We start from the raw sequence: 55,872 nt of genomic DNA, 5'->3' as shown, positions 1-55,872 counted from the left end.
ATCCGGTCGGCAACCATGGCGGCCACGGGGATCATCAGCAGAGCCACAGCGTTGGCGGTGACGGAGACCCACAGCATGGTGGAACGGTCCAGGCCCACCACGGAGGTGGCGAAGGACAGCGACCACACCAGGAAGACCACGTTGACCGTGTTGATCATGGCGGCGGCGGCCACGCGGGCCACGGCGGTCTTGTGGTACTTGAACATCAGCGCCAGCGGGGTGGCCGGCTTCTCGCCGGGCAGCTCGGCCCGGGCCTGCTCGAATGCAGGGGGCTCCTCCAGGTGGCGGCGGATCATGTACGCGACGACCACCACGACGGCGGAGAGCCAGAACGGCACGCGCCAGCCCCAGCTGAACAGCTGCTCCTCGGTCAGCACCAGGGTGAAGGGGATGAACACGGCGGTGGCCAGCAGCGTGCCGAACTGGGTGCCCTGCAGCGTCCAGCTCGTGGTGAAGGCCCGCTGGTGCTCGTTGGCGTGCTCCAGCGAGACCGAGATCGCGCTGGCCTGCTCACCGGAGGCCGAGAGCCCCTGGATCACGCGGCACAGCACGAGCAGAGCCGGCGCCAGGAGGCCCGCCTGGTCGTAGGTGGGCAGGCAGCCGACGGCGAACGTGCCGGCGCCCATCATGAAGAGGGTCAGCATGAGGACGAACTTGCGCCCGAACCGGTCTCCGAGCGGACCCATGATGAGCGCGCCGAGCGGGCGGACGACGTAGGCCACACCCACGGTGCCCATCGACAGCAGGATGGCGACGCCCGGGGAGGTCTCGGCGGGGAAGAAGAGGTGGTTGAGCACCAGGGCCGCGGCGGTGCCGTACACGGCGAAGTCGTAGTACTCGAGGGCGGAGCCGATCCAGCTGGCCAGGGCCGCCTTCTTGGGGGTCCTGCCGTGGGCCGCGGCCGCGGCGGCCGATGGAGGAGCGTGGTTCATGACAAGTCCTTCGCTGAGTTCACTGACGTTCTGGACGTGGTACCGGGGAGCGACCCGAGGATCGAGGCGACAGGGGCGCCGTGAGAGCACGGAGTCGTTCCCGCCCGGTGCGCCGCCAACTTTGTTTCCACATATTGGCAACGATTGCTGTATGCTGGATTTCTAGGATGATCCAAATCACAATGGACGTCAAGGAGGGTGGAACGGTGACGGAGAAGTCAGGCACGGTGGGCAAGGCCCTGGGGCTGCTCACGATGCTCGGGGAGTACCCCCAGGGGGCGACGGCGGGGCAGATCGCGGAGGCCGCGGGGTACCCGTTCAGCACGGCCTACCGTTTGCTGAACACCCTGGTGAAGACCGGCTTCGCCGCCTACGACCCGCAGGAGAAGCACTACCGGCTCGGCCTGCGGATCTACCAGCTGGGGCAGAAGGTCGCCCACCACCGCGGATTCGAGGGCGCGGCGCGGCCGGCCCTCCAGCACCTGACCGAGAGCACCGGGGAGAGCTCCATCCTGGCCGTGCTGGACGACGACCAGTTCCTGACGGTGCACAAGGTCGACGGGCCGCAGTTCCGCATCACCACCGACCCCGGGGACCGCGGGCCGCTGCACACCTCCTCCCTGGGCAAGGTCCTGCTCGCCTACGCCGAGCCCGCCACCCGCGAGCACCTGCTGGCCAGCATCGACCTCGTCCCACGCACCGAGCACTCGATCACCGACCGGGACGAGCTCCGACGCCAGATCGACGAGGTCCGGCAGCAGGGCTGGGCCGGCCAGTCCGAGGAGAACGACGTCGGCATGGCCGCCGTCGCCGTGCCGGTCCTGTCGGCCTCGCACCGGCTGATCGCCGCCGTCTCCCTGGCCGCCCCGCTCTTCCGGACCGATCTGGAAGGACTCCAGCACCATCTGCCGGAGCTGCGCCGAGCCGCGGCCACCCTGGCGCTGGAACTGCCCATCCGCACTTGACCGGCCCACCCGATGCCCCCTGCTTTCTGGGGCGCAGCACCGTCAGACCACAACCCGTCACCTCTGAAGGAGACCGCATGAGCACCACGTCCGAGTCCTACCTGGTGGGCCTGATCGGGGCCGGCATCACCGCCAGCCTCACCCCGCCGATGCACGAGGCCGAGGCCGCCCACCACGGCCTGCACTACCTCTACCGCCCCGTCGACCTGGAGGCCATCGGCCGCCCCGGCACCGACGTCGGGGAGCTCCTGCGGGCCGGGCGGGACCTGGGCTTCAACGCCTTCAACATCACCCACCCCTGCAAGCAGCTGGTCCTGGACCACCTCCACGAGACCACCCCCGCCGCCGCGGCCCTGAAGGCCGTCAACACCGTCCTGATCCGTGACGGGCGCTTCATCGGCCACAACACCGACCAGACCGGCTTCGCCGCCGGGCTCGCCGCCGAGCTGCCCGAGGCCCCCAAGGAGAGCGTCGTGCAGATCGGCACCGGCGGGGCCGGCTCCGCGGTGGCCGCCGCCCTGCTGAGCCAGGGGGTGCAGGCCCTGCATTTGTTCGACGTCGACCCGACGCGGGCCGCCGAACGAGCCCAGGCTCTGGGGCAGATGTTCCCCCACCAGTCCGTCGCCGCCGCCGGCACCGAGGAACTGCCCGGGCTGATCGCCGCCGCCGACGGGGTGGTCAATGCCACCCCGGTGGGCATGCACCACCACCCCGGCACCCCGATCGACACCTCCTTGCTGTCGGCGAGGCAGTGGGTGGCCGATGTCATCTACCTGCCGGTGGACACCGAGCTCATCACCGCCGCCCGCGCCGCCGGGTGCCGGGTCCTCGACGGCGGGCACATGGCCGTGGGCCAGGCCGCCGACGCGTTCGCGCTGATCACCGGGATGGAACCGGACCGCGCCCGGATGCGCGCCTACTTCCTGGAGCTCCTCCACGCCCAGCAGGGCTGACCCCCACCCCCACCCCGACCCGCCGCCAGGGGCCGGCGCCGGGGCGCCGCACCGGCGCCTTGTGCCGTCCGAGGGCATCCGTAGTCTGGGTCGTGTCGGAGGTCACCGCAGGACGTTCTTCCCCGTGGGCACCGCGTCGCGCCGCTGATCTCCGTCAGGACGGTTCCACACGATCTCGCGGAAGGACCCCTCTCATGACCACGCGCAACGACCCCTGGCCCGCCGGCACTCCGTGCTGGGTGGATCTGATGGCCTCCGATCTGGAGCGCACCCGCGCCTTCTACACCGCTGTGCTGGGCTGGGACTACACCGACTCCGACCCCCAGTACGGCGGGTACTCCAACGCCCTGGTCGGCGGACGCGCCGTCGCAGGACTCTCGCCCACCATGGAGGGCATGGAGGAGGCCCCGCACACGTGGTGCGTGTACCTGGCCACCGAGGATGTCACCGCCGACGCTGCCAAGGCCACCGGGGCCGGGGCCACTGCGGTGTTCGAGCCCATGGAGGTCGGGCCCTTCGGGCACATGGGCATGTGGACCGACCCGGGCGGGGCGCTGTTCGGGATGTGGCAGGCCAAGGAGCACACCGGTTTCCAGCTCTTCGGCGAGCCCGGCGCCCCGGTGTGGTGCGACCTCATGGCCGCCGACCCGGCCGCCGCCCGGGACTTCTACGCCCGGGTCTTCGGCTACACCTACCAGGACATCGGCAACGAGAAGATGCCCTACGCCCTGTTCACCGTCCCCGGCCAGGACATGCCCGCCGGAGGGATCGGCGGGCTCGACCCCGACCACCCCGAGGTCCCGCCGATGTGGTCGGTCGCGTTCCAGGTCGACGACGTCGACGCCGCCGCCGAGCGCATCCGCGGGGCCGGCGGTGCTGTCACCTGGGAGCCCTCGGACTTCGAGTACGGGCGGATGGCCGTGGCCACCGGCCCCGACGGGGAGATCTTCACGGTCATGACCCCGACCGAGAACATGTAGGCCGCACGAGCCGACACGTTTCCTGGATGCCGGCACGCCCGGCAGCCGGCACAGCGGCCCCGCCACGGGCTCGTCACGGCGGGGCCGCCGTGCCGGCGGTGGCGCGGGCCGGCCCGACGTCCGCCACCCCGCGACGCCGGGGTGGGCTGCTGCCGCCGATACGGCTACGGTCGGGCCATGGCCAGGCACGAGCTGTTCCCGATCATCAATTGCGGCGACCTCTCCGGCACGCGCGTCTTCTACGAGTCCGTGTTCGGTGCCACCGTGACCTATCGGTTCCCCGAGACCGGCGAGCCCGTGTACCTCGTGCTCCAGGTCGGGGACTGCCAGCTCGCCCTGGGCACCGGCACCGCACCGGCTCTGTACGGGAGCACGCCCCTGCCCGCGACCGGCCACGCCGTGGACATCTGCGTCTACGTGGACGACCTGGAGAGGGTGGTCGACGCAGCACGCCGGGCGGGCGCCGCAGTGCCGGTGCGCCCGCAGGACATGCCCTGGGGCGAGACCGTGGCCTACGTGCAGGACCCGGAGAACACGATGCTGCTGGTCATCCAGGCCGAGTAGCACGGGGCAGCCGGGCTGCCCCGTGCGACCGGGGCACGGTCCGCACTCCTGGGTGACCGGCAGGGCCCGACCGCTCGGTGCGTCACATGCACCCGGGGCCTTCCGCTTTCTCCGTCCGTCAGCCAGAGTGGCTCCTGCGTCCACCCCCCGCTCAGAGAGGACAGGCGATGCTCAACGAGGAGCACACCGGCCGTTTCGACTACGAAGACATGGCTCTGGAGGAGATCGAGGACGACCTGTCCAACTACGGTTCCGCATAGCCGCCTGCTCCCGACCTCACCCCCGTTCGACCGGGCAGGACAGCGGCCCTGGAGAGGCCGCGTGGCCCATCTCGCTCAGGACCGGTCGACGGCCAGCGAGGAGGAGAGCTCGCGGTGGGCGTCGACCTGGGCCAGCAGGTCCCTGGCCTTCTGCTCGACGGCCTCGACGGCGTTGGCCCCGGCCACCCAGCGTGCCGGGGGCTGCTCGAGTCCGGTGAGCCGGCCAGGGCGGCGGCGAGCTTGGCCGGGTCTCCGCCCTGCCGGCCGTTCATCGAGGTCCAGGCCGTGACGGTCCGGCGGGTGCGATCGGCGTAGTCGGCAGTGGAGGGCTCGGCGTAGGTGGTCGACTCCAGGGTGAGCAGGTCGGTGCGGAAGAAGCCGGGCTCCACCAGCATCGTGGTGATGCCGAAGGGTGCGACCTCCGGGGCCAGGGACTCGATCCACCCCTCGACCCCGAACTTCGAGGCCGCGTACGCAGTGCAGAACTCCTGCCCGACGATCCCGGCGGTCGAGGAGATAGCGACCACCAGCCCGGAGCGCTGGGCGCGCATGACGGGAAGCACCGCGCGCGTGATGTTCATCGGCCCGGACATCGGCCGGGGAGATCTCCTCGAAGAACCCGGCGTAGAAGTTCCCGGCGTTGTTCACCAGCACGTCGAGGCGCCCGAACCGATCCACGGCGGACTCCACGGCGGCCTGGGCGGCGGCGGGGTCGGTGATGTCCAGCGACAGGGCGAGGAGGTTCTCGTGCTCGCCGAGCGCCGCGGTGACCCTGGCGGCGTCGCGGGCGGTTCCGACGACGGAGTGGCCGTCGGCCAGGGCGGCCCGGGCGATGTCGGTGCCCATGCCACGGCCGGCACCGGTGATGAACCACATCTGCTGCTGCGCGGTCTGCGTCGTGTTCTGCTCGGTCATGAGGATCAGATCCTTCGTTCGGGGAAAGTCATTCGTGGTGGTGCCCCTGTCCGGAACGGCCGGTGGGCCAGGATCACCCCGGAACAGGCCGGGCTGCCGGCCTACGCGGGCACCCGCTGGGTGCCGGGGCTGCGCCGCGGGGAGGTCGCGACCATGGCCGGGGTCAGCATCGAGTACTACACCCGCCTGGAGCGCGGCAACCTCGCCGGGGCGTCGGAGGAGGTGCTCGAAGCGATCGCCCGGGCCCTGCGCCTGGACGAGGCCGAACGGGCCCACCTGCTCGACCTGGCCCGCGCCGCAGGGCAGGGCAGCCGGCCCCGCCGGCGTCCGGCGCCCAAACAGCTGGTGCGCCCCGGCGTGCAGCTGGCGCTGGACGCGATCACGGGCGCTCCGGCGTACGTGGGCAACGGGCGCCTGGACATCCTCGCGGCCAACGCCCTGGGCCGCGCCCTGTTCGTGCCGCTGTACGAGACGCCGGTCCGGCCGGTCAACCATGCCCGCTTCGTCTTCCTCGACGACCGCTCCCGCACCTTCCACCACGACTGGGAGCGGGCGGCCGAGGACACCGTGGCGATCCTGCACGCCGCCGCCGGCCGCGACCCCTACGACCGGGCGCTCACGGACCTGGTCGGAGAGCTGTCCACCCGCAGCCAGGAATTTCGTGCCCTGTGGGCGGCCCACGACGTGCGCGCCCACTCCACCGGGACCAAGCACTTCCACCACCCCGTCGTCGGGGAGCTCCACCTCCTGTTCGAGGCCATGGAGATCTCCGCCGACACCGGGCTGTCCCTGTACGTCTACAGCCCCGAGCCCGGAACCCCCTCCGAGGACGCGATCAAGCTGCTGGCCGGCTGGGCCTGCGATCCCTGGCCTGCCGGGCGAGGGTCCACACCACCACCGCGGCCGCGGCCATGAGGGTGACGTGGAAGGTGTACTCGATGACGAGCAGCTGATCCAGGTGCAGGCCGACCACCAGGTGCAGTCCGTCGTGCAGCCACCAGGAGATGAGCAGCCACGTCAGCGCCAGATGGGTCGCGGTCGCGCGGCCCGGAGTGCTGAACACGGGCGCGATCAGGGCTCGTCCCGCGATCGCGACGAAGACCCCCGCGCCGAACACCACGGCGTCGATGGCCGCCAGGAGGACGAACAGCGGCAGCTGCACCCCCGTCGGGGTCGGGGCCTCGGGGGCCGGCTCGAACACCCAGGGGCTGACCAGGAACGCCGAGACCGCGACGAGGACCCCCAGGATGATCCCCGCCCTGGTGCCGGTGGGGCGCCGGGACTGCTGCGACGGACGGACGGTGGCGCTCATGACGTTCCCCTCGACGACGCCCTGCCCGCTCACGGGCTGACGACTCCAGTTCACGCGCCGGCCGGCAGCCGCTTCAAGAGCTGCCGCCCACCAGCCGCCGAATCGTGACCCTCCGCCGCAACACTCCGGACGGGTCGTCGCACCCTGCCGGCGCTCGCGGGTCGGGCCTCAGCCGGCCGGGCAGCGAGCTCTCATCGTGGGGACCCCGGCCCCGATGAGGTCGTCGCAGTACGTGCCGCGGCCGGCCATCGCCATGGTCAGCGCCGGCGTCGTCCCCCGCACCAGGGCACCGGAGCCGGACGCGAAGGGACCGTCGGTCGCCTCCGGGCGAAGGTCCTCGGCAGCGCTGCGGGTGGACTTGGCATCATGGGCTCATGAGTGAAGTCCAAGACCCCGTGCTGCGGTCCGTCGAGCTGTCCCGCACCGCCACCGGCCACTACATCGCCCGCAACGCGGCGGGCGCCGAGCTCGCCTTCGGCCAGGGTGAGGGCCTGCTGTCCCCCGTGGAGCTCCTGCTGGCCGCGATTGCCGGGTGCTCCGCCATCGACGTGGACACCGCGACCTCTCGCAGCACGGAGCCCTCGGAGTTCCGGGTCGAGGCCACCGGGCGCAAGATCGTCGAGGAGAACGGCGCGAACCGCTTGGAGGACCTGCACCTCTCCTTCCACCTCTCGTTCCCCGACGACGCCGGCGGTCGCAAGGCCGCCGGCATGGTCGAGCGCCTCGTCGCCCTGTCCCACGACAAGTACTGCACGGTCTCGCGGACGGTGGAGCACGGCAGCGCCGTCGGCCACGACATCACCGTGGGCCTCGACGGCACCTCGGGCGACGCCCGGTAGAGGCCCGGCAGGGAACGGACGCCCTCTCGATCCGAAGGCTTCTCCCCGTGGTCCGCATGGGTCCGCGCGCGCCCTGCGGCGAGCGGGACGACCCCGGACATTTGTTTGACACGGGATGCAAATTAAGGGTCTTGCCCCCGGCGGCATACCATGTCCAGGATGGTTGCGCGACGACACGCCCTGTGCAGGTGAATATTTCTCTCCCCTTCCCTCGGATCCGAGGCAGACGCGGTGTACCGTTCCGCGCGGCCCCGATCCTGTTCCCGGACGAAGGGTGAAGTGAATGGCGGACGCAGAAGACACGCAACGGCCGGAGAGCGAACCGCTCAGGGCGATGCTCGAGCGCGAGCGGTTCGGAGCGGCCGTACGCCGCAGATCGCACGTCCCCGAGGACGAGCTGCCACCGATCTCCAGCACCGAGCTGAGCAAGGGACCGGCGGAGCTCGCCGAGGACCGCGGGTCCCGTGTCAACTGGCGTGTCTTCGTCATCTCCTCCGTGGTCATCCTCGCCTTCTCCCTGTGGGCGATGATGGCCCCGGCGAACGCCGCGTCCGTCATGCACGAGACCGTCCGCTGGATTGCGATCAACCTGGGCTGGTTCTACGTCCTCACGGTGACCCTGGTGATCCTCTTCGTCCTGTGGGTGGCCTTCTCCAAGGAGGGCAGCGTCCGGCTCGGCCCCGACCATTCCCGCCCCCAGTACAAGCTCTTCACCTGGGTCGCGATGCTCTTCGCCGCCGGCGTGGGCATCGACATGCTGTTCTACTCCGTGACCGGACCGGTCACGCAGTACGTCTCTCCGCCGTCGGTCGATCCGCGGTCGGCCGAGGCCGCCCAGGACGCCGTCGTCTGGACGATGTTCCACTACGGCGTGGCGGGCTGGTCGATGTACGCCCTGCTCGGCATGGCCATGGGCTACTTCGCCTACCGCTGGGGAATGCCGCTCTCGATCCGGGCCGCCCTGTATCCGCTGCTCGGCAAGCGCGTGCGCGGTGCCACCGGCGATGTCATCGACATCTTCGCCCTCGTGGGCACGGTGTTCGGCGTGGCGACCTCGATGGGCATCGGCGTGGTGCTCCTGAACGTGGGATTCGCCTGGCTCTTCGGGTTCACGGAAGGACTGGCGCTGCAGGTCGCCCTCGTGCTGATGGCCGTGGTCATGACGGTGGCCGCCTGCACCTCGGGCGTGGACAAGGGCATCCGGCTGATCTCCGAGCTCAACCTCTGGAGCGCGGGCGCGATGATGCTGTACATCCTGGTCACCGGCGAGACCGCCTTTCTGCTGAACGCCATGGTGGAGAACATCGGGCGTTTCGTCCTCACGCTTCCCGAGCGGACGCTGCAGACCTTCGCCTACGTCGACGGCGGCTCCGACTGGATGGCGGGCTGGACCCTGTTCTTCTGGGCCTTCTGGCTGGCCTGGGGGCCCTTCGTCGGCCTGTTCCTCGCCCGGATCTCACGGGGCAGGACGCTGCGGGAGTTCGTCATCGCGGCCATCACCGCACCGGTGCTGTGCGACTTCTTCATCGTCACCATCTTCGGCAACTCCGCGATGCACGAGGTGCTCAACGGCAACACCGAGTTCGCGCGGCTGTCCATGGAGAGCCCAGAACAGGGCTGGTACTCGCTCCTCGAGATGTTCCCCGGGGCGGCGTTCCTCATCGGGCTGGCGACCCTGTCCGGGCTCCTGTTCTACCTGACGAGCGCCAACTCCGGGGCCATGGTGATGTCGAACTTCTCCTCCTTCATTCCCGACCCGGCCCAGGACGGGGCGAAGTGGCTGCGCATCTTCTGGGCGCTGCTGACGGCGATCCTCACCATCGCCATGCTCATGGCCGGCGGTGTCACCACCATGGAGTACGCCACGCTCATCTTCGCGCTGCCGGTGACGATCATCGCGTACCTCGTCATGGCCTCGTTCTCGAAGGTGCTGAGGATGGAGCGGGCCGAACGCGAGGGCCGGACCCTGCGCCGGCGCTTCGCCGCGGCCGACGGCGGTCAGGTCCCGGAGAAGACGTGGAAGCAGCGTCTGGCACGGCTGCGGTCCTATCCCTCGCAGAAGGCGGTCGCCCACTTCGTCGACCGCGTCGTGGATCCGGCCCTGCGGGATGTCGCCGAGGAGTTCCAGACGCTCGGCTACAGGGCAGAGCTCTCCAGGACCCGGAACCCCGAAACGGGCATCGACGAGCACACATTGCTCGTCCCCATGGACGACCACCGCGACTTCCACTACCAGGTGGCGGCGGTCAAGGCTCCGGTGCCGATGATCGGGGCCCGGAGCATGTCCAAGGAGACCGACGTCTACTACAGGCTCGAGGTCTTCACGCAGACGGGCAGCGAAGGCTACGACCTCATGGGCCTGACCCAGCAGCAGCTCATCAACGACGTCCTCGACCGCTACGAAGCTCACCTGTCGTTCCTCCGGTACTCCACCGAGCACGCCTACGCCTCCGTTCTGACTCCCCCGCCGCCCGTCACAGGGTCGACTCCGCACGTCCCCGACGGCTCGGTCGAGGACGGGAAATGAGCCGGTTCCGAACCCGGCCGCTACTGGCGTGGCGGCACCGGATCGCGCTGCTGGACCGCGTCCGGCACCCCGCTGCGTGGGCCTGGACCATGTACTCGTGGAGACGCTCCCGCCCACGACCCGTCCCAGGATCCAGCACGGAGCGGCGCGGCCCGACCCGATGTTCACCCGGGGTTTGCCGGACGGCCACCGGCCCTGCATACCGTTCGGGGGTCAGCAGGGCCCCCGACCTCTGACGCCGCGGTGCGGATCCACCCCCCAGGGATCCCCGCGGGATGCCCTGGCCGTTCGCCACCTGTCCGGCCAGGGCATCCTCCTGACTCCGGCCGCCCCGGCCACCGCCGGCGGGCAGACCGGGACGTGCGGTGCAGGCCCGGACGATCCGGTGAACATTCTCCGGACCCGCCGCCCACCAGCGCTCCCGGACGGAGCGCCCGGGGTGTAATCAGGGCATGTCCTCTTTCACTCGCCGCAGGCTCCTGCGCACAGCCGGGGTCGCCGCCGTGACCGGCGCCGCCCTCGGCGCCGCCGTCCCTGCCGCCGCCCGAGCCGCCACCGCCTCCACCACCGCCTTCCGTCACGGGGTGGCCTCCGGGGACCCGCTGCCGGACGGCGTCCTGCTCTGGACCCGTGTCTCCCCCACCCCGGAATCGCTGCCCGGCTCGGGGGCCGGGCCGGAGGTGACGGTGACGTGGGAGGTGGCCACGGACCCCGACTTCGGACGGATCGTGGCCCGCGGTGTCGTGGGCACCGGCCCTGCTCGTGACCACACGGTGAAGGCCGAGCCCCGAGGGCTGCAGCCGGCCACCGACCACTGGTACCGCTTCCGGTGGGGCCGGGAGATCTCCCCGGTCGGGCGGGCGCGCACCACGCCCGCCCCCCGGGGCGGCCGTGGACCGGCTGCGGATCGGGGTGGTCTCGTGCGCGAACTGGCAGGCCGGCTGGTTCTCCTCCTACCGCCACCTGGCCCAGCGGGAGGACCTGGATCTGGTGCTCCACCTGGGCGACTACCTCTACGAGTACGCCCCGGGCGAGTACCAGGCCCGCGACGTCGTGGTCCGCCCGCACGACCCTCCGGTGGAGCTGACGGTCCTGGACCACTACCGCCGCCGGCACGCCCAGTACAAGACCGACCCGGACCTGCAGACCCTGCACGCGGCTGTCACGTTCGTCGTGACGTGGGACGACCACGAGTCCGCCGACGATGCCTGGGCCGGTGGGGCGGGCAACCACACCGAGGGCGCCGAGGGCAGTTGGACCGCGCGGCGGGCCGCGGCCCAGCAGGCCTACGCGGAATGGATGCCCGTGCGCTGGGAGCCCGGAGGCGCCCTGTACCGCCGGTTGGCCTTCGGGTCCCTGGCCAGCCTGTCGATGCTGGACCTGCGCTCCTACCGCAGCGCGCAGGCCACCGGCCCCGTCTCGGCGCAGATCGACGACCCGGACCGCACGCTCACCGGGGACGAGCAGATGTCCTGGCTGCTCGAGGGGCTGACCACCGCGGAGGCGCAGTGGAAGCTGGTCGGCAACCCGGTGATGATCGCCCCCGTCCGCTTCCCCTCCACCCTCAGCACCGGCGAGATCGGCGCCCTCCAGGAGCTGATGGGGGCCACCCGATCGACGGCGTGCCCTACAACGTCGACCAGTGGGACGGCTACACCGCCGACCGCTCCCGGGTCCTGGACCACCTGCGCGACCACGGGATCAGGGACACGGTGTTCCTCACCGGCGACATCCACTCCGCCTGGGCCTGCGACCTGCCCGCCCACCCGCTGACCTATCCGCTCACCGGTGACTCGGTGGCCACGGAACTGGTGTGCACGTCGGTCACCAGTGACAACCTCGACGACCTTCTCGCGGTGCCCCCGCGCACGGCCTCCCTGTCCGTGGAGACGGCGTTCCGGGCGGCGAACCCGCACGTGAAGCATCTGGACCTCGACTCCCACGGATACAGCGTCCTGGAGGTCACCCCCGCGGGGGTGCAGATGGGCTACCACGTGCTCTCGGACCGCACCGACCGGACCGCCGCCGCCCGCCTGGCCACCTCGTGGCGGGTCCCCGCCGGGACCCAGCGCGTGGTCCGAGCCGCAGGAGGCCTGCGATGACCGCGCCCACCCGCTGCCTGTTCCGGCGCCTGGTGGGCGCCGGCGGGGCCGCCGTCGTGCTCTCCGGAGCCGCGGGCGGAGCTGCGCGCGGCGGGCACTGACTCCCCCGCCGCCCGGTCTCTGCCCCATCGCCACGGCACCGACAGGTCCCGGCCCGCTCGCGGTCGGCGTCATCATCGGGACTTGTCAGGCCGGGGCCTTACCCCTCCGTCAGTGGGTGCCTATCGTGGAAGTGCCCGGCCGCACCGCGCAGCTCCGACGCCGATGCCGCAGCCCGCGGACGGCAGGCGCACTGGCCGGAGGCGGCCGGTGCCGACGAGCTCAGAACGAGGAGTCAGGTCATGGCCGGATTGATGCGCCGAGACAGTTTCGACATGCTCGAACCCTTCCGCCGTCTGATGGAGGGAGACCTCCAGACGGCGTGGCCGCGGGTGGAGGAGTTCCAGGACGGCAACACCATGGTGATCCGGGCGGAGCTGCCCGGCATCGACCCGGACAAGGACGTGGACCTCACCGTGGTCAACGACACCCTGCACCTGCGGGCCACCCGGCAGCAGAGGAGCGAGCACAAGGACAAGGACAGCTACCGCTCCGAGTTCCACTACGGCTCCTTCGCCCGCACCCTGCCCCTGCCGGAAGGCTGCAAGGACGAGGACATCAGCGCCACGTACACCGACGGGGTCCTCGAGGTGCGCGCGCCCATCCGCGAGCAGGCCCCGCAGCAGGCCACGCGGAAGATCCCGGTCACCCGCTCCGAGACCAGCGGTTCCGCGTAGGCGGGACATCGGCCCGTCCGGGCCCGGCACACCCGTCCCGTCCCAGCACACGGGCCGGCAGCCGCGCGGCTGCCGGCCCCCGACCGGAGGAACCAGCATGAGCGACTTCCCGGACAGCAGCGGCCGCATCATCGTGGGCGTGGACGGCTCCGACGACTCGAAGGAGGCGCTGCGGGAAGGAGCCCGCCTGGCGCAGGCACTGGGCGCTCCACTGGAGGCCGTCTCCTGCTGGGAGGACCCCACGATGCATGTGGCCTCCTACGGGTACATCCCGGAGATCGATCCCGACGCGTTCCGCGCCGACAGCGAACGGATGCTCGAGAGCACCCTCGAGGAGGTCTTCGGCCCGCACCGGCCGGCGGCCCTGAGCACCAGGCTGCTGCGGGGACGCCCCGCCGATCTCCTGATCGAGGAGAGCAGGAACGCCCGGATGCTGGTGGTCGGACCCCGCGGCGTCGGCGGGGTCCTCGGGATGATCATGGGCTCGGTCAGCTCCGCGCTGGTCGCCCACGCGCACTGCCCGGTCCTGGTCGTGCGCCGGTAGCCGCTCACGGCGCGCACGGCCGCCGCGGCCCACCGGCCGCGTTCTCCCTCCTCCAGGTCCTCGGCCGGAGGGTGGCACCAGCGGCGGGGTGCCGAGGGCAGCCGTTCCGTAGCGCGGCGCGGATCTCCCGGATCCGGCGCCGCACCTCCTGCCCGTCCCGGCCGCTCAGGCGTGCGGCGAGCCGGCCCTCAAGGACGGGCGGCGTAGACCAGCAGCTCTGTGCCGTTGGCCTCTTCGCCGTCGTCAGGAGCGGCGAACATCCTCAGGGTGTCCCCCTCGGCCTCGAAGGCCACCGGATTGCGGGTGACGGAGTGGCCGGCCGTGGAGAACTCCTGGACCGGGAGCTCGTGCAGGACACGGTCCGTCTTCAGATCCAGCAGCGCGATCCCACCGAGCTCATAGGTGCCGCCCTCGGGGGTGGCCAGGTTGGTGACGCCGGTGCAGATCTGGGTAACGCCGCCGGAGTACTCGCAGTCCTGGTGGTCGACCATGTGGCTCTCGTTGGCCACCACGTCCTGGATCCGGCCCGTCCTGGACCAGGTGAACAGGTCCCGGGACCCCCAGCTGACGCCGTGGATCCTGCACGTCCGCTCGTCGCGCACCACACCGCCCACGTGGTCGTCGTAGCGGAACTGCTCGGTGACCTCGAAGGTCTCCGGGTCGATGCTGTAGACGATCGAGCGGCTGTCGGGGCGGTACTCGGCCACCGGCACCCACACGCTCTCGCCGTCGAAGTCGATGCCGCCCGGGTGGTAGACGTCGCCCTCGCCGAGTTCGATGTCCTTGACCAGCTCCCCCTCGCGGGTGACCACGAAGACGTGGCCCTGTCCCCTGCCTGCCGTGCGGTCCGTCCCGTCCACCGGGGCGGGGTGCTTCTGGGTGGGCTCGATGATCTCCACGCTGCTGATGAAGATGTGCTCCCCCACCAGCGTCATGCCCTGGGGGTGGAAGGTGTCGAAGTCCAGGGGGATCCTCGCCTGCTGCTCCCACTGGGTGCTGCGGGTCAGCTGGGCGACGGCCTGCGCCTCCAGATCGAGTCGGTCCGCCCCGCCCTGGGAGGCCGCCGCCGTCCCCGTCGGCAGGAGCAGCGCCGTGCTCAGCCCCGCCACGGTCGCCCCCCGCAGGATCCTGCTCCGCATGCCCTGGTGTCCGGTCGCCAATGAAACCCCTCCACAGTCCATGGCCGTCCGGGCGGTCACCGCCCGGACGGCCTCCGCTCAGCTGTGCCGACCGTAGTCAGGACGGGTTAATGACGGGAGACGGGAGGTTGAACGACGACGTGGTCATGGTGGTCATCCGGAGGCGGCGAGGCTCTCCATCCCGGTGAGGGTGCTGAACACGACATCGGCGAGATCGCGTTCGTGCCGCACGCTGCCGGTGGGGCCCAGGCGCATCAGTCCCACCACGGCCCGGCGCCCCGCAGAGAGCAGATCCGCGTCCGCCAGCAGCGCCCGGCTCAGGTCCTCGGCGGTCCCCTCGGCCTGCTGAGCAGGCGCCGGGACCCCGTCGACATCCAGGTAGGTCGGCTCCGGGGAGTAGGCCCGGCCCACCTCCGGTGCCGGGGCCAGGGCCAGGCACACCAGGGGCGTCTCACCGTCCCCGTCGGGGTCCTCCACCACGGTCGCCACCGCCACGCCGTGCACGCTGAGCCGCACCAGCTGCTGTGGTTCCTCCACCGGTGTGTGGGAGTCGATGACCGCTTCCATGGCCCAGAAGCTGCCCTCGGTCGCAACCGGGTCCGGAAGCGCCAGGGCGACGTAGTGGGCCAGGAACTGCAGGACCACCTCGTAGCCGCCGGTGCCCGAGAGCCGGCGCAACTGGGGGCTCCTCACCGTCCCCGACGAACCGGTGCACGAGATGGGAAACCGCATGCCCTCCAGGAACTGTCGTTGCGCCGCGGGGCTCACCACCGCATCGAGGGGGCTGGGCACCGCGGCAAGACTGTCGGGGACGATGCTCAGGGGGTCGTTCATGATCACCTCCGGTGGCACGGGCCCGGCGGGGGCTCCAGCGCGGGGCGGAGACGGGCCGTGAGGAGATCCTCCCCCGGCGGAGGGCAAGAGCGTAAGGCCCCCGAGGACTCAACTTCCTCGGAACACGCTGTGTGCCGGCCACGACCGGCTCAGGCACCACCGCGCGCGGAGGTGGGAACCCTGTCCTGGGGGGAACCGATCTCTTCGTGACGGGGGGCGGGTCGCTTCGCCGCAGACGTGCGCGGTGGACCATCACGACGTGATGAGGGCAGCAAGGCGCTTGCCGGGAGGTGCCACGACGGCCTTCCGCCGTGGCCCCAGTCATGGGCCCCCCTGCCGTCCTGCGGGCAAGGGGGCCCATGGTCATGGTCCCGGAGTGCTTCCGGTCCGTTCCGGTCCGGGATCAGAACGTGTGGATGTATGTCCGGCTGCTGCCGAAGCCGACGATGTCTTCCCTCCTGTTGCCGTCGATGTCACCGATCAGGCGCAGGTGCCGTTGGACCCGCCACCCCGAGTTGTACCCGTAGGTGTTGAGCACCTTGGTGGGGGCGCCGAGGGTGTTGTTGGCCTGACCGTAGGAGACGTAGACGCCGATGTTGGCGAAGCCCACCACGTCGGCCCGACGGTCCCCGTTGATGTCACCGAGCAGGCGCGGGTGCTGATCCACCCGCCACCCCTGGTTGACCCCGAACTCGTCGACCTTCCGGGCCGCAGGGGTCATCGTGTTGTTGGCCTGGCCGTAGGAGACGTAGGTGCCCTCACTGGCGAAGCCCACCACGTCGGCCCGACGGTCCCCGTTGACGTCCCCCAGCAGCCGCGGGTGCTGATCCACCCGCCACCCCTGGTTGGCCCCGAACTCGTCGACCTTCCGGGCCACAGCGCTGAAGGTGCTGTTGGGCCGCCCGTAGGAGACGTAGGTCCCTTCGCTGGCGAAGCCGACGACGTCCGCCTGGCCGTCGCCGTTGACGTCCCCCAGCAGGCGCGGGTGCTGATCCACCCGCCAGCCCTGGTTGGCCCCGAACTCGTCGATCTTCCGGGCGGCAGGGGTGAAGGTGTTGTTGGCCTGGCCGTAGGAGACGTAGGTGCCTTCGCTGGCGAAGCCGACGATGTCCGCCCGACCGTCGCCGTTGACGTCCCCCAGCAGGCGCGGGTGCTGATCCACCCGCCACCCCTGGTTGACCCCGAACTCGTCGACCTTCTTGAGCGGGACGCTGACAGTACCGTTGATCTGACCGTAGGAGACGTAGACACCGTCGTTGGCGAAGCCGACGATATCGGCCCGACGGTCGCCGTTGACGTCCCCCAGCAGGCGCGGGTGCCGGTCCACCCGCCAGCCCTGAGCCTCGCTGTAGGCGGGCAGCGAGTAGTTGCCCGCTGTGGCCAGCGGTGGAGGCTCCTGTCCGGGGGAGGACACAGCCCGGGCCGGACCGCCCAAGACGATGCCGGCGGCGACCAGTGCGACCGAAGACATTCCGGCGAGAAAACGAGAACACTGTGAACGGAGCATGATGGTTCTTCCCATCAAAGACCGAGGAAATCCCTCGTCGTGGCTGACTGCATGATGGCGCAGGGCACAGGTCGAACGCTTCCCGCAAGTGCCCTGATGGACGACTTCTGCGCTCCTGACGTAGTCGTAGCGGCATTCATACTAGTCAGACGGTCCATCACGGGTCAGACCACCAACGGAATCGTGTCACTGTTGTGACTGGGCGTCATTCCGTGGCGGAGATGTCGGGGACCCTGCGGTGACACCGGTCCGGCCGTGCAGAGGCGCCGTCCGGAATGGTCCGGACGGCGCCTCGCTCTGTCCTCCTGACAGCCGTGACGTCAGCGGAGGTCGAACCGGTCGAGCTCCATGACCTTGACCCACGCGGTGACGAAGTCCCGCACGAACTTCTCCTGAGCGTCGTCGCTGCCGTAGACCTCCGAGATCGCCCGCAGCTGGGAGTGCGAGCCGAAGACGAGATCGGCCGCGGTGGCCGTCCACTTGAGCTCGTCCGTGGCCCCGTCACGGATCTCGAAGACGTCCTCCGACGAGTCGGACGCCCTCCACTCCGCGCCGGCGGCGAGGAGGTTGACGAAGAAGTCGTTGGTCAGGGCCTCGGTGCGGTCGGTGAGGACACCGTGCTCCGACCTCCCGAAGTTCGTTCCCAGGACCCGCATGCCACCGACCAGGACCGTCATCTCCGGTGCGGTGAGGTTCAGCATGTAGGCGCGATCGAGCAGGAGCGTCTCGGGCGAGAGCTGCACCCCGGACTTCAGGTAGTTGCGGAAGCCGTCGGCCTGCGGCTCCAGCACGGAGAAGGACTCGACGTCGGTCTGCTCCTGCGTGGCGTCCGTGCGCCCGGGCCGGAACTGGACCTCGACCTCGTGACCGGCGTTCCGGGCCGCCTGCTCGACGGCGGCACAGCCGCCGAGGACGATCAGGTCGGCCAGCGACACCCTCTTCCCGCCGGACTGGGCGTTGTTGAAGTCCTGCTGGACCTGCTCGAGGACGCGCAGCGCGTCGGCCAGCTCGGCCGGCTCGTTGACCTCCCAGCTGCGCTGCGGCTCGAGGCGGATGCGGGCGCCGTTGGCCCCGCCGCGGTTGTCGGTGCCCCGGAAGCAGGACGCGGAGGCCCACGCCGTGGAGGCCAGCTGCGCCACGGTCAGGCCGGAATCGAACAGGGTGGCCTTCAGGGCGGCGACGTCGTCGTCCCCGATCAGCTCGTGGTCGGCCGCAGGGACCGGGTCCTGCCACAGCTGTGGCTCCGGGATCCACGGGCCCAGGTAGCGGGAGACCGGCCCCATGTCGCGGTGCAGCAGCTTGTACCAGGCCTTGGCGAACGCCTCGGCGAACTCGTCGGGGTTCTCGTGGAACCGCCGCGAGATCTTCTCGTACACCGGGTCGACCCGGAGCGCGAGGTCGGTCGTGAGCATCGTCGGCCGGTGCTTCTTCTCCGGGTCGAAGGCGTCCGGGACGGTCTCGTCGGCGTCCTTGGCGACCCACTGGTGCGCCCCGGCGGGACTCTCGGTCAGCTCCCACTCGTGGCCGAACAGGTTGCCGAAGAAGCCGTTGCCCCACGTGGTCGGGGTGCTGGTCCAGGTCACCTCCAAGCCGCTGGTGATCGTGTCCGGGCCCTTGCCCGTGCCGTAGGTGCTCTTCCAGCCGAGGCCCTGTGCGTGGAGCGGACAGGCCGCGGGCTCGGGGCCCACGTGGTCGGCCGGCCCTGCGCCGTGGGTCTTGCCGAAAGAGTGCCCGCCGGCGATCAGGGCGACCGTCTCCTCGTCGTTCATCGCCATGCGGCCGAATGTCTCGCGGATGTCGTGGGCGGAGGCCAGCGGGTCGGGGTTGCCGTTGGGTCCCTCGGGGTTGACGTAGATCAGCCCCATCTGCACCGCCGCGAGCGGGCCCGAGAGCTCGCGGTCGCCGGCGTAGCGCTCATCCCCGAGCCAGGTGTCCTCCGGGCCCCAGAACATCTCCTCGGGCTCCCATATGTCCTCGCGGCCGAAGCCGAAGCCGAACGTCTTGAAGCCCATCGACTCGAGCGCGACGTTCCCGGCCAGGACCAGGAGGTCGGCCCACGAGATCTTCCGGCCGTACTTCTGCTTGACGGGCCACAGCAGGCGCCGGGCCTTGTCCAGGTTGGCGTTGTCGGGCCAGCTGTTGAGCGGGGCGAACCGCTGGGCGCCCTCCCCGGCACCACCGCGGCCGTCCGCGATGCGGTAGGTGCCGGCCGAGTGCCAGCTCATCCGGATGAACAGCCCTCCGTAGTGCCCGAAGTCGGCGGGCCACCAGTCCTGCGAGGTGGTCATCAGCTCGGTGAGGTCACGTTTGAGCTTTTCGACGTCGAGCTTCGCGAACTCCCTCGCGTAGTCGAAGTCGTCGCCCAGCGGATCGGTCGTGGCCGAGTGCTTCCGCAGGACCCCCAGGTCCAGCTGGTTGGGCCACCAGTCCTGGACCGTCCGCGGCCGGCCGGCCTTGGGTGTGGGCGCGTCGATCGCCGGGTTCTCGCTCTCGCTGCCGTGCGCAGGGGCCTCAGGCGTCTGGGACATGGGATTTCCTTCCACGATGGCTGTGCTGGTCAGGAACTGCTCACGCGCTCGGGGCGCTGCCCCCGGCGGTTGACATCGGCCGCGTCGACAGAGTCGACTGAGAAGTCGTCGGCGGAGAAGCTGTGGTCGTTGTGCGCCGTCGAAGACGGGGCTGCGCCGGGCAGCGACCGCTCGAGGTCCCGTATGGCTGTCTGCAGGGCCTGGTTCACGGCGCCGGGGGAGATCGCGGCGGGCGGCACGGCTGATCGAGTCCGTGCCGGCGCAACGGTGCGCGTGCACGGCATCCCGTACCGCCGTCCGAGGCGGGTCGACCCGCTGGGCGGTACCACGCAGGAGCCGCTGTCGATCCAGCTTGGTGACCACCTGTCAAAGTCTGGTAGCCGGTCCGGGGCCAGTCAAGGATCAGCGGTTCCGAAGACAAAGATCCTTGCCGACCCGGTGTGCAGCCGCCGAATGCCGTCGGGCGCACCCCCGACGTGCGAGCTGTCCGGCCGGCCCCACGTCACTTCAGGGCGTAGGTGAAGGTTGCCTCGGCCAGGTGCTTGCCCGCGGCCTCCGTGACGCTGACCTGCGCCACGGCCACGGTGCGTCCGGCCCGCAGCAGCCGGGCGGTGGCCACCGCGGTCCCCTCCGTGGTGTTGGCCAGGAAACTGGTGCTGGCCTGGACCGCCAGGGGGAACCTGCCCTCCTCCGAGAGGACCTGCATGGCCAGGAAGGTTCCCGTGATGTCCGCGGCACCGAACAGCGCGGTGGCCGAGAACATCCCCCCGGCCTGACGGAGCCGATCCACCAGAGGCATCGCGAAGGACAGGCTGTCCCCCGTCACCGCGTGCGGGACCAGTCCCAGGGTGTCGGCGATCTCCTCGTGCTCCACGCCGGCGCTGAACTCCTCCCAGCGTCGCCGAAAATCCTCGAGAGTGGCGGGGATGGCCATGCTGACTCCTGTCGAGCAGTCGGACGGGACCACCATGATGGCACCAGTTCCCGCCCCTGGCCTGCGCAGCGCCCGTAGGATCGGCGGGTCAGGTCGGATCGGTGGATCGGGTAGCTGGGTCAGGGGGAGCCGGGACGGTTGCCGGAGAACAGCATGGCGAGGCATCCGACGGCGATGGCGCCCATGAGGGCCAGGGCCGAGGACGTCAGGTCCCAGATGTCCCCCAGCACGCCGAGGGCGACCGTGAGCACGGCCAGGCAGAGGTAGGCGATGGCGAAGTAGGCGCTCATCCAGGCTCCGGCCCGGTGGGGGTGGCGGCGGATCAGCTCCCCGATCTCGTGGGTGGCGCTGAGGTAGGTGAACCCGTGTCCCACCCCGGCGCACAGGGCGGCCACCAGGGCCAGGGCGAGGTTGCCCGTCAGAAGCATGGCGGCGAACGTCATGATGGCCAGCAGCAGGAAGCCCATGCCGAGGCGGCGGGACCGGGGCACGGGCACGCGCCGGGTGGCGATCTGGACGATCCCTCCGACGGTGAGCACGATCGCCACGATCGCACCCAGCACCGTCAGGCTGTCCACGCCCAGCGCCTGACCGATGAGGCCGGGGCCCACGGACTGGTAGATGCCGACCACGCCCCAGGACAGACCGGCGGTGAGGCTGATCATCACCAGCCCGCGCGGGACCGGGTGCCGGTCGGCACCCGGCGACAGGCCGGGTCTCCCCGCACCGTCCTCCGCGGTGTCCCGGCCCGTCTCGGTGTCCCGGGCCGGGACGGGGGTGCTGCCATGGGCGCCCAGTAGCACCAGGCACCCGGCCAGCAGGACCGCCCACCCCAGCATCGGGACGGTCGTGCCGCGGCCGGTGACATCGGCGAGCACCCCGGCGCCGACCGGGCCGGCGGAAGCCCCGATGGCGGCCGTGAGGGTGATCAGCAGGGCGGTGAACTCCCGCGGACGCGGCGGGGCGCCGCGGTAGAGCGCCGCGCTGCTGGCGGCCATCACCACGCCCAGTGCCACCCCCTGGACCACGCGGGCGAGGACCAGCACCGCGGCGACCGGGGCGACCGCCAGCACCAGCGCCGCGGCCACGGACACGGCCGTGCCGGCCGTCATCAACCACCGGGGGCTGAGACGGTGCAGCAGCGCCCCGGCCACGACGAGACCGGGCACCAGGCCGGCCACGTAGACGGCGAAGACGACCGTCTGCACGGTGGCGGAGAACCCCATCTGCGCCCGCCACACCGAGTACAGGACCGTGGGCGCGGTGGTGGCGGCGAAGCAGACCACCACGGTCAGGAAACTGGTCACCCGCGACACCGGCCGGGGCACCGCAGGGTCAGAGCCGGGAGGTGTCACCGGGTGCCGACCTCTCGGGGACGGCATCGCCACGTCGCTTCACGGCAGCGGCACGTCCTTTCCATGCGGGTCGATCGTGCCTTCCCTGACACGTCCTGCTCCGGAGCCCTGCTCGGCGCAGCCGCATGATCACCGGAGGAGCGACAGCGGCCGGAGGTCAGGTCAGCCGACCGTGTCGCATCGGTTTGTTTTCCTCATCAACCATAGCCCAGCCCCCGACGTCGCGCGGATGTCTCAATGCGGATGTCTCAATGCGGTCGGGTCTGTCCAGAGCCGGGACCTTCTGTCAGGCTGTCGGTGCACGGGCACAACGTGCACGAGCCCCCCGAGAGCCGGGGACCGCTCGGCTTTTCTGCAGGAAGACAGGTACTGAATATGACTACTGGTGTGGTCAAGTGGTTCAACGCCGACAAGGGCTTCGGCTTCATCGCCCCCGACGACGGCTCCAAGGACGTGTTCGCGCACTTCTCGGCCATCGCCTCCAGCGGTTTCCGCTCCCTCAACGAGGGCGACCACGTGGAGTTCGAGACCCAGGAGGGGCCCAAGGGTCCCCAGGCAGCGAACATCACCGTCCTGCCCTGACAAGACCTTCCTGATCCCCTCGGGGATCACCGGTGGCACGCCCAGACGCAGCGCCACCACTGAGGAGATCGTCACCCAGCCCTCGGGCCGGGTGACGATCTCCTGCTGGTCCAGGTCGGCGCTCGGCCGAGGTCATCCGGACGACGGACCGACGCTCCTGCGGCCATGACATGCATTCTTCGCGATAAGGACTGCTCGCCCCCCAATCGTCGGACTCGAGCTCGGTGGACCCGAGCTGTTCAGCCCAAGGTCGGCCGGCTCAGTGTCCGCCGCTCCGGTGATGCTCCTCGTGGTCGTGCTTCTTGTCGCCGTGCTTGTGGCAGTGCTTGTAGTCCTTGTGCCAGTGCCAGTAGCCCTTGTGCCAGTGCTTCTTGCCGTCGTCGTGCTTGTGCCAGTATCCGTGCTGGTGCTTGTAGCCCTCGTGGTGATGGCACTTCTTGTCCTTGCCGTTGCCATGGTCGCCGCCATGACCCGCCGGGGTGACGGCAGACTGAGTGGCGCTCGGTCCGGTGTCCGCGACGGCGGGAGCGGCCAGCGTCCCCCCGAGCAGAGCGGTGGCGATGAAAGCGCTGGCGAGGGTTTTGCGCAGATCTTGCATGATCTCTCCCGAAAGGAAGCGTGCGTATTTCTTCTTGAAGAAGGCATGCGTGTGAGACGCACATTCATGCCGGTGTTTGCTCCGAGGCCTTTGGGGCAGGGCTCGCCTGAGATTCAGGTGATACCACCTTAGGGAGGAAAATGGTTGCCATCAAGGCTCTGACCTGGGCCTATGGTCACATCTCCATCTCGGCGCAGTGCGCCGTGCACGCTCTCTGATGACCGGCACAGCGGCGGCCGCATGCTGGAGGAATTGCTTCCATGTACCTCTGTGACGGCGTCCCGTCTTCTGTGACGCGGAGGACCCGAATGGACCACCGTGGACGGAGTTCTCCCTCGTGGAACATTCCCCCGCGAGCCCTCGCGGAGGCATGGAATGTTGCCGACGTGAATTCGACGCCATGGCCGGCGGCACCGGAGTGAAGGCGTCATCGAAGGTCAGGCGACCGTCGATGCTCCCCGCTCACTGCGAGTCCGCCCGGGTCAGCCGTCATCGGATCGAGAGCGGCCGCGGAGGGCCAGCATCATCAGCACCCACAGCGCCACCACCCAGAGCGCCGTGACCACGAAGCTCGGGACGCTGCGGTGGGCTCCCACCGGGTCGAATCCCGCCAGCCGCACCACCATGGGACCGAGCACCCCGAGGACTGTCACCGACACCAGCCATCGGGTCGCCCTGGTGGGAGGCATGGGCCTCTCACACCTCCACGTCTTCGTCGTGCTCGCGCAGCTGCACGCGCCTGTGCGGGGCATGCCTGGCCCGCTGCACCACCCACGCGAAGAAGAACACCGACCACGCCAGCATGACCGCGGCCATGGCGGTGCTGAACTTCTCCCCCGGCACCCACTCGTAGAGCGCACTGATGGTCTGGAGCGTTCCGACGACGCCGATCACGACGATCAGCGCGTTCTCCTGGTCCCTCGACACGGCCGATCCTCCCCGCTGGACGTCGTGGTCACTGCATCGTGGCATGCGAGCAGACACTCTGTCTGACCCCATTTCGGGGGTCACGCACCTGCCCGGCAGGATCAGGGGAGGATCCTCGAGGAGCCCGGGGGCGACTCCGCACCCGCCGGGGTCAGCGGACCTCCCAGTCCCAGCGGAACAGGAACGCCGACATCGCGTCACGGTTGGTGTTGGCCACCGCGCGGAAGCTGCCGTCGCTCCAGCCGGTGGAGATCCCGGTGCCGGCCAGCCAGTGGATCTCCTTGTAGAACTGCTGGCCCCGTCGCACATCCGTGAACGAGGAGGCGGCCGGCGCGGTGTAGGCCGGGGACCCGGAGGCGCGATAGAGCAGCGCGGCCGTGGCGTCCCGGTTGATCGGGTTTCGGGGACGGAACGTGGCGTCGTTCCAGCCGTTGAGCAGCCCTCGCGACTTCGCCCAGTGGATCTCCTTGTAGAACGGGGTGCCCGGGGGCACGTCCTTGAAGGAGGAGACGGCCGGGGCGGTGTAGGCCGGGGAGCCGGCCTCGCGGTACATCACCGCGGCCATCGCCCCGCGCTCGATCCTCAGGCCCGGGCGGAAGGTGCCGTCGCTCCAGCCGTTGAGGAGTCCGGCGCGGTGGGTGTAGTGGATCTCGCGGCCGAACTGGCTGCCGGGGTCCACGTCCGCGAAGATCCGGGTGCGTGGCGTGGCGGCGACGGCGCCGGCCAGGTCCAGGTGCTTGGCTCCGGCCACCCCGGAGGCGGCCCCGGTGAGGGTGTTGCGGATCTGGTGGACGCTCAGCGACGGGTCGAGCTCGCGCAGCACCGCGGCGGCGCCGGCCACGTGCGGGGCGGCCATCGAGGTGCCCTGGTTGCCGCCGTAGGCGGCGGCGACCGGTCCGTAGGAGCCCCTGTCCACCGTGGAGTGGACCGCGTGGTACCCGGCTCCGCCGGGAGCGAGGATGTCGACGGCCCAGCCGTGGTTGGAGTAGGAGGCCCGCTGCTCGTCGGCGCCGGCGGCACCGACCGTGATGTTGTCCAGGCAGGAGGCCGGGGAGGTGGTCTCGGCCGGGACGTTGTAGTTGCCGGCGGCGGAGACCACGACCGAGCCGCGCCGGTGCGCCGCGGTGATGGCGTCCTGGAAGGTCTCGGTGCAGACTCCGGGGAAGTTCAGCGACAGGTTGATGACGCCGGCGGGCTCGGCCGGGGCGGCGAAGCCGCCGACGGCCTCACCGGAGGCCCAGCGGATGCCCAGCGCCACCTCGGACATGTAGCCCGAGCCGCAGGTGCCCAGCACGCGCACGGGCATGATCCTGGCCTGCGGTGCGACACCGGTGACCCCGATGCCGTTGTTGGCCTCCGCGGCGGCGGTGCCCGCCACGTGGGTGCCGTGCCACGAGGAGGTCTTCTCCGCGGCGCCGCAGGTTCCGGCACGGCCCCAGTCCCCCTCGTCGCGGGGGTTCCGGTCCCAGCCGTTGCCGTCGCGGGAGGACATGTGGACGGAGGAGGACGCGGAGGACGCCGTGGAGATCAGGTCGATGCCCGGGACGGTGTTGAGGTCCGGGTGGTCGACGATGCCGGTGTCCACGACCGCGATGACCTGGCCGGCACCGGTCGCCCGGTCCCACGCCGCCTGGGCGCCGACGTTGGTCATGTTCCACAGCGACGCGATGGAGGGGTCGTCGGCGGCGGCGGAGGCGGTGACGACCATGTCGGCCTCGGCGTACTCGACGGCCGGGTCGGCTTCCAGCTCCTCGGCGGCGGCCTCGAGGTCGGCGACCTCGACGGCCTCCCCCAGCTCCACGACCTTCGCCCCGTCGGCCGTGGTCTCGACCACCTCGGCGGTGATCTCCCCGGCCTGCGCGGGGGCCTCCTCGGTCACGGCCTGGTCGACGGACTCCGCCACGGCCGAGTCGGTGGTCCCGGGCGCCGCGGCGTCGTCGGCGAGCTTGACGATGATCCGGTCGGTGGGCCGCGGGTCCGGTGCTTCGCCGGCCGTCGGCGAGGAGGCGGCGCCGGGCGGAGCGGGGAGCTCCTCGGCGCCGGCCGGCGCCAGGGGCACCAGGACCAGCAGGCTCATCAGGGCAGCGGCAGTGAGACGTGTTCGGTGCATGGGGGGACACTCCGGTGATGCGCTTCGGGGGATGGGGGTGCGGTGGAGCGGGTGCAGATTCCCGTCCGGAAGTGCAGATCGGAGACCTCTCAGCGGAGTCTATGTGTTTGCATTCGAAGGGCCCGGGGACGCGTTCCTGGGCTCTTCACACGCGGACATGTGCGCGACAGACCGCGGCCCCGCCGTCCCGGTCCGGGACGGCGGGGCCGCGGTCTTCAGGGTGCGGCTCCGGCGCCGCGCTCACAGGGCGTCGAGGAACTCCCCGACGTTCTCCCACGTCCAGCTCTGGCAGCGCGCCGAGCCCATCTCGGCCGGCTTCACCCGGTGATCGGCCTCCAGCCACAGGCCCAGCAGCGGCTTGCCTTCGGCCACCGCGCACCGGATCGGCCACAGGGCGACGTCGGAGGTCTCGGTGTAGCCGCCGATCAGGGCGATCACCCCGTCGGATCGGCGGATCCGGGCACGCACGTCCTCCTTCCACTGCTGCGCATCCGCCGTGGTCCCGGGAGGATCCACGAACTGGGCCGTCGCTCCGGCGCGGGACCACTGGGTGGTGAACAGGTCGCGGAACAGTCCGTCCTCTTCCGCGTAGGCCAGGTACAGGGTCTTGGGCCTCATTGCCGCCGACCTCCTCAAACATTCGAGCATCCGGTGTGGTCCGGGACACAGTATCCGTGCCGCCTGCCTACCGGGCGGTCACCCGAGGCGACTCCCCGTGTCCTCGGCTCCGTGGCGCCCGTTCGGGCGACACATCCGGTAACGATCCCGCCGGACGAGGCCGGTCCGGTCGCAGCAGGCGCGGTGTCCGGCTCAGGCCCGGGTCAGGTCCAGGTGCAGCACGCCGGTGTGCGGGTCGGCGCGCAGCACCTTCTCCGGCGGCCCCTCGTAGACCGTCAGGGCACGGCGCAGGAGGGCCGCGACGTCGTGGGCGGCGACGGTCACCGTCCCGCCCAGCGGGTCGTCGGCCGTCCGCCGGGCCACCACGCAGCGCCCGGGGTCCGGACGGACGACGAAGCCGTCGGCGTCCAGGAGGTCGCCCACGACGTACTCGTACCGGTCGGCGTAGACCGTCAGGCGCACGGCCTCCGGGTGCTGGCGGCGCAGCTCCGCGGCGACGAGCCCCAGCAGCTGCCGCGCGAAGGACCTCTGGGCCCGGAACAGCTTCTCCTCCGCGGCCTCCAGCACGGTGTCGGCGCTCATCGGGTCCGCCGAGGGGGCCGGGGGCGTCGCCCGTCGTCGGCCCTGTCGATCTCCACGGCGGTGCTCAACGGTGCTGCTCAACGGTGCTTCTCACTGGTGGTGCTCACGCTCTTCCTGCGCTCTTCCTGCTCGGCGGGACGGATCCGGCCCGAGCGTACCCGGGGCGGCCCGGAACCTCGTGCGGACGCGCCCTCGCGTCCCGTGCCGGAAGGGCGGGACCGCGGGACGGCCGCAGCGACGCCCGCGGCACCCGAGGACAATGACGGGATGATCGACTCGCACGTGCACGTGATCGACCCGCGCTTCCCGCTCGCCCCCAACCGTGGCTTCGTGCCGGGCCCCTTCACGGCCGCCGACTACCTCGCCCGGGTCCGGCCGCTCGGCGTGGTGGGCGGGGCCGTGGTCAGCGGGTCGTTCCAGGGCCACGACCAGGCCTGGCTGCGCGCCGCGATGCGGGAGCTGGGGCCGTCCTGGGCCGGGGTGGCGCAGCTGCCCGCCGACGTGGCGGACGACGCCGTCCTGGAGCTGGACCGCGCCGGCGTCCGGGCCGTCCGGTTCACCCTCTACCGCGGCGGCTCGGACCCGCGGGAGATCGAGCGCCTCGCCCGCCGGGTGCACGACCTCGCGGGCTGGCACGCCGAGTTCTACCTCGACGCCGCCGACCTCGGCGGCCTCGCTCCCCTGCTGCGCCGGCTGCCCCGCGTGAGCGTCGACCACCTGGGCATGAGCGCGCGGGGCCTGCCCCGGCTCCTGGACCTCGTCGGGCACGGCGCGCGGGTCAAGGCCACCGGTTTCGGCAGGGTGGACCTCGACGTGGCCGACGCCCTGCGGCGGGTGCACGCGGTGGATCCCACGGCCCTGATGTTCGGGACGGACCTGCCGAGCACCCGGGCGCGCCGGCCATTCCGGGACGAGGACGTGGACCTGGTCGCGGACGTTCTCGGGGACGAGGCCTCGGCGGCCGTGCTGCACGGCAACGCCGCCGCCTGGTACGGCCTGCCCCGCGAGGTCACCGGCCGGGCCAATCACTCGGGCCAGACCTCGCGCTCCGAGCGCAGGGAGTAGCGCAGCTCCACGGCGCCGCCCTCGAAGTGGGTGGTCCGCTGGAGGTGCATGTCCTTCGCCGTCGTCGTGGGCAGGACGGGATGCCCGCCGCCCAGGGCGATGGGCATGAGCGTCAGCCAGAGCTCGTCGAGCAGGTCCGCGTCCGCGAACTGCGCCGCCAGCTGCCCGCCCCCGACCACCCAGAGGTTCCGCCCGCCCGCGGAGCGCAGCATCTCCCGGACGTGAGGCTCCACGGGGCCCTCGACGAAGTGCAGCTTCGCGCCCTCCACGCGTGGGAGCTTCCGGTGGGTGAAGACCCAGGTCGGGAGGTCGCCGTAGGCCCACTTCTCCCCCTGGTCCACGACGAACTCGTAGGTGCTCGCGCCCATGGCGAGCGCGCCCACCTCCGCGAGGAAGCTGTCGTAGTGGTCCTGGTACGCCTCGAAGCCGTACTGCAGCAACCAGTCGAGGTGGTTCTCGCGGTCGGCGATGTACCCGTCGGCGCTCGCGGCCACGTAGTACTGCGTCCTGGTCATGGGGCAAGCCTACGCGCGGGGACGCCCCGTGCGCCCGACGATGTCGCCGTGCACGTTCCAGCTCCCCCGGGGTCCCGGACAGGGCCGGTGCCGCCCGCGGTGGGGCGTAACGGGCCCGCGCGGAAGGCCCCGGGTCTTCCCCGGCCCCGGCGGGCGGGACAGGATGGGCACTATCGACCCCTACCGACGCGGAGGCCCGACCATGGCCATGTTGCTCAATCCCTATCTCACGTTCCGGGACACGGCCGAGGAGGCGATGGAGTTCTACCGCTCGGTGTTCGGCGGGGAGCTGACCGTCATGCGCTTCAGCGAGTACGGCGCGAGCGAGGACCCCGCGGAGGGGAACAAGGTGATGCACGCGATGCTCACCACCGACACCGGCATGGTCCTCATGGCCTCCGACACCCCGAACAGCATGGACCTCACTCCCGGGGACAACGTCTCCATCTCGGTGGGCGGGGACGACGAGACCGTCCTGCGCGGGTACTGGGAGAAGCTCAGCGACGGCGGGACGGTCACCATGCCGCTGGACCGTCCTCCGTGGGGCGGGCTGTTCGGCATGTGCACCGACCGGTTCGGGACGCAGTGGATGATCAGCATCTCCGACGACAAAGCCCAGGCCGGCGCCTGAGGAGGGCAGACCCATGAAGATCACCCACACGAGCGTCTTCGTCGACGACCAGCAGAGGGCGCTGCTGTTCTACACCGGCAAGCTCGGATTCATGGTCAAGCACGACATCCCCGTCGAGGGCGGCCGCTGGCTCACCCTGGTCTCGCCCCAGGCCCCCGAGGGCGTCGAGCTGGTGCTCGAGCCCTCCGACCACCCCGCCGTGGGGCCCTTCAAGGCCGCGCTCGTCGAGGACGGCATCCCCTTCACCAGTTTCGGGGTGCAGGACGTCCGGGCCGAGTACGACCGGCTGGTCCACAAGGGCGTGCGCTTCGTCCAGGAGCCGACGACGGCGGGTCCGGTCACCACCGCGGTGCTCGACGACACCTGCGGCAACCTCATCCAGATCGCCAGCCCCGCCGGCTGAGCGAGCCGGCCGGCGAGAGGCGGGCGCTAGCCCCCGACCTGCAGCTCGTCGGCGAGCGCCCGGTAGTGCTCGGTCATGGCCGGGTGGTAGTCGCGGCCGAAGTCGACCGCGTCCACGTCCCCGCCGGTCTCGGCGGCGACCAGGCGGTCGAGGTAGTAGTCCCAGCCGGGGCCGACCGAGGCCAGCTCGGCGGGGTCGGGGTGCCAGTGCGTCAGCCGCAGCGTGACCATTCCGTCGCCCTCGTGGGGGTTCTCGTGGAGGTCCACGTCGACGCGCCAGGCGTCGGCGCTCTCGCCGAGGGTCATGGCGAGGTGGTGCGGCGGGTCGCACCGGAGGATCACCAGCGTCTCGGGCTCGGCCTGGTCCTCGGCGGTCATGCGCACCTCGACCCGCCCGGAGGAGGGGTCCCCGGACCAGGTGCCGTACCAGCGGGCGAGCCGCTCGGCATCGGTGACGGCCGCCCAGATCTCGGCGATCGGGGCGCGGAACAGACGGGTCAGGACGAGACGGTCGCCGGACTCGATCCGTCCGGTGGGCTGCGCGGTCATGGGGACTCCTCGGTCGATCGGTGGGCCAGGACGCCGGTGCCGCCGTCCCCGGTGAGCACTCCGGCGTCGGGGAAGCCGTGGGCGGCCGCCGCCGCCCGCACGGTCTCCAGCAGGGTCTGCCGGCGGTCCGGGCGCGGACCGGGACCGTAGGCCACGAGCAGCCGTCCACCGGGGACCAGCGCCCGGCCCAGCGGTTGCGGTCGGGGACGGCTCGTGCGGTCATGGCGGCTCCTCCACGGGGGTGGTGCTGCCTCCATTGTGCGCCTGCGGGCCCCGTCCCCGGCGTCACGGAACCGTCGGGTCTTGTCCCGCTCCCCGGCCCGGGAGGATGCTCGGAGGCGGGGACTCCGGGCCCGGGCGTCCCAAGGCCCGGAGAGGAGGGGGCACCGTGGCGGCCAGGATCCTCGCCGGGGCCGGCGCCCTGCTCCTGAGCGTTGTGGTCGGCCCGGCCGCCGCCCTCGCCCTCGCGGCGCTGACGACGGCGCCCGTGCTGTTCCTCGGCGGCGGCGCGGCCGCGGCGCTGCTGGTCTGGCTCTCGGCGTGGAGGCTGCTGACGCGCGGGCTCGCACCGCGCCGGCGGCGCGCCGGCGGCGTCCTCAGCGTCCTGGTGGTGTCCGCCGTGTTCGCGACCCTGCTCGTCCCGCTGGGCGACCCCGCACGGCTGCCGCCCCTGCCGCCCGGGGCGGGAGCACTGGCGACCGGCGACGGCGGCAGCATCGCCTACGGCGTCCTGCCCGCCGGCAGCGGTGCGCCCCGCGCCGCCCCCGTCGTCGCCCTGCACGGCGGCCCGGGCGTCCCCGACACCGCCGGGCTGCTGGCGGCCCTCGCACCGCTGACCGCCGACGGGCACGACGTGTGGTCCTACGACCAGCGCGGCACGGGGCGCTCCTCCCGCCTCGACGACCCCGGCGGCTACACCACGGAGCTCGCGGTGGCCGACCTGGAGGCGCTGCGCCGGCGCACGGGGGCCCCGCGGATGATTCTGGTCGGCCACTCCTACGGGGCCTATCTCGCCGCCGCGTACCACGACGCGCACCCGGACCGGGTCGAGCGGCTCGTCCTGTCCTCCCCCGGCGCCCTCAGCACCGGCGGCACCGGCGGGGACCCGCTCGCCCGCCTGGACCCCGCAGCACGCCAGGAGGTCCAGCGCCTGCTCGTGTCCCCCCGGGCGCTGCTGGTGTACGGGCTGGTGCAGGTGGACCCGGCCTCGGCCCACGCCCTCACCGGCGACGCCGAGGTGGACGCCCGGCAGGACCGGGTCCACGCCGCCACGGCCCCGGCCCTGCACTGCCCCGGGCACGCCCCGCAGGGCCTGCACGGCAACGGCTTCTTCGCCAACCAGGTCCCGCAGTCCCTGCGGCGGCCCGCCCTGCCCCCTCTGGAGCGTTCCGCCGACGACGCCCGCGTGCCCGCCCTGGTGCTGAAGGGACGCTGCGACTACCTCGACTGGGCCTCCGCCGTCGAGCACCTCGACGCCTTCCCGGACAGCCGGCTCGTCTACCTGCCGGACGCCGGGCACGACAGCTACCGGGAGCGGCCGGAGGCCGTCGTCGGTGCCGTGCGCGCGTTCCTGGGCGGCGGTGACATGCCCGGTGTCCTCGCCGACCCGCGCACCGCCCCGGCCGACTACCAGCGGCGGTGAGACGGGCCCCGGACCGCACCGCCGCGGCCGGCCGGAGCCGGGACGTCCCGCTGCAGATCCCCGTGCAGATCCCCGTGCTGGCTGCCGGCGCGACGACGGGCCACGGCGGCGCTGCCGACCAGCGCCAGAACGCCGGCGGCGGCCACGACGGCCGCCCCGGCGTTGCCGTGCTCCTCGGGACCTCCCCCGCCGGCGCGGGCCGTCCCCTCCTCGGCGGGCGCGGCCGGCGCCCGGTCCGCGGTGGGCCCGACGGTCGCGGCGACGACCGGAGGGCGCGTCGCCGCCGGGTCCTGGTCGTACCCCACGGCGGGGACCGCAGAGAAGCCGATGGCACCGACGACCAGTGCGCATGCGGCGGCGGACTTGAGCACGGCCATGGACGGCCTCCCTGATCACCGTGTGACGCTCGTCACATCCCCACCGGCAAGTTTATCGGGGTCCCGGGGCTCCGGCGGCGGAAGCACAATGTTGCGTCCGCCGGGCTCCCGGGCCCCTGACGTGGGAGGAGCGCCGTCCGGACCGGCCGGACGGCGCTCCTCGGTGCCCCCGCCGTGGAAGCAATCGGGACGGAGTGCGCTACTTCCGCCCGGCCTGGGCCAGGAAGTCGTCGGCGCCGCCCACGAGCTCGACGTGCCCGGTGGGGACGTCCGCGGTGACCATCTTCGCGATCTCCTCGGCGAACTCGTGCACCGAGTACAGCTTGCCGGCGGCCTCGCGGCGCTGCTCCAGCGCGCCGGGCCGGGCCCGGTTGAGCAGGGTCGCGGTCACGGTGCCCTCGATCATGTCGCCGGAGACCACCACGAAGGTGATGCCCTTCTCGGTCAGCTCCGGGATGCGGGCGGTGAGGGTGTCCTCGCCGGCGCGCTTGGACTTCGCGACCTCCACGTACTCCGGCATGGTCTCGACGTCGTTGATGAAGTGCGCCTGGTGGCTGGTCACGAAGACCACGCGCCCGCCCTCGGGCAGGTGCTCGAGGGCCGCGGTGAGGGTGTCGTCCTGGGCGTCCCGGTTGAGCTTGAGGGCGTAGTCCTCCCCCAGGTCCGTCTCCATGCCGCCGGAGGCGTTGAGGACGAGCACGTCCACCCCGCCGAAGGCCTCCACGGCCCGGGCGAAGAGGCTGCGGACGTCCTCGGGACTGGTCATGTCGGCCTGCACGGCGATGGCCCTGCCGCCCGCCGCCTCGATCTCCTTGACGACCTTGTTGGCGCGGGGCGCCTTCTGGCGGTAGTTGACGACGACGTTGGCGCCCTCGGCGGCCAGCAGCTTCGCGGTGTCGGCGCCGACCCCGCGCGAGGACCCGGTGACGACCGCGGTCTTGCCTGCAAGTGAACTCATGGTGCTCCTTCGGTGTGACGTGTCGAGACGTGGAGGGGGCGGGCTCAGTGGCCCATGCCCAGGCCGCCGTCCACGGGGATGACGGCGCCGGAGATGTACTTGGCCTCGTCGGACGCGATCCAGCGCACGACGGCGGCGACCTCCTCGGGCTCGGCGAAGCGGCCGGCCGGGATGGAGGCGAGGTAGTTCTTCTGGGTGTCCTCGGGCAGGGCGGCGGTCATCTCCGTGTTGATGAACCCGGGGGCGACGACGTTGGCGGTCACGTTGCGCCCGCCCAGCTCGCGGGTGATCGAGCGGGCCATGCCGACCAGCCCGGCCTTGGACGCGGCGTAGTTGACCTGCCCGGGCGAGCCGTAGAGGCCGACCACGGAGGAGATGAGCACCACGCGACCGCGCTTGAGCCGCATGAAGCCCTTGGCGGCGCGCTGCACCACGCGGAAGGCGCCGGTGAGGTTGGTGTCGACGACGTCCTGGAAGTCCTGCTCCTTCATCCGCAGCAGCAGCGTGTCGCGGGTGATCCCGGCGTTGGCCACGACGACCTCGACGGGCCCGAACTCGGCCTCGACGGCCTTGTACGCGGCGTCGACCGACGCGGAGTCGGTGACGTCGGCCTGGACGCCGAAGAAGCCCTCGGGGGCGTCGCCGGAGCGGTAGGTGACGGCCACGTTGTCCCCGGCGTCCTTGAAGGCCTGCGCGATGGCCCGTCCGATGCCGCGGTTGCCGCCGGTCACGAGGACGGTGCGGGGGGCGGGGCTCTGCTGCTCGTCTGCCATGGGTCTGGGGCCTTTCGGTCGGGTTCGTCGGGCGCGCCGAGGGCGGCCGCGAGGCCGACCGGGCGGAGATCCCCCCAATCGTACCGGGACGCGCGCGGAACCCGGCGGCAGCCCGCGGGCACCGTGCCCGATGTCGGAGGTCGGTGCGACAATAGAACGTCTGTTGGGAGGGCCATGAGCAACCGATATGTGACGACCGGCGAGGCCGCCGGCCAGGACGAGATCCACTCCATCACGACCACCGCCGAGCCGCACACCCAGGACATGGGCCACCGGATGAAGGTCTACGCCACCCAGATGGGCCTGCGCGTGGTGTGCCTGCTGGTGTTCGTGGCGGTGGACAACTTCTGGGTGCGCGCCGTGGCGCTCGTGGGCGTCGCCGTGCTGCCCTGGGTGGCGGTGATGCTGGCCAACAGCGGGGCGGACCGCTCCGCCCGCACCAGCCACTACTACGAGCCCAAGGCCGCCCCGGCGCTGGCCGCGCCGCCCGAGCCCGCCCCCGACGCCGAGCCGCTCCCCGCCGACCTCGTCCTGGAGGGCGAGTTCGTGACCGGCCACGGCGACGACGACGCCCGGAGCTCTCCCGACCCCGCTCCCAGCGGGGACCATGCTTCCTCCGCTACTGTCGAGGACGACCCCTTCCGGAGCCGCGGCGCGGCCTGAGCCCGCCGCCGCCCGTCCCGGGAGCCCGACCGCACACCCTGAGGAGCACGACCGCCGTGGAGTTCGACCTGCTCGGATCGCTGTCACCGCGAGGATCCGGAGCTCCCCCGGCGGGGCCGGACACCCCGCAGTGCTCCCGGAAGGGCTGCCGCCAGGACGCCGCCTGGCAGATCCGCTGGAACAACCCCCGGATCCATGCCCCGGAGCGCCGCAAGACCTGGCTGGCCTGCCCGGAGCACCGCGAGGACCTGGAGGAGTTCCTCCGCGCCCGCGGCTTCTGGAAGGACACCGTCCCGCTGGACGGCGCCGCCCCCGCGGACACCGCCCGGGACGGTGAGGGCTGAGTGGGCGCCTACCGCTTCCTGCTCACCGGCAAGTGGATCGGCTGGTTCCTGGTGGCGTGCGCGGCCGCCGCGGTCTCGGTCCAGCTGGCCGGCTGGCAGATGGACCGCAACGACCACCTGAGCGGCGAGAACACCAAGATCGAGCAGAACTACGGCGCCGAGCCCCTGTCCGGCGCCGAGGCCGTCGGCCAGTTCGCCGCCCACGACGCCTCCCTCACCTGGCACCCCGTGCAGCTCACGGGCGAGTACCTCCCCGACGACCAGGTCCTGGTCCGCAACCGGCCGCAGGACGGGCGCGTGGGCTACGACGTCCTGGTGCCGTTCCGCACCGACGCCGGGCAGGTCGTGGTCCTGGACCGCGGCTGGATCCCCACCGGCGACGCCGCCAACGGCATGCCCGGCCAGGTGCCGGCCCCGCCCGGGGGCACCGTGACCGTCTCCGCGCGCCTGCAGCCCGGGGAGCCCCCGGTGGACCGCGGGGCGCCCGAGGGCCAGATCGCCTCGATCGACCTCCAGGAGCTCCAGGAGCGGTGGGGCTACCCGGTGGGCACCAGCGCCTTCGGCGAGGTCTTCGGCGAGGAGCCGGCACCCGCGAACGCGCCGGCCCCTGCTCCCGTCCCGGAGATCGACTCCGGCCCGCACCTGTCCTACTCCCTGCAGTGGTACGCGTTCGCGGCCCTGTTCTTCGTGGCCTTCGGCTACGCGGCCCGCCAGCAGGCGCGCAACGACGAGTGGGACCGGCAGTACGCCGAGGAGATGGAGCGGCACCTGTCCCAGTACTACGACGCGGACGGCAACTACATCGGCGAGGGCGACGAGGAGCTCGTCATCCGGCAGATGGAGATGGCCGACGACATGCCCCCGCACCTGAAGTCCCTCATGCGCCCGAAGCCGCAGCGCCGGCGCACCCGTCCCACCTGGGAGGACGAGGAGGACGCCGTGCTCGACGCCCTCGAGCAGCAGGGCACCGGCGCCCGCGACTGAGCCCGGGCTGCCGCGGCGGTGACGGAGCGCCGGGCTGATCGTGCCGGAGACGGCCGCGGGACAGGGGCAGGCCCGGCCCCCGCGGCGCGGGTGCCGGGCCAGGGACCCGCGGATCAGGCCAGGGAGATGAGGTCCTGGTACTCCTGGTTCCACAGGTCCTCGGTGCCGTCCGGCAGGATCACCACGCGCTCGGGATCCAGCGCCTCGACGGCGCCCTCGTCGTGGGAGACGAGCACGACCGCGCCCTCGTAGGTGCGCAGGGCGTTGAGGATCTCGCGGCGGGAGGCGGGGTCCAGGTTGTTGGTGGGCTCGTCGAGCAGGAGCACGTTGGCCGAGGACGCCACCAGGGTCGCCAGCGCCAGGCGGGTCTTCTCGCCGCCGGAGAGGACGCCGGCGGGCTTGGAGACGTCGTCGCCCTGGAAGAGGAACGAGCCGAGGATGTTGCGCACCTCGGTGTCCGCCAGGTCCGGGGCGGCGGTGCGCATGTTCTCCAGCACCGTGCGGTCGTGGTCCAGGGTGTCGTGCTCCTGGGCGAAGTAGCCGAGCTTGAGCCCGTGGCCGGGCACGACCTCGCCGGTGTCCGGGGTGGCCTCCCCGGCGAGCATGCGCAGGAGGGTGGTCTTCCCGGCGCCGTTGAAGCCGAGGATGACCACCCGGGAGCCCTTGTCGATGGCCAGGTCCACGTCGTTGAAGATCTCCAGCGAGCCGTAGGACTTGGACAGGCCCCGGGCCGTGAGGGGGGTCTTGCCGCAGTCCGCGGGCTTCGGGAAGCGGATGGCCGCGACCTTGTCCTGCTGCCGCTCGCCCTCGAGGCCCTGCATGAGCCGCTCGGCGCGCTTGATCATCTGCTGGGCTGCGACGGCCTTGCTGGCCTTGGCGCGCATCTTGTTGGCCTGGTCCATCAGCGCGGTGGCCTTCTTCTCCGCGTTGGCGTACTCGCGCTTGCGGCGGTGGGCGTCCTGCTCGCGCTGCTTGAGGTAGTTCTTCCAGCCCATGTTGTAGAGGTCGATGACGCACCGGTTGGCGTCCAGGTACAGGACCTTGTTGACGACCATCTCCATGAGCTCCACGTCGTGGGAGATCACCAGCAGCCCGCCCTGGAAGTTCTTCAGGAACTCCCGCAGCCACGAGACGGAGTCCACGTCCAGGTGGTTGGTGGGCTCGTCGAGGAGCATGATGTCCGCGTCCGCGAACAGGATCCGGGCGAGCTCCACGCGGCGGCGCTGGCCGCCGGAGAGGGTGCGCAGCGGCTGGTTGAGGATGCGCTCGGGCAGGTCCAGGTTCGCCGTGATGGTGGCCGCCTCGGACTCGGCGGCGTAGCCGCCCCCGGCGAGGAACTCGGACTCGAGGCGGTCGTACCGGCGCATGGCCTTGTTGCGCACGGCGTCGTCCTCCGAGGCCATCTCGTGCTCCGCCTGGCGCAGCCGGGAGACGACGCCGGCGAGGTTGCGGGCCGAGAGGATCCGGTCCCGGGCCAGCTGCTCCATGTCGTCGACCTTGGGGTCCTGGGGGAGGTAGCCGATGCTGCCGGTGCGCGTCACGGCGCCCCCGGCCGGGAGGGTCTCGCCCGCGAGCACCTTGGTCATGGTGGTCTTGCCCGCGCCGTTGCGGCCGACGAGGCCGATCTTGTCCCCCTTGTCCACCCGGAAGTTGACCTCGTCCATCAGCAGCCGGGCGCCGGCACGCAGTTCGAGGTTCTGGACAGTGATCACGGAGGAGACCTTTCGGCAGGGAGTGCGGGAGTCGGGGGGCCCGAGTGGGCAACCCTCCCATTCTACCGGAGTCTCTCCCGCCCTCGATGTGATGTTGGACAGCTCCCCGCCGGCGCCCCCGCCGCCCTCAGCGCCCCCGCACCGCGGAGCCGTCGGCCCCGCGGTGCGGGGGCATGTCGTCGGCGAGCGCCGAGGAGGCGTCCGGCAGGGTCTTGGCGTTGTAGTCGGCGATCTGCCAGCCGCGCTGGGGGTGCTCCTCGAGCACCGTCCACGCGCAGTTGGCCATGCCGGCGAACATGTCCCGCATGCGGGGCGGCGCGTCGAAGAACGCCAGGACGCCGCTGCGCATGGCCGCCCCGTGGCCCACGAGCACGCCGGTGCGGCCCTCGTCGAGGGAGTCCGCGGCGTCCCGCAGCACGGCCGCCATGCGCTCGTCGACCTCCGAGGGCAGCTCGGCGCCGGGGACGCGGTAGTTCTCCTCGGTGAGGAACCTCTCGTAGACGTCCGGGTGGCTCCGGCGGAACTCGGCGAACGTGGTGCCCTGGCGGATGCCGACGTGGTACTCGCGCAGGCGCTCGTCCAGCACCACGTCGAGGTGCGTCAGGACCGCCAGCTCCCGGGCGGTGTCGCGGGCCCGCTCCAGGTCGCTGGACCAGATGAAGGCCGGTTCGAAGGAGGCCAGCGCAGGAGCGGCCTGCCGGGCCTGGCGGCGGCCGACGTGGTCGAGCGGGATGTCGGCCTGGCCCTGGGCCCGGTCCTGGACGTTCCACGCGGTCCGCCCGTGGCGCCACAGCACCAGTCGCCGGCCGGTCCGCGCGGTCCTGGTCTGCTGGTCCATCGTCGCCTCTCGTCGCCTCTCCCGGCCCTCCGTCACGGCCCGGGTCCGCTGCCGGTCCCATCCTGGCCGACGCGGACCGGGCGTGCCAGCACCGGCGCCCCGCGCCGCGGCCGGGACGTCACGCCCGGGGGACCCCTTCCCCGCCGGAGGACCCGCCGGTAGTCTGCGACTCGGATCCACCAGCCGTGCCCCTACGAGTGCCCGTCACGCCGGACCGGACGTGTCCCGTCGAGTGTCCACCACATCGGAAGAGAGCACCCATGCGCCAGGACGTCCAGGAGTGGTTCAGCACTCGCAGCTACCACGGCCGCCAGTGGCACGCGGAGCAGCTGCTCGACCGCAAGCAGGGCCGCACGGTCAGCGTCGTCCTGCCGGCCCGCGACGAGGCCGAGACCGTGGGCGAGATCGTCGGCGCCCTGCGGGCGCAGCTCGTGGAGGCCGTGCCGCTGATCGACGAGCTGGTCGTCATCGACTCGGACTCCACCGACGCGACGGCCGAGGTCGCCGCCGCGGCCGGGGCCCGCGTCTTCCGCCAGGACGAGATCCTGCCCGCCCAGGGCAACGTCCCGGGCAAGGGCGAGGCCCTGTGGAAGTCCCTGGCCGTCACGAACGGCGACATCCTGGCGTTCATCGACTCCGACCTCAAGGAGTTCGACACCAACTTCGCCGTGGGGCTGCTGGGCCCGCTCCTGACGGAGCCGGGCGTCCAGTTCGTCAAGAGCTGCTACGACCGCCCGCTCAACGACGGGACCACGATCCTGCCCGCCGGCGGGGGCCGCGTCACCGAGCTGGTCGCCCGCCCGCTCCTGAACCTGTTCTGGCCGCAGCTCTCCGGCCTCGTCCAGCCCCTGGCCGGGGAGTACGCCGGGCGGCGGTCCCTGCTGGAGCGGATCCCGTTCGTGTCCGGCTACGGCGTGGAGATCGGGATGCTGATCGACGTGCTGGAGGCCGTCGGGCTGGACGCCATGGCCCAGGTGGACCTGGGCGCCCGCTCGCACCGCAACTCCTCCGACGCCTCCCTGGCCCGGATGGCCGCCCAGATCCAGCTCACCGTGCAGTCGCGGCTGCGCTGCGACTCCCCGGCCGGCGGGCACGCCGCGGAGCTGACGCAGTTCCTGCGCGAGGGCGACCGGTTCCTGGCCGACACCCACGAGATCGTGGTCCGCGAGCGCCCGCCCATGGTCCACGTCCCCGAGTACGGCGCCGTGCCCGCCGGCCGGGTCGCATGAGCGGGGGCCTGCGGGTCCTCGTGAACGCGGGCCCCTGGCTGCCCGTCCCCCCCGAGGGCTACGGCGGGATCGAGACGGTCGTGGCGACCCTCGTGCCGGAGCTGCGCCGGGCGGGGGCGCACGTCACCCTCGCCACGGTGGGCCCGTCCACCCTGGAGGCCGACGACCACCTGCGGATCCTGGACGAGCCGGCGTTCCGCTCCATCGCCATGCCGTACAACCGGGTCTCGGGCCTCGCGCACGCCCACATGCAGGGCGTCGTGGCCGCGCTGCGCGACCAGGACCGGTGGGACGTGGTGCACGACCACCTCGAGGTGGTGGGCCCGTCCGTGCTGGGGGCCATGGGCACCGCCGCGCCCCCCACCCTGCAGACCCTGCACTGGGACCTGCGCAAGCACCCGGAGTTCTACTCCCGCTTCGACGGGCGCGGGCGGGTGCGCTTCGCCGCGGTCTCCGCCTCCCAGCTGGAGCGGGCGCCCCGGAACCTCCAGGAGCAGACGCTGGGCGTGGTCCCGCTCGCGGCGCCCCCCGCCGTGTCGGTGGACGTCGAGCCGGGCGAGCACGCCCTCGTCCTGGCCCGGATCACCGCCGACAAGGGGCAGGACCTCGCCGCCCGCGTCTGCCGGCGGGCGGGGATCCCGCTCGTGCTGGCCGGGCCGGTCGCGGGGATCGGCGACCCCGCGGAGCTCGAGCGGCGGCTGGCCGACGGCGACGAGGCGCTGCGCGCCCACCCGGACGTGCAGTACTGGCTGGACGAGGTCCGCCCCCTCGTGGACGGCACCTCGGTGCGGTGGGTCGGCGGCGTGGCGGGCGAGGCGAAGGAGCGGCTGCTGCGCTCGGCCCGGGCGCTGCTCACCCCGAACCGCTGGGCCGAGCCGGGGGCCACCGGCGTCGTGGAGGCCCTGTCCCGGGGCGTGCCCGTCGTCGGCACCCCGCTGGGCGTGCTGCCCTCCCTGGTGGAGCACGGCCGCACCGGCTTCATGGCCGCCGACGAGGACGAGCTCGTCCGCCGGCTGGCCGAGCTCGACCGGATCGACCCGCGGGCGTGCCGGGAGGCCGCCGAGCAGTGGACCCCGGCCGGGATGGCCCGCCAGTACCTGGACCTGTACGCACGACTCCTGGAGGCGAACCCGTCATGACGCTCCGCATCGCCCTCGTCGGCGCCGGCTCGGTCGGCCGCCGCCACGTCGACGTCCTGCACCGCCTCGGCGGGGCCCGCGTCGTCAGCGTCACGGACACGCACGGGCCCGCCGCGGCCGGCCTGGCCGCCGAGCTCGACGCCCCCTCCTTCACGGACCCCTACGACGCCCTGGACGCGGTCGAGGTGGACGCCGTCTACGTCTGCGTGCCCCCGTTCGCCCACGGCCCCGGCGAGCGCGCCGCCCTGAGCCGGGGCAAGGCGCTGTTCGTGGAGAAGCCGGTGGGCCTGGGCCTGGACGTCGCCGAGCAGATCGGGGCCATGGTCGAGTCCACCGGCGCCGTCACCGGCACCGGCTACCACTGGCGCTGCCTGGACACCGCCGCGCGCGCCAAGGAGCTGCTCGCGGAGGCCCCGCCGCTGCTGGCCAGCGGCTACTGGCTCGACAAGCGCCCGCCCGTGCCCTGGTGGGGGTGGTCGGACCGCTCCGGGGGCCAGGTGGTCGAGCAGCTGACCCACGTGCTCGACACGGCGCGGTTCCTGCTGGGCGAGGCCGTCGAGGTCTACGCCGCGGGCATGCGCACGGCCCCCGACGGCCCCGGCGGGGAGGCGCACGGGATCGGGGACATCGACGACGCGACCGCCGCCACCGTCCGCTTCGCCTCCGGCGCCGTGGCCACCCTCGCGGCGACGTCGGCGCTCGCGGCCAAGCACCGGGCGGCCCTGCACACGGTGAGCCGGGGGCTGTACCTGGAGCTGTCCGAGGACGGGCTCACGCAGTACCGGGCGGCCGAGCGCACCGACCACGCCCCGGCCGAGGACCCGCGGCTCGCGGTGGACCGGGAGTTCCTCGAGGCGGTGCGCGGGGAGCGCGAGAGCACCCGCGCGCCCTACGGCGAGGCCCTGCGCACGCACCGTCTCGCGTGCGCGGTCGCCGAGTCCGCCCGGACCGGGGCGCCCGTGCGCCTGGAGCCCGGCCCGTGACGCCGCGCCGCAACCTCGTGGTCCCGGCCCGGGGACGGATCGAGATCGTCGACGAGGAGCTCCCGGACGTCCCCGAGGGCGGGCTGCTCCTGGAGACGCTGGCGACCGGGCTCTCGGCGGGCACCGAGCTGGCGTTCGTCAAGGGCGACCACCCGGGCCTGCACTCGCGGCTGGACCCCGAGCTCGGCCTCTTCCACCCGGGCCTGGCCGAGCAGGGCTACCCGGTGCGCCGGCTGGGCTACATGGAGGTCGCCCGGGTCGCCGAGTCGCGGACCCCCGCCTTCGGGGCCGGGGACGTCCTGGCCACCGCCTACGGGCACGCCACCGCGCACGTGGCCGATCCGCTGACCGAGCACCTCGTGCCGCTGCCGGAGGACCTCGACCCGCTGCTCGGCGTCTTCGTGGCCCACTTCGGCCCCATCTGCGCCAACGGTCTGCTGCACGCCGCCGCGGACGCCGGGCCGGTCCGCTCGCTCGGCGACGGCGTGGCGGGGCGGCTCGTGCTGGTCACCGGGGCCGGGCCGGTCGGGCTCGTCACCGCCCTGTTCGCCCGTGCCCTGGGCGCCCGGGAGGTCGCCGTGGCCGACGCCGACCCCCGCCGGCGGGCGCTGGCCGAGCGGCTCGGGTTCTTCCCGCTGGACCTCTCCGACGACCCCGGCCGCACCCTCAAGACCCGCTGGCGGCACGGGCCGGGCGACCACGGCGCGGACGTCGTCTTCCAGTGCCGGGGCAAGCCCGAGGCGCTGCACGCGGCCCTGCGCGCCGTGCGCCCGCAGGGCTCCGTGATCGACCTCGCCTTCTACACCGAGGGCGCGGACGCCGTGCGGCTCGGCGAGGAGTTCCACCACAACGGGCTCAGCCTGCGGTGCGCGCAGATCGGGCGCGTGCCGCGCGGGCTGGCCCACGAGTGGGACCGGCACCGGCTGTCGGCCGAGACCGTGCGGCTGCTCGCCGGCCACGCGGCCGAGGTCCGGGAGCACCTGATCTCCGACGTCCTGCCGTACGAGCAGGCCCCGGTCCTGATGGGCGACGTGGCGGCGCGGCGACGCCACGTGCTCACGGCCGTGTTCGTCGTGGGCTGACCGCCCCGCCCCCGTGCCCTCGCGCGCACGGACGAGGTTGGACACCCATCCGACAGCCGCCTTAGAGTTTGGACGTCCGCCGTCGTCCTCCCCGAGGAGCCTCCGCATGGCCACCCCTCCCAGCACCCCTCCCCCAGCCGGGTCCGCACGCGGCTCCAGCCGCGCCGACGCCGCGCTCGCCGCCCGGCTGGAGTCCGAGAAGGACCAGGCGCCGCCGTCGCCCGTCGAGAGCGTGGCCGACATCGGCGACGCAGCCCAGTCCCTGGCCCCGGCCATCGGCCCGTGGTCCGACTCGCTGGGCCGGGCAGGCTCCCGAGCCGCCCAGACCCTGCTGATCGCGGCCCTGGTCGCGGGCCTCGTGTGGATCCTGCTCCGGGTCAAGGTGGTCGTCATCGCCATCCTGGTGGCGCTGATCCTCGCCTCGGCCGTGGCCCCGCTGGTGAAGTGGCTGGAGCGCAGGGGCTGGTCCAACCTGCTGGCCACCCTGGTCGCGTTCCTCGGCATCCTCGCACTGGTGGGCGGCACCCTCACCGCCATCGTCTTCTCCATCCGCAGCCAGTGGGACACCCTCGCCACCCAGGCCACGGAGGGCTGGGCCGAGCTGCAGCGCTTCATCACCTCCGGGCCCCTGCCCATCGACACCGCCGCGATCGACAGCGCGCTGCGCCAGGCCGGGGACTTCCTGTCCAGCGGCAGCTTCGCCGGCAGCGCCCTGAGCGGGCTGGGCGCCGCGGCCAACTTCGTCACCGGTGCGGTGCTGATGATCGTGGTCCTGTTCTTCTTCCTCAAGGACGGGGAGAAGATGTGGAACTTCACCCTGCGCTGGACCCGCGGGGAGACCCGGGCGAAGCTCGCCGAGTCCGTCGACCGGGGCGCCCAGGTGCTCGGGGGCTACGTGCGCGGGACCGCCTCGATCGCCCTGGCCGACGCGGTGCTGATCGGGGCGGCGCTGCTGATCCTGGGCGTGCCCCTGGCCGTCCCGCTTGCGGTGATCGCCTTCATCACCGCCTTCGTCCCGGTGGTCGGCGCCACCGTGGCCGGGATCATCGCCGCGCTGGTGGCGCTGGTGACCAACGGCCCGGTGGTCGCGCTGATCGTGATCGCCTGGATCATCATCGTCAACCAGATCGAGGGCAACATCCTCCAGCCCATCATCATGGGCCGCACCCTGAGCCTGCACGCCCTGCTGATCCTGCTGGCCCTGACCGTGGGCACCCTGGTCGGGGGGATCTTCGGGGCGATCCTGGCCGTGCCCTTCACCGCCGTGGCCTGGGCGGTGGCCCAGGTCTGGGCCACCGGCTACCAGACCGGCCACGACCCAGTGCTGGGCGAGGACCCCCTCAACCCGGAGGACAGGGTCGCGGCCAAGGCCACCATGGCCGAGCGGTGGAAGTACCAGATGATGCGCCTTCAGCCGCGACGCGGCGGGCAGCTGGGCGCCACCGAGCAGCAGGTCGTGGCCTCCGGCCGGGGCACCGACGCCGAGGAGGACGTCACCGAGTCCGGCGACCCGTCCGCGAAGCCCTAGGCTTGACGCCATGACCAACGTCGAACGCCGTCGCGCCATCACCGCTGAGGACCTCGCCAACATCGCCGTGTTCGCGGCCCTGACCGCCGCCCTGTCGGTGCTGCCCGGCATCCCCCTGGGCGGGGCCGGGGTGCCGCTGACCCTGCAGACCCTCGCCGTGTTCCTCACGGGCCTGGTCCTGGGCGGCACGCGCGGCTTCCTGGCCGTCGCCCTCTACGTGCTGGTCGGCCTCGTGGGCGTCCCGGTGTTCGCCGGGTTCCGGGGCGGCCTCGGCGTGCTGGCCGGCCCCTCGGCCGGGTACATCCTGGCCTTCCCCTTCGCCGCGGCCGCGGCCGGCTACGTCGCCCAGTGGCTGATCCCGGCCCGCCGCGCCAACGACGGCGGCGCCACCAACGCCCGCTACGAGCGCACCGGCACCTACACCGTGCGGCTGGTGGCCGGAGCCCTGGCCGGGTTCGTGGTGATCCGGGTCGGCGGCATCCTGGGCCTGGTGGCCAACGCCCGCCTGCCCCTCCAGGACGCGTTCCTGGCGGACCTCGCCTTCTGGCCCGGGGACCTGGTCAAGTGCGTGCTCGCCGCGGTCATCGCCGTGGGCGTGCACAAGGCGTTCCCCCGGATCGCGGGCACGCGCTGACCCGTGCCGTCCTCCCCCGGGGCTGCGGCCCTCGTGTGCTCCGGCGTCACCGTCACGGCGCCCTCCGGCTCGGGCGAGCTCACCCTCCTGCGTGACCTGGACGTGTCCGTGAGCGAGCGGCGCGCCGTCGTCGTCGGGCTCAACGGGTCCGGGAAGTCCACGTTCCTGCGCCTGTTCAACGGGCTCGTCCGCCCGTCCGCGGGCACCGTGACCGTGCACGGGACGGACGTGGCCCGCGACGTGCGCGCGGCCCGCCGGCGCGTGGGCTTCGTCTTCACCGACCCCCTCTCCCAGCTCGTCATGCCGACGCCCGTGGAGGATGTCGAGCTCTCCCTGCGCGGGGCGGGCGTCCCCCGGGGACGACGGCGGGGCGCGGCGCTCGAGGTGCTCGAGCGCGTGGGGATCGCCCACCGCGCCGAGCACAGCATCTACGACCTCTCCGGCGGGGAGCGCCAGCTCGCCGCGTTCGCCGCGGTGCTCGCCGTGGAGCCGGACGTGCTGGTGCTCGACGAGCCCACCACCCTGCTGGACCTGCGCAACCGGGGACGGCTGATGGAGCTGCTCGAGGGGCTGCCGCAGCAGCTGCTGATCTCCACCCACGACCTCGGCCTGGCCGCCACCGCGCCGCGCGTGCTGGTGCTGCACGGCGGCGAGCTCGTGGCCGACGGCCCGCCCAGGCAGGTCGTGACCGCCTACCAGGGGTGGTGCGAGCACGGCTTCCCGCAGGAGGTCCGCCCGTGAGCCGCGGGCCCGATCTCTTCGGCAGCTACGTCCCGGGCACGAGCTTCCTGCACCGCGCCCCGCTGTGGGCGAAGGCCCTCGGCATCCTGGCCGTGACGGTCGCGGTGGCCGCGGCCCCGTCGTGGCCGGTCCCCGCCGCCCTGAGCGCGCTGCTGCTGGTCTCCGGCTCCGCGGCCGGGGTCGGCGCCCGTGAGTGGTGGCGCGGTCTCGCACCGGCCCTGCCCGTGCTGGTGCTGCTGGCCCTCTACCACGTGCTGACCGCCGGCGCGGCCCAGGCCGCCGACGTGGTGCTGACCATCGTCGTCTTCCTCGTCCTCACCCGCGTCCTGATGCACACCACACCCCTGCCCGAGCTGCTCGACGGCGTGGTGTGGCTGTGCTCGCCGGTGCGGCTGATCGGCGCGGACCCGGAGCGGATCGGCCTGGCCGTCTCGCTGATGCTGCGCTCGATCCCCTTCATCGTGGGCGCGGTGGGCGAGCTGCGGGACGCCGTGCGGGCCCGCGGCCTGCGGCCCAACCCCGTCGTGCTGGTCACCCCGGCGGTGATCGCGACGGTCGCCTACGCCCAGCGCACCGGCGAGGCCCTGGCGGCGCGCGGTTTCGACTGAGCGCCCTCCCCCGCCGGATCGTCAGACGGCTTACACTTCTGGCATGAGTTTCGACAACAGTTCCCAGCTCGACGCCTCACGCGTGGGCGGCGGCGGCCGCGGCGGGCGCGGCATCGCCGTGGGCGGCGGCCTCGGCGGCGCTCTGCTCCTCCTCGTCGTCGGCCTGCTCTTCGGCCAGGACGGCATCGACGCCATCACCGGCGGGGGCGGCGGCGAGGACACCGGGTCGCAGACCGCCGTGGAGCAGGAGCGCGCGGAACGCTGCCAGACCGGCGAGGACGCCAACCAGTACACGGACTGCCGGATGATCGCGACCGCGCAGAGCCTGGACCAGTTCTGGGAGGAGTACCTGCCGCGGACCACCGGCGAGGAGTACGTGATGCCGGGGGTGGAGCTGTTCGAGGGCCAGGTCGGCACCGGGTGCGGCGCCGCGTCGTCGGCCGTGGGCCCGTTCTACTGCCCCGCCGACCAGACCGCCTACCTCGACGTCGCGTTCTTCGACGAGCTGCAGACCCAGTTCGGCGCCGAGGGCGGTCCCCTGGCCGAGGAGTACGTGCTCGCCCACGAGTTCGGCCACCACATCCAGAACCAGATCGGCACGCTCGGCTACGCCCAGCAGGACCCGCAGGGGCCCGAGTCCGGCGCCGTGCGCGTGGAGCTGCAGGCCGACTGCCTCGCGGGGCTGTGGGCCAACGGCGCCGCCGGGGACACCTCCGGGGCCGTGGACCTGGGCGACATCTCGCAGGAGGAGCTGGACCAGGCGCTCAACGCCGCCGAGGTCATCGGCGACGACCGCATCCAGGAGACCACCCAGGGGCGGGTCAGCCCCGAGGCCTTCACCCACGGCACCTCAGCCCAGCGGCAGGCCTGGTTCTACGCCGGCTACCGGACCGGTGACATCAACCAGTGCGACACGTTCAGCGTCCGCGACCTGGACAGCCCGCCGGCGCTCTGACCGCCGAGTCCCCCACCGCTCCGCCGAGTCCCCTTGGTGGCATCAACTCCCCATGAGCTGACCTGGGGGAATGCCGCGGGGAAGGGGAATCGGCGGCCAGGGGCCGGTCCCGGCGTGGAGCAGCCGGTTGGTTCTGCCCGTTCGGGCAGTCCGTCCTGCCCACAAGTGTGACTCGAGGCGAGCGGTCCGCCGTCGACCCCTGCGCCACCCTCGAACCATGACCGTCGAACGTCGGACGGCCGACACAGCGAGGACCGATGTCGGCGACGCCCTCGCCGCCGGAAGGCGACGGGCCGACGGCGACCGGGCGCACGCCGCCGTGGGACCGCAGGCCGTCCTGGCACTGCAGCGCCAGGCCGGCAACTCCGCGGTCGGCGCTCTCCTGACCGCCCGGGCGCGGTTTCCCGGAGAGCAGGCCGTCGCCGACATCGACGCGGCACTGAGGGAGGTCCGCCGCGACGAACCCGCCGTCGACACGGTGGAGAAGGGTCTCAGAGCGGCGCAGTCGGTGGGCGTGCCCGTGGAGCTGGAGGGCCCCAAGCCCCCGGCGTCGGCGCTGGCGGTCACCGTGACGGGGTTCGGACCGGCAGCGGTGGCTCCCAAGAAACCGGTGCCGCCGCCCAAACCCGTTCCGCCGGTGAGCCCGCTCGGCAAGGCCGCCGCCGTCGTACCCAAGCCCCCCGGCCCGGGGAAGGGCGGCAAGGCCCCGGCGCCGGCCCCGGCAGGAGGCCCCGCCCCGCCGAGGACGGCCCCCGCTCCCCTGCCCGCCGACAGGCTGCTCCAGCCGCCCGTGCCGCCGACACCCCTCCGGCCGGAGGAGGACCCGGCCTTTGCCCAGGTCACCCGCAACGTCAAGGTCGTCGCCTCCAGCAAGAAGGCCCACCCGCCCGCCGCGGCCAAGGCCAAGGAGGCCCAGGACGCCGCGGTGGCCCCCGCCGACGACACCGCCGCCCAGGCCAAGGCGGCGAAGGTCGACACGATGGACGCCCAGCCCCCGGGCACCTTCGACAAGAAGGCGTTCATCGCCGCGGTGAAGGCCGCCATCGAGGCGAAGTCCCCGAAGACGCTCAAGGAGGCCGACGAGTACAAGGAGTCGGGCAGGGCCGGCGAGGTCAAGGGAGAGGTCAAGGGGCTCGTCACCCAGGGCAAGGAGGGACAGACCAAGGACATCGCCACGGCGACGGCGGCAGCGCCCGACCCGTCGAAGGCCGTCCCCAAGCCGGTCACCCCCTTGGCCCCGGAGCAGCCCGGCGGCCTGCCGGCCGTGCCCGCGGCGGGCGCCGCCCCCAAACCGGCCCCGCCCGAGCAGACCAACCTGGCCGCCGGCAAGCACCAGGCAAACAAGGAGATGGCCGACGCCGACGTCACCGAGCCGCAGCTGGCCCAGTCCAACGAGCCGGAGTTCCACCAGGCCCTGGCCGACAAACAGGCCGCCGCCGCGCACGCCGACACCGCCCCCGCGGAGTTCCGGCAGCAGGAGCAACAGGTCCTCCAGCAGAACCGGGCCGAGACCGCCGCGCAGACCTCGTCCGGCCTCGCCGGCATGCAGGGCGCCAAGGGCGCTGCGCTGGCCAAGCTGGTCGCCGACAAGGGCAAGGCCAAGTCCAAGGACGAGGCGCGCAGGGCGGAGGTCACGGCGAGGATCCAGGCCATCTTCGCCGTCACCGAGGCCGAGGTGAAGAAGACCCTCGACGGCATCGATCCGAAGGTGGAGGCCGCCTTCGAACAGGGCGAGGCCCGGGCGCGCCGGACGTTCGAGGACTACGTCGAGGCCAAGATGTCGGCGTACAAGAAGGACCGCTACAGCGGCTGGCTCGGCGGGTACCGCTGGCTGCGGGACAAGATCCGCGGGATGCCGCCGAAGGTCAACGAGTTCTACACGGCCGGCCGCGAGCTCTATCTCAAGGAGATGGACGTCGTCATCTCGAACGTCGCCACCATCGTGGGCGACGACCTGACCCGGGCCAAGCAGCGCATCGCCCAGGGCAGGACCGAGATCGCCGCCTACGCCAAGAGCCTGCCCGCCGACCTGCAGAAGGTCGGTGCGGAAGCCACGCAGGAGATCGGCGACCGGTTCGAGCAGCTCGAGAGCGAGGTCGACGCCAAGCAGGAGTCGGTCGTCGACACCCTGGCGACCAAGTACGTGGAGGCGCGGAAGGGCCTCGACGAGCGGATCGAGGAGTTGCAGGCGGCGAACCGGGGCCTGGTGGACAAGGCCATCGGCGCGATCAAGGCGGTCATCAACACCATCCGCGAGCTCGCCGCGATGCTGCGCAACGTGCTCTCCCGGGCCGCCGGCGTGGTCGGGGACATCGTCAGGGATCCCGTCGGCTTCCTCGGCCACCTGATCGACGGGGTCAAGGGCGGCATCCTCAAGTTCAAGAACAACATCCTCGACCACCTGCGCAAGGGCCTGATGAGCTGGCTCTTCGGCGCCCTCGCCGAGGGCGGGATCGAGCTGCCCGACACCTTCGACCTCAAGGGAGTCGTCAAGCTCCTCGCCTCGCTGTTCGGGCTCACCTGGGCCAACATCCGCAACCGCATCGTCAAGCAGATCGGCGAGAAGGCGATGACCGCCGCCGAGAAGGGCGTGGAGATTTTCCAGCTCCTCGCCACCCAGGGCGTCGCCGGGCTGTGGCAGATGCTCGTGGACAAGCTGGGCGACATCAAGGAGATGATCCTGGAGCAGGTGAAGGACTTCGTCGTCACGAAGGTCATCACCGCGGGCATCACGTGGCTGATCGGCTTGCTCAACCCCGCCGCCGCGTTCATCAAGGCCTGCAAGCTGATCTACGACGTCGTGATGTTCTTCGTGAACAACGCCGAGCGGATCGCGAAGTTCGTGGACACGATCATCGACTCGGTCGCGGACATCGTGCGCGGCAACGTCGGCGCGGTCGTGAACAAGATCGAGGACGTCCTCGGCCAGATGGTGCCCCTCCTTATCGGCTTCCTCGCCAGCGTGATCGGCCTCGGCGGCATCGGCCAGAAGATCCGCTCGATCGTCGAGACGCTGCAGAGGCCGGTGAAGAAGGCGCTCGACGTCGTGATCAAGACCGGTCTGAAGCTGGCGGGACCGATCATCCGTGGCCTGAAGGGCATCGGCAGCAAGGTGAAGGCGAAGGTCGCCGCCGGCAAGGCGTGGGTGAAGGGGAAGGTCACAGGCAAGGCTCGACCAGATGCCGACCACGCGGGTGTTCCCCCCACAGCGAGTTCACGACCATTCGACCTCCGCGGCAATCCGCACACGGCGTCACTGCGTCCCGATGGAACGGTCGTCATCCAGTCCTCTCCCCGCACACCCAAAGATCTGGTGGCCGAAGTCCAGCGGCTGACCAAGAACATGAAGCAGTTCGATGCGATCAGACCCGTCCTGGCGGCGCGCATGGAGGCAGTGCTGGCGGCCGAGCGGGCCGTGCTCGCGGCCCCACCGGACGGTAAGAACGCAGCGCTCAAAATGTTGACCGATGCAGTCGTCCTGATGCTCTCCACCACGGGCCGACAAACCATCGAGGAGGGGGGAGCCAGACGGGACGTCGACACGAGGATTCCAGGACTGACGGGCAGGTCCGGTCCCAGGAGTGTCTCGGCCTCGCATTACGAGGTTCACGTCGGCTCGCTGACGTTGACCGGGACCGCCACCGCCCTCTCCGGAGAGTTCCAGGAGAAAGCCGTCCCAGGACAAGTCGGGCCGTCACGCATGGTCGAGCACCAGGTCGGCATGCCCATCAGCTTCCTCACCCTCCGGGCATCGGACCAAGAGGTTCTGTCCGGGCCAGGAGCACTTGAGGAGAAGAAGTTCGGTCAGGTCCCAGACCATTGGCGGGGGCACGATTCCGAGCTGAAGCTCTTGGAGGAGATCGCATTTCGTCTGCGTCCGCATCTGGCGATGCCGAAGAACGATTTCACCCCTTCAGCGGTGAAGTCCCCCGAGGTGACCGGCCGCGTGTGGGTGCACAGCGACTTCGTCATCTGCCCTTCCTGTCTCAATGCCATCTGGAATTTCACCAACCGATTCCCGAACATCAAACTCGTTGTCACCAGCTCGTCCCGATTGACCCCGGCCGGAGCCCGTCGTTCAACGAACTGAGCCTCCCAGGGCGTGAAGAACTGGAGCCACCGCCTCGCCGACCGGACGGCCGTGACACAGAGGGCCTCGGGATCGTCGAGCGAGGGACCGCCACGTCATCGCGACCACCGGCGCCGGCCCCCGTCTGCGGGGGCTCAGGCGCGGGGACCGTCCTCGGGCTCCCCTGGTCGGGGACGCTCCCACGGCCCCCGGGCGTGGTCTGGTCCGAGATCCCCGTCGGGTCCCGGGCGCCCTTCGTCGCGAACGTCGCCCTCCCGACCGACGACGCCCTCGTGGCGCGCACGAGAGGCACGGTCGTGGCCGGCGCCGTCCCCGTCCGGGTCGAGCGTCGCGGCCTCCTCCCGGTGGGAGTCCGCTTCCTGGCGCACCCGGTCGGCCTCCTCGGCACGTCTCCGGGCGTCGCGCTCGAGGCGGTCGGCCTCGATGCGGGCCTTCTCGGCCTCGGCCCGGGCCGCGTCGGCGTCCGCCTTGCGCTCGCGGGCCGCGAGGTCCTCCTCCTCGCTGCGGGCGCGGAGGTCGGCCGCCTGCTGCCGGTTCTCGCGCTGCACCTCGGCGTGGCGCTCCTTCTTCTTCCGGGTCCCGGCCAGCACGGCGATGATGATGATCGCCAGCACGACGACGGCCAGCACGATCCAGATCCAGGTGTCCATCGGACGGTCCTCCTCGGTCCACCCTGCGTCGCCCCGGAGGGAGCCCCTGCGAGTTCGTTCCAGCCAGGGTGCTGATGGGTGCAGTTCAGCACCCGGCGAGGTGTCCTGTCCATCACCTCCGACGCGGGGCGCACCCGGTGCCCGGTCACGTCCCCGGGCGCCGGGGAGCCGGTCCGGCGGGGGACCCGTCGTCGCCCCATGTCAGACGGGCGATGAGAGGACGGGGCGGCCCCCGGTCGACCGCGGCGCTCAGCGCCGCCCACCGGGGTGCCGCACCGTTCTGAGGATTTCCGCACGGAATGTTTCAGGACCACGCCCGGACCGGCCTCGGCTGCGCCGTCACGGGCAACCCGGTCGGACCCGCCGTCCGCACAGCGGCACGGCTCACGTCCGACGGATGTCCCGGACGAGCACGCGCTGGTTCTGCCGCTGGACGTCGAACAGGCCCGTCGCCTCGACCAGCTCGCTCAGCTTGCCGTAGCCGTGGTTGCGCGGGTCGAAGGACGCCTGGTTGCCGATCTGGTTCCCGACGGCGCCGAGATTCGCCCATCCGTCCTCACCACTGGCCGCGTCCACCGCGCCGCGGAGCATGCGCACCAGCCGCGTGTCGCCGCGCAGGTTCTGCGCCTCCGCGGGCTTCATCGCCGTGCCCGGGACCTCCTCGGCGGACTCGCCGAGTCGTTCGACATAGGTGAACTGCGAGCAGGCGTTGACGAAGGGGGCGGGCGTCTTCTGCTCCCCGAACCCGTAGACCTTCAGGCCGTCCGTGAGGATCCGCATGATCAGGGGCGTGAAGTCGGCGTCGCTCGAGACCAGCGCGAACGCGTCGACGGATCCGGCGTAGAGCAGGTCCATCGCGTCGATCACCATGGCCATGTCCGAGGCGTTCTTGCCGGAGGTGTACGCGAACTGCTGCACGGGGCGGATCGCGTAGGTGTGCAGCGTGGCCTCCCACTGCTGGAGGTGGGAGCTCTTCCAGTTGCCGTAGGCGCGGCGCACGTTGGCGGCGCCGTGCCGGGCGACCTCGGCGAGGATCACGTCGATCTTCGACGCCGGCGCGTTGTCCGCGTCGATCAGCAGCGCGATGTTCTTCTCGTCGTTCTTCACATGCTGAATCTCTCACGAGTGCGCCCGGCGACGCCCGCGGAGTGCGCCCCGACACGCCGCCCCGCGGAGCACGGCGCCTCCGGCCACCTCAGGCCAGGGACAGCGCGAACGACAGGGCGAAGCCCGCCGCGGTGCTCAGCGCCACCGCCGGTCCGCCGTGCTCGAAGGCCTCCGGCATGAGGGTGTCCGCCAGCGACGCGATCACGGCGCCGGCGGCGAAGGCCAGCGGCAGGGAGATCGTCTCCGCCTCCGCGGTGGCCAGCGGACCGGCGCCGATGACGACGGCGATCACCAGCAGGACCGCGCAGACCGCCCACAGCCCGACCGCCTTGCCCTTCGCCATTCCCTGTTCGCGCATCGACGCCGCTCCCACCAGGGACTCAGGGAGGTTGGAGACGAAGATCGCCGCCAGGAGGGCGAGCCCGCCGGTGCCCTCCGTGAGGGAGACGCCCAGGGCCACGTTCTCCGGGACGCCGTCCAGCGTGACGGCGGCCAGTAGCGCCAGCCCCGCCGCACCCTGAGCGGACGCGGCCGTGGGCGCCTTCTCCTGCGCCGCCGCGTCGGTGTCCAGCTTGGCGCTGCCCTGCTGCTTCTCCGCGTCCTTCGAGCGGGGGCCGGGCTGGGCCCAGCGGTCGAGCAAGGCGCTGAGCACTGTGAAGACCACGGCGCCGGCGAACAGCCCGATCACGGCGAGCCAGAGCCCGCCCTTCTCGTAGGCGTCCTCGAAGAGTTCGAAGGCCAGCGCGGTGATGAGGGCGCCGGCCGCGAAGGAGAGCAGGATGGCCAGGACCCGCTTCGGCAGCTCGAACCGCACCCCCACCAGCGCGCCGATGAGCAGGGCGCTGGAGGCGACGGCGCCGAAGATCAGGGACTCGACCATGGCGTCAGTGTAGGGGCCGCCGCCCGTCGCCGGACCTTCCGGCGGCAACATGAAGCTCCCGCGCACCGAACCGAGAGGACGTGGCCGCTCTCCGGGCCGCAGACGGTGTCACACAGCGCCACCGTCGCGGCCCCCGCCCGCACCGCGGCGGTGGTCCGCCTTTTCCCCACCCGTGACAAAAGCATTACTGCCGGGAGAATGATCTCGATCTAACCTGGAACCCTCCAATGACATGCCTATTCGCGTGCACAAAGGCGGAGGACCCATAGATTTCTTTTCGGAAATATTCGCACCCGCTGTTCCGCCGTTCCGCAGCAGCGGCGCCGGGTGCGCCGCACCCACCGCGGAAGGAACGCCCTCCCACGTCAGACCGGATGCTCACCTCCGTTCCACCCAGGACGATTCTTCTCGCAGGCGACGGTGCGGACGGAAATCCGCGGAGTGCGGCACGGAATCCCAGGAGGTGGTTCGAGAACACCATGTCAATCGCGTTGTCACCTGAATTGCGATATCGAAGAACCACGGAGTGATCACCATGAAGCGCATGAATGGATCCTGCTCGTCCGCCACGCCCGACGACGTCGGGGCGCGGCCGGGTGCCGGAGGCCGTCGAGTCGTGGGCGCGCTGGCAGCAGGGCTGCTGGCAGGAACCTCCCTCCTCGCCACCGCCGCCCCGGCCCAGGCCGCGACCGCGGTCTCGGTCGCCGACGGCATCCTGCGGATCGACGCGTCCGCCGGGGAGGACAACGACATCACGGTCTCCCGCATCACCCTCCGGGGCGGCGCCACCCGCTATCAGGTCCAGGACTCGGGTGACACCCTGAACGCCGGCCGGGGCTGTACCAGGGTGAATCCGAACACCGTCCGGTGCACCACGGCCGACGTCGACGAGGTCCGCGTGCGGACCGGCAACGGCGACGACGAGGTGCGCCTGAACGTGGCGCTGCGCTCCACCGTGGACGCCGGCGCGGGCAACGACTGGGTGAGCGGCGGCACCGGCCGGGACGTCGTCGACGCCGGCGCCGGCAACGACACGGTCTACGGAGGCCTCGGCAACGACCGGCTCGACGGCGGAGCGGGCAACGACACCCTCGACGGCGGGCAGGGCAACGACCGGCTCGACGGCGGGCCCGGCAACGACCGGCTGCGCGGCGGGGCGGACAACGACCGGATCGACGGCGGAGCCGGCAACGACCGCCTGGAGGGCAACGCCGGCAACGACGACCTGGACGGCAGGGACGGCGTGCGCCGCAACGACCGGCTCGACGGCGGACCCGGCAACGACACCTGCCGGGCCGACGCCAACGACACCCGGATCAGCTGCTGACGACCGTGGCGTCCGGGCCCCGAGGACGACATCCGAGGGGCCTGGTCGCCCCCTGAACGACGACGGCGGCCCGTCCACCTCCG

The 55,872-nt window shown here is 71.9% G+C and carries 54 protein-coding genes and 3 pseudogenes (1 of these 57 only partly in view); 31 read left to right on the top strand and 26 right to left on the bottom strand.

Translation table 11 applies throughout. From position 1 onward, the window contains the following. Window positions 1–932 carry the 5' portion of an MFS transporter gene (locus tag IEW07_RS16480; RefSeq protein ID WP_188539225.1) on the bottom strand. 469 nt of this gene lie to the left of the window's left edge, so the window shows 932 of its 1,401 coding nt (coding positions 1–932); it begins with the start codon at window positions 930–932; its stop codon lies off the left edge, out of view. 206 nt (window positions 933–1,138) lie between these two features. Here IEW07_RS16480 and IEW07_RS16475 point away from each other — a divergent pair, with 206 nt between their 5' ends. The 4 genes from IEW07_RS16475 to IEW07_RS16460 all read left to right on the top strand — a co-directional run bounded on the left by IEW07_RS16475 (window position 1,139) and on the right by IEW07_RS16460 (window position 4,394). Continuing rightward, window positions 1,139–1,897, top strand: coding sequence for an IclR family transcriptional regulator (locus tag IEW07_RS16475; protein WP_229741918.1), 759 nt, complete (start codon window positions 1,139–1,141; stop codon window positions 1,895–1,897). Window positions 1,898–1,974: 77 nt separating this feature from the next. Continuing rightward, window positions 1,975–2,850 (top strand): shikimate dehydrogenase, encoded by an 876-nt coding sequence (locus IEW07_RS16470; RefSeq protein ID WP_188539223.1) that lies wholly within the window; start codon window positions 1,975–1,977, stop codon window positions 2,848–2,850. A 194-nt stretch (window positions 2,851–3,044) separates the two neighbouring features. After that, the gene (locus tag IEW07_RS16465; protein ID WP_188539221.1) at window positions 3,045–3,830 is read left to right on the top strand and encodes a VOC family protein; all 786 of its coding nucleotides are present in this window, start codon (window positions 3,045–3,047) and stop codon (window positions 3,828–3,830) included. Window positions 3,831–4,007: 177 nt separating this feature from the next. After that, the gene (locus tag IEW07_RS16460) at window positions 4,008–4,394 is read left to right on the top strand and encodes a VOC family protein (RefSeq protein WP_188539219.1); all 387 of its coding nucleotides are present in this window, start codon (window positions 4,008–4,010) and stop codon (window positions 4,392–4,394) included. 673 nt (window positions 4,395–5,067) lie between these two features. On the opposite strand, the pseudogene IEW07_RS21140 reads toward IEW07_RS16460, so the two are convergent. Continuing rightward, window positions 5,068–5,500 (bottom strand): annotated as a pseudogene (locus IEW07_RS21140) (SDR family NAD(P)-dependent oxidoreductase); the annotation flags it as partial. Here IEW07_RS21140 and IEW07_RS16450 point away from each other — a divergent pair. Then, complete coding sequence (locus tag IEW07_RS16450) at window positions 5,402–6,484, top strand: helix-turn-helix transcriptional regulator (protein ID WP_371870239.1); 1,083 nt, start codon at window positions 5,402–5,404, stop codon at window positions 6,482–6,484. The pseudogene IEW07_RS21140 and the gene IEW07_RS16450 sit on opposite strands and share 99 nt — an antisense overlap. On the opposite strand, the gene IEW07_RS16445 is transcribed toward IEW07_RS16450, so the two are convergent. Next, the gene (locus IEW07_RS16445) at window positions 6,405–6,881 is read right to left on the bottom strand and encodes a hypothetical protein (protein WP_188539217.1); all 477 of its coding nucleotides are present in this window, start codon (window positions 6,879–6,881) and stop codon (window positions 6,405–6,407) included. The two genes, IEW07_RS16450 and IEW07_RS16445, sit on opposite strands and share 80 nt — an antisense overlap. A 374-nt stretch (window positions 6,882–7,255) precedes the next feature. Between IEW07_RS16445 and IEW07_RS16440 the strand changes: the two genes are divergently transcribed. The 7 genes and pseudogenes from IEW07_RS16440 (at window position 7,256) to IEW07_RS16420 (ending at window position 13,669) form a co-directional block, all read left to right on the top strand. Continuing rightward, window positions 7,256–7,720 (top strand): OsmC family protein, encoded by a 465-nt coding sequence (locus IEW07_RS16440; protein WP_188539216.1) that lies wholly within the window; start codon window positions 7,256–7,258, stop codon window positions 7,718–7,720. Between the two features lie 283 nt (window positions 7,721–8,003). Beyond that, entirely contained in the window at window positions 8,004–10,247 is a 2,244-nt protein-coding gene (betT, locus tag IEW07_RS16435) for a choline BCCT transporter BetT (protein ID WP_188539214.1), read from the top strand. 452 nt (window positions 10,248–10,699) lie between these two features. Then, window positions 10,700–11,110: pseudogene (locus tag IEW07_RS21135) on the top strand (PhoD-like phosphatase N-terminal domain-containing protein); the annotation flags it as partial. 28 nt (window positions 11,111–11,138) lie between these two features. Continuing rightward, window positions 11,139–11,747: pseudogene (locus IEW07_RS21470) on the top strand (alkaline phosphatase D family protein); the annotation flags it as partial. A gap of 8 nt (window positions 11,748–11,755) precedes the next feature. Continuing rightward, the gene (locus IEW07_RS21465) at window positions 11,756–12,349 is read left to right on the top strand and encodes an alkaline phosphatase D family protein (protein ID WP_268235539.1); all 594 of its coding nucleotides are present in this window, start codon (window positions 11,756–11,758) and stop codon (window positions 12,347–12,349) included. 341 nt (window positions 12,350–12,690) lie between these two features. Next, window positions 12,691–13,125, top strand: a complete 435-nt coding sequence (locus IEW07_RS16425) for an Hsp20/alpha crystallin family protein (protein WP_229741917.1) — start codon at window positions 12,691–12,693, stop codon at window positions 13,123–13,125. A 97-nt stretch (window positions 13,126–13,222) separates the two neighbouring features. Further along, the gene (locus IEW07_RS16420) at window positions 13,223–13,669 is read left to right on the top strand and encodes a universal stress protein (RefSeq protein WP_188539212.1); all 447 of its coding nucleotides are present in this window, start codon (window positions 13,223–13,225) and stop codon (window positions 13,667–13,669) included. Between the two features lie 188 nt (window positions 13,670–13,857). Here IEW07_RS16420 and IEW07_RS16415 read toward each other — a convergent pair whose 3' ends face one another. The 6 genes from IEW07_RS16415 to IEW07_RS16390 all read right to left on the bottom strand — a co-directional run bounded on the left by IEW07_RS16415 (window position 13,858) and on the right by IEW07_RS16390 (window position 21,918). After that, on the bottom strand, window positions 13,858–14,808 hold the full coding sequence (locus tag IEW07_RS16415) for a DUF6454 family protein (RefSeq protein WP_188539210.1): 951 nt from the start codon (window positions 14,806–14,808) through the stop codon (window positions 13,858–13,860). A gap of 153 nt (window positions 14,809–14,961) precedes the next feature. Continuing rightward, window positions 14,962–15,642 (bottom strand): hypothetical protein, encoded by a 681-nt coding sequence (locus IEW07_RS16410; protein WP_188539208.1) that lies wholly within the window; start codon window positions 15,640–15,642, stop codon window positions 14,962–14,964. A 403-nt stretch (window positions 15,643–16,045) separates the two neighbouring features. Further along, the gene (locus IEW07_RS16405) at window positions 16,046–17,113 is read right to left on the bottom strand and encodes an FG-GAP repeat domain-containing protein (protein ID WP_188539206.1); all 1,068 of its coding nucleotides are present in this window, start codon (window positions 17,111–17,113) and stop codon (window positions 16,046–16,048) included. Window positions 17,114–17,469: 356 nt separating this feature from the next. Beyond that, window positions 17,470–19,677, bottom strand: a complete 2,208-nt coding sequence (gene katG, locus IEW07_RS16400) for a catalase/peroxidase HPI (RefSeq protein WP_188539204.1) — start codon at window positions 19,675–19,677, stop codon at window positions 17,470–17,472. Window positions 19,678–20,179: 502 nt separating this feature from the next. Further along, window positions 20,180–20,611, bottom strand: coding sequence for a PaaI family thioesterase (locus IEW07_RS16395; RefSeq protein ID WP_188539202.1), 432 nt, complete (start codon window positions 20,609–20,611; stop codon window positions 20,180–20,182). Window positions 20,612–20,730: 119 nt separating this feature from the next. Beyond that, window positions 20,731–21,918, bottom strand: a complete 1,188-nt coding sequence (locus tag IEW07_RS16390; protein WP_188539201.1) for an MFS transporter — start codon at window positions 21,916–21,918, stop codon at window positions 20,731–20,733. Window positions 21,919–22,341: 423 nt separating this feature from the next. Between IEW07_RS16390 and IEW07_RS16385 the strand changes: the two genes are divergently transcribed. Then, a complete protein-coding gene (locus IEW07_RS16385; protein ID WP_188539200.1) occupies window positions 22,342–22,548 on the top strand; it encodes a cold-shock protein in 207 nt (68 codons plus the stop codon). A 259-nt stretch (window positions 22,549–22,807) separates the two neighbouring features. On the opposite strand, the gene IEW07_RS16380 is transcribed toward IEW07_RS16385, so the two are convergent. From IEW07_RS16380 to IEW07_RS16355, 6 genes are all read right to left on the bottom strand, one after another. Continuing rightward, the gene (locus IEW07_RS16380) at window positions 22,808–23,146 is read right to left on the bottom strand and encodes a hypothetical protein (protein ID WP_188539199.1); all 339 of its coding nucleotides are present in this window, start codon (window positions 23,144–23,146) and stop codon (window positions 22,808–22,810) included. A gap of 482 nt (window positions 23,147–23,628) precedes the next feature. Further along, a complete protein-coding gene (locus IEW07_RS16375; RefSeq protein WP_188539198.1) occupies window positions 23,629–23,835 on the bottom strand; it encodes a hypothetical protein in 207 nt (68 codons plus the stop codon). 7 nt (window positions 23,836–23,842) lie between these two features. Further along, a complete protein-coding gene (locus IEW07_RS16370; protein WP_188539197.1) occupies window positions 23,843–24,073 on the bottom strand; it encodes a hypothetical protein in 231 nt (76 codons plus the stop codon). Window positions 24,074–24,224: 151 nt separating this feature from the next. After that, a complete protein-coding gene (locus tag IEW07_RS16365) occupies window positions 24,225–26,183 on the bottom strand; it encodes a S8 family serine peptidase (protein ID WP_188539195.1) in 1,959 nt (652 codons plus the stop codon). A 240-nt stretch (window positions 26,184–26,423) separates the two neighbouring features. Next, a complete protein-coding gene (locus IEW07_RS16360; protein ID WP_188539193.1) occupies window positions 26,424–26,801 on the bottom strand; it encodes a TIR domain-containing protein in 378 nt (125 codons plus the stop codon). Window positions 26,802–26,993: 192 nt separating this feature from the next. Next, window positions 26,994–27,383 (bottom strand): hypothetical protein, encoded by a 390-nt coding sequence (locus tag IEW07_RS16355; protein WP_188539191.1) that lies wholly within the window; start codon window positions 27,381–27,383, stop codon window positions 26,994–26,996. Window positions 27,384–27,650: 267 nt separating this feature from the next. Between IEW07_RS16355 and IEW07_RS16350 the strand changes: the two genes are divergently transcribed. Beyond that, window positions 27,651–28,448: an amidohydrolase family protein gene (locus tag IEW07_RS16350; RefSeq protein ID WP_188539189.1), complete on the top strand. Its 798-nt coding sequence runs from the start codon at window positions 27,651–27,653 to the stop codon at window positions 28,446–28,448. On the opposite strand, the gene IEW07_RS16345 is transcribed toward IEW07_RS16350, so the two are convergent. Continuing rightward, entirely contained in the window at window positions 28,409–28,963 is a 555-nt protein-coding gene (locus tag IEW07_RS16345) for a dihydrofolate reductase family protein (protein ID WP_188539187.1), read from the bottom strand. The genes IEW07_RS16350 and IEW07_RS16345 overlap by 40 nt on opposite strands. A 202-nt stretch (window positions 28,964–29,165) precedes the next feature. Here IEW07_RS16345 and IEW07_RS16340 point away from each other — a divergent pair, with 202 nt between their 5' ends. Both IEW07_RS16340 and IEW07_RS16335 read left to right on the top strand, forming a co-directional pair. Continuing rightward, entirely contained in the window at window positions 29,166–29,594 is a 429-nt protein-coding gene (locus IEW07_RS16340; RefSeq protein WP_188539186.1) for a VOC family protein, read from the top strand. Between the two features lie 13 nt (window positions 29,595–29,607). After that, window positions 29,608–29,997: a VOC family protein gene (locus tag IEW07_RS16335; RefSeq protein ID WP_188539184.1), complete on the top strand. Its 390-nt coding sequence runs from the start codon at window positions 29,608–29,610 to the stop codon at window positions 29,995–29,997. A 26-nt stretch (window positions 29,998–30,023) separates the two neighbouring features. On the opposite strand, the gene IEW07_RS16330 is transcribed toward IEW07_RS16335, so the two are convergent. Together IEW07_RS16330 and IEW07_RS16325 are read right to left on the bottom strand one after the other, a co-directional pair. Next, window positions 30,024–30,545, bottom strand: coding sequence for an SRPBCC family protein (locus IEW07_RS16330; protein ID WP_188539181.1), 522 nt, complete (start codon window positions 30,543–30,545; stop codon window positions 30,024–30,026). Then, entirely contained in the window at window positions 30,542–30,700 is a 159-nt protein-coding gene (locus IEW07_RS16325; RefSeq protein ID WP_188539179.1) for a hypothetical protein, read from the bottom strand. The genes IEW07_RS16330 and IEW07_RS16325 overlap by 4 nt, the downstream gene beginning before the upstream one ends. A gap of 233 nt (window positions 30,701–30,933) precedes the next feature. On the opposite strand from IEW07_RS16325, the gene IEW07_RS16320 reads away from it, so the two are divergent. Continuing rightward, window positions 30,934–32,187, top strand: a complete 1,254-nt coding sequence (locus tag IEW07_RS16320; protein ID WP_188539177.1) for an alpha/beta fold hydrolase — start codon at window positions 30,934–30,936, stop codon at window positions 32,185–32,187. Here IEW07_RS16320 and IEW07_RS16315 read toward each other — a convergent pair. From IEW07_RS16315 to IEW07_RS16305, 3 genes are all read right to left on the bottom strand, one after another. Beyond that, window positions 32,172–32,564 carry a hypothetical protein gene (locus IEW07_RS16315; RefSeq protein ID WP_188539175.1) on the bottom strand — a complete coding sequence of 131 codons (393 nt, stop codon included), beginning with the start codon at window positions 32,562–32,564 and terminating at the stop codon, window positions 32,172–32,174. The genes IEW07_RS16320 and IEW07_RS16315 overlap by 16 nt on opposite strands. A gap of 199 nt (window positions 32,565–32,763) precedes the next feature. Beyond that, complete coding sequence (locus IEW07_RS16310) at window positions 32,764–33,522, bottom strand: SDR family oxidoreductase (protein WP_188539173.1); 759 nt, start codon at window positions 33,520–33,522, stop codon at window positions 32,764–32,766. Between the two features lie 44 nt (window positions 33,523–33,566). Further along, the gene (locus IEW07_RS16305) at window positions 33,567–34,295 is read right to left on the bottom strand and encodes a beta-ketoacyl-ACP reductase (protein WP_188539171.1); all 729 of its coding nucleotides are present in this window, start codon (window positions 34,293–34,295) and stop codon (window positions 33,567–33,569) included. Window positions 34,296–34,469: 174 nt separating this feature from the next. Here IEW07_RS16305 and IEW07_RS16300 point away from each other — a divergent pair, with 174 nt between their 5' ends. Genes IEW07_RS16300 through IEW07_RS16290 form a run of 3 tightly spaced genes read left to right on the top strand, consistent with a single transcriptional unit; the run spans window position 34,470 to window position 36,286 of the window. Next, entirely contained in the window at window positions 34,470–34,958 is a 489-nt protein-coding gene (locus IEW07_RS16300; RefSeq protein ID WP_188539169.1) for a DUF3099 domain-containing protein, read from the top strand. 56 nt (window positions 34,959–35,014) lie between these two features. Next, a complete protein-coding gene (locus IEW07_RS16295) occupies window positions 35,015–35,302 on the top strand; it encodes a hypothetical protein (protein WP_188539167.1) in 288 nt (95 codons plus the stop codon). Then, window positions 35,303–36,286 carry an SURF1 family cytochrome oxidase biogenesis protein gene (locus IEW07_RS16290; protein WP_188539165.1) on the top strand — a complete coding sequence of 328 codons (984 nt, stop codon included), beginning with the start codon at window positions 35,303–35,305 and terminating at the stop codon, window positions 36,284–36,286. It begins immediately after the preceding gene. Between the two features lie 113 nt (window positions 36,287–36,399). Here the strand turns inward: IEW07_RS16290 and IEW07_RS16285 are convergent, their stop codons facing one another. Then, entirely contained in the window at window positions 36,400–37,998 is a 1,599-nt protein-coding gene (locus IEW07_RS16285; protein ID WP_188539163.1) for an ABC-F family ATP-binding cassette domain-containing protein, read from the bottom strand. Window positions 37,999–38,125: 127 nt separating this feature from the next. Beyond that, window positions 38,126–38,836 carry a histidine phosphatase family protein gene (locus tag IEW07_RS16280; RefSeq protein WP_188539161.1) on the bottom strand — a complete coding sequence of 237 codons (711 nt, stop codon included), beginning with the start codon at window positions 38,834–38,836 and terminating at the stop codon, window positions 38,126–38,128. A 260-nt stretch (window positions 38,837–39,096) separates the two neighbouring features. Between IEW07_RS16280 and IEW07_RS16275 the strand changes: the two genes are divergently transcribed. The 10 genes from IEW07_RS16275 to IEW07_RS16230 all read left to right on the top strand — a co-directional run bounded on the left by IEW07_RS16275 (window position 39,097) and on the right by IEW07_RS16230 (window position 51,825). Further along, on the top strand, window positions 39,097–40,065 hold the full coding sequence (locus IEW07_RS16275) for a glucosyl-3-phosphoglycerate synthase (RefSeq protein WP_188539159.1): 969 nt from the start codon (window positions 39,097–39,099) through the stop codon (window positions 40,063–40,065). Further along, complete coding sequence (locus IEW07_RS21460; protein WP_188539157.1) at window positions 40,062–41,204, top strand: glycosyltransferase; 1,143 nt, start codon at window positions 40,062–40,064, stop codon at window positions 41,202–41,204. Before IEW07_RS16275 ends, IEW07_RS21460 begins: the two co-directional genes overlap by 4 nt. Continuing rightward, window positions 41,201–42,187, top strand: a complete 987-nt coding sequence (locus IEW07_RS16265; protein ID WP_188539155.1) for a Gfo/Idh/MocA family protein — start codon at window positions 41,201–41,203, stop codon at window positions 42,185–42,187. The genes IEW07_RS21460 and IEW07_RS16265 overlap by 4 nt, the downstream gene beginning before the upstream one ends. Further along, window positions 42,184–43,269 carry a zinc-binding dehydrogenase gene (locus IEW07_RS16260; RefSeq protein ID WP_188539154.1) on the top strand — a complete coding sequence of 362 codons (1,086 nt, stop codon included), beginning with the start codon at window positions 42,184–42,186 and terminating at the stop codon, window positions 43,267–43,269. The genes IEW07_RS16265 and IEW07_RS16260 overlap by 4 nt, the downstream gene beginning before the upstream one ends. Before the next feature lie 106 nt (window positions 43,270–43,375). Then, window positions 43,376–44,797 carry an AI-2E family transporter gene (locus IEW07_RS16255; RefSeq protein ID WP_188539152.1) on the top strand — a complete coding sequence of 474 codons (1,422 nt, stop codon included), beginning with the start codon at window positions 43,376–43,378 and terminating at the stop codon, window positions 44,795–44,797. Window positions 44,798–44,807: 10 nt separating this feature from the next. Continuing rightward, a complete protein-coding gene (locus IEW07_RS16250) occupies window positions 44,808–45,431 on the top strand; it encodes a biotin transporter BioY (RefSeq protein WP_188539150.1) in 624 nt (207 codons plus the stop codon). Window positions 45,432–45,434: 3 nt separating this feature from the next. Further along, window positions 45,435–46,172, top strand: a complete 738-nt coding sequence (locus IEW07_RS16245) for an energy-coupling factor ABC transporter ATP-binding protein (protein WP_188539149.1) — start codon at window positions 45,435–45,437, stop codon at window positions 46,170–46,172. Beyond that, window positions 46,169–46,780: an energy-coupling factor transporter transmembrane component T family protein gene (locus IEW07_RS16240; protein ID WP_188539148.1), complete on the top strand. Its 612-nt coding sequence runs from the start codon at window positions 46,169–46,171 to the stop codon at window positions 46,778–46,780. The genes IEW07_RS16245 and IEW07_RS16240 overlap by 4 nt, the downstream gene beginning before the upstream one ends. 43 nt (window positions 46,781–46,823) lie before the next feature. Next, window positions 46,824–47,735 carry a KPN_02809 family neutral zinc metallopeptidase gene (gene ypfJ / locus IEW07_RS16235; protein WP_188539147.1) on the top strand — a complete coding sequence of 304 codons (912 nt, stop codon included), beginning with the start codon at window positions 46,824–46,826 and terminating at the stop codon, window positions 47,733–47,735. A 217-nt stretch (window positions 47,736–47,952) separates the two neighbouring features. Further along, window positions 47,953–51,825: a hypothetical protein gene (locus tag IEW07_RS16230; RefSeq protein WP_229741916.1), complete on the top strand. Its 3,873-nt coding sequence runs from the start codon at window positions 47,953–47,955 to the stop codon at window positions 51,823–51,825. Window positions 51,826–51,959: 134 nt separating this feature from the next. On the opposite strand, the gene IEW07_RS16225 is transcribed toward IEW07_RS16230, so the two are convergent. The 3 genes from IEW07_RS16225 to IEW07_RS16215 form a co-directional block, all read right to left on the bottom strand. Further along, complete coding sequence (locus IEW07_RS16225) at window positions 51,960–52,475, bottom strand: hypothetical protein (protein WP_188539146.1); 516 nt, start codon at window positions 52,473–52,475, stop codon at window positions 51,960–51,962. Between the two features lie 384 nt (window positions 52,476–52,859). Further along, window positions 52,860–53,582, bottom strand: a complete 723-nt coding sequence (locus IEW07_RS16220) for an NYN domain-containing protein (RefSeq protein ID WP_188539145.1) — start codon at window positions 53,580–53,582, stop codon at window positions 52,860–52,862. Window positions 53,583–53,670: 88 nt separating this feature from the next. After that, window positions 53,671–54,462: a ZIP family metal transporter gene (locus tag IEW07_RS16215; protein ID WP_188539144.1), complete on the bottom strand. Its 792-nt coding sequence runs from the start codon at window positions 54,460–54,462 to the stop codon at window positions 53,671–53,673. 535 nt (window positions 54,463–54,997) lie between these two features. On the opposite strand from IEW07_RS16215, the gene IEW07_RS16210 reads away from it, so the two are divergent. Then, complete coding sequence (locus IEW07_RS16210; RefSeq protein WP_229741915.1) at window positions 54,998–55,789, top strand: calcium-binding protein; 792 nt, start codon at window positions 54,998–55,000, stop codon at window positions 55,787–55,789. The last annotated feature ends 83 nt before the right edge of the window (window positions 55,790–55,872 follow it).

The organism is Kocuria dechangensis, assembly GCF_014636775.1.
Lineage (GTDB): Bacteria > Actinomycetota > Actinomycetes > Actinomycetales > Micrococcaceae > Kocuria > Kocuria dechangensis.
The sequence above is the reverse complement of the archived record's forward strand: the minus strand, read 5'-3'. Positions and strand labels throughout refer to the sequence as shown.

Coding starts and splice junctions, on each gene's coding strand:
- IEW07_RS16360 (WP_188539193.1), bottom strand. CDS start 26,801: ATGAGGCCCAAGACCCTGTACCTGGCCTACGCGGAAGAGGACGGACTG.
- IEW07_RS16225 (WP_188539146.1), bottom strand. CDS start 52,475: ATGGACACCTGGATCTGGATCGTGCTGGCCGTCGTCGTGCTGGCGATC.
- IEW07_RS16385 (WP_188539200.1), top strand. CDS start 22,342: ATGACTACTGGTGTGGTCAAGTGGTTCAACGCCGACAAGGGCTTCGGC.
- IEW07_RS16300 (WP_188539169.1), top strand. CDS start 34,470: ATGAGCAACCGATATGTGACGACCGGCGAGGCCGCCGGCCAGGACGAG.
- IEW07_RS16250 (WP_188539150.1), top strand. CDS start 44,808: ATGACCAACGTCGAACGCCGTCGCGCCATCACCGCTGAGGACCTCGCC.
- IEW07_RS16350 (WP_188539189.1), top strand. CDS start 27,651: ATGATCGACTCGCACGTGCACGTGATCGACCCGCGCTTCCCGCTCGCC.
- IEW07_RS16405 (WP_188539206.1), bottom strand. CDS start 17,113: ATGTCTTCGGTCGCACTGGTCGCCGCCGGCATCGTCTTGGGCGGTCCG.
- IEW07_RS16470 (WP_188539223.1), top strand. CDS start 1,975: ATGAGCACCACGTCCGAGTCCTACCTGGTGGGCCTGATCGGGGCCGGC.
- IEW07_RS16345 (WP_188539187.1), bottom strand. CDS start 28,963: ATGACCAGGACGCAGTACTACGTGGCCGCGAGCGCCGACGGGTACATC.
- IEW07_RS16310 (WP_188539173.1), bottom strand. CDS start 33,522: ATGAGTTCACTTGCAGGCAAGACCGCGGTCGTCACCGGGTCCTCGCGC.
- IEW07_RS16375 (WP_188539198.1), bottom strand. CDS start 23,835: ATGCCTCCCACCAGGGCGACCCGATGGCTGGTGTCGGTGACAGTCCTC.
- IEW07_RS16340 (WP_188539186.1), top strand. CDS start 29,166: ATGGCCATGTTGCTCAATCCCTATCTCACGTTCCGGGACACGGCCGAG.
- IEW07_RS16380 (WP_188539199.1), bottom strand. CDS start 23,146: ATGCAAGATCTGCGCAAAACCCTCGCCAGCGCTTTCATCGCCACCGCT.
- IEW07_RS16365 (WP_188539195.1), bottom strand. CDS start 26,183: ATGCACCGAACACGTCTCACTGCCGCTGCCCTGATGAGCCTGCTGGTC.
- IEW07_RS16425 (WP_229741917.1), top strand. CDS start 12,691: ATGGCCGGATTGATGCGCCGAGACAGTTTCGACATGCTCGAACCCTTC.
- IEW07_RS16255 (WP_188539152.1), top strand. CDS start 43,376: ATGGCCACCCCTCCCAGCACCCCTCCCCCAGCCGGGTCCGCACGCGGC.
- IEW07_RS16410 (WP_188539208.1), bottom strand. CDS start 15,642: ATGAACGACCCCCTGAGCATCGTCCCCGACAGTCTTGCCGCGGTGCCC.
- IEW07_RS16330 (WP_188539181.1), bottom strand. CDS start 30,545: ATGACCGCGCAGCCCACCGGACGGATCGAGTCCGGCGACCGTCTCGTC.
- IEW07_RS16275 (WP_188539159.1), top strand. CDS start 39,097: ATGCGCCAGGACGTCCAGGAGTGGTTCAGCACTCGCAGCTACCACGGC.
- IEW07_RS16395 (WP_188539202.1), bottom strand. CDS start 20,611: ATGGCCATCCCCGCCACTCTCGAGGATTTTCGGCGACGCTGGGAGGAG.
- IEW07_RS16420 (WP_188539212.1), top strand. CDS start 13,223: ATGAGCGACTTCCCGGACAGCAGCGGCCGCATCATCGTGGGCGTGGAC.
- IEW07_RS16265 (WP_188539155.1), top strand. CDS start 41,201: ATGACGCTCCGCATCGCCCTCGTCGGCGCCGGCTCGGTCGGCCGCCGC.
- IEW07_RS16215 (WP_188539144.1), bottom strand. CDS start 54,462: ATGGTCGAGTCCCTGATCTTCGGCGCCGTCGCCTCCAGCGCCCTGCTC.
- IEW07_RS16230 (WP_229741916.1), top strand. CDS start 47,953: ATGACCGTCGAACGTCGGACGGCCGACACAGCGAGGACCGATGTCGGC.
- IEW07_RS16210 (WP_229741915.1), top strand. CDS start 54,998: ATGAAGCGCATGAATGGATCCTGCTCGTCCGCCACGCCCGACGACGTC.
- betT (WP_188539214.1), top strand. CDS start 8,004: ATGGCGGACGCAGAAGACACGCAACGGCCGGAGAGCGAACCGCTCAGG.
- IEW07_RS16335 (WP_188539184.1), top strand. CDS start 29,608: ATGAAGATCACCCACACGAGCGTCTTCGTCGACGACCAGCAGAGGGCG.
- IEW07_RS16315 (WP_188539175.1), bottom strand. CDS start 32,564: ATGGCCGTGCTCAAGTCCGCCGCCGCATGCGCACTGGTCGTCGGTGCC.
- IEW07_RS16280 (WP_188539161.1), bottom strand. CDS start 38,836: ATGGACCAGCAGACCAGGACCGCGCGGACCGGCCGGCGACTGGTGCTG.
- IEW07_RS16460 (WP_188539219.1), top strand. CDS start 4,008: ATGGCCAGGCACGAGCTGTTCCCGATCATCAATTGCGGCGACCTCTCC.
- IEW07_RS16465 (WP_188539221.1), top strand. CDS start 3,045: ATGACCACGCGCAACGACCCCTGGCCCGCCGGCACTCCGTGCTGGGTG.
- IEW07_RS16355 (WP_188539191.1), bottom strand. CDS start 27,383: ATGAGCGCCGACACCGTGCTGGAGGCCGCGGAGGAGAAGCTGTTCCGG.
- IEW07_RS16305 (WP_188539171.1), bottom strand. CDS start 34,295: ATGGCAGACGAGCAGCAGAGCCCCGCCCCCCGCACCGTCCTCGTGACC.
- IEW07_RS21460 (WP_188539157.1), top strand. CDS start 40,062: ATGAGCGGGGGCCTGCGGGTCCTCGTGAACGCGGGCCCCTGGCTGCCC.
- ypfJ (WP_188539147.1), top strand. CDS start 46,824: ATGAGTTTCGACAACAGTTCCCAGCTCGACGCCTCACGCGTGGGCGGC.
- IEW07_RS16415 (WP_188539210.1), bottom strand. CDS start 14,808: ATGCGGAGCAGGATCCTGCGGGGGGCGACCGTGGCGGGGCTGAGCACG.
- IEW07_RS16440 (WP_188539216.1), top strand. CDS start 7,256: ATGAGTGAAGTCCAAGACCCCGTGCTGCGGTCCGTCGAGCTGTCCCGC.
- IEW07_RS16445 (WP_188539217.1), bottom strand. CDS start 6,881: ATGAGCGCCACCGTCCGTCCGTCGCAGCAGTCCCGGCGCCCCACCGGC.
- katG (WP_188539204.1), bottom strand. CDS start 19,677: ATGTCCCAGACGCCTGAGGCCCCTGCGCACGGCAGCGAGAGCGAGAAC.